General features: G+C 70.6%; 43 protein-coding genes and 2 pseudogenes. 16 read left to right on the top strand and 29 right to left on the bottom strand.

The features are described from left to right. From ACIQMV_RS33405 to ACIQMV_RS33390, 4 genes and pseudogenes are all read right to left on the bottom strand, one after another. A pseudogene (locus ACIQMV_RS33405) lies at positions 1-138 on the bottom strand (4-hydroxy-3-methylbut-2-en-1-yl diphosphate synthase); the annotation flags it as partial. 171 nt (positions 139-309) lie between these two features. Beyond that, the gene (locus ACIQMV_RS33400; protein ID WP_401773784.1) at positions 310-1,602 is read right to left on the bottom strand and encodes a M50 family metallopeptidase; all 1,293 of its coding nucleotides are present in this window, start codon (positions 1,600-1,602) and stop codon (positions 310-312) included. 8 nt (positions 1,603-1,610) lie between these two features. Beyond that, on the bottom strand, positions 1,611-2,873 hold the full coding sequence (gene dxr, locus ACIQMV_RS33395) for a 1-deoxy-D-xylulose-5-phosphate reductoisomerase (protein ID WP_402596954.1): 1,263 nt from the start codon (positions 2,871-2,873) through the stop codon (positions 1,611-1,613). 206 nt (positions 2,874-3,079) lie between these two features. Continuing rightward, positions 3,080-5,020 carry an acyl-CoA dehydrogenase family protein gene (locus ACIQMV_RS33390; RefSeq protein WP_402596953.1) on the bottom strand — a complete coding sequence of 647 codons (1,941 nt, stop codon included), beginning with the start codon at positions 5,018-5,020 and terminating at the stop codon, positions 3,080-3,082. 349 nt (positions 5,021-5,369) lie between these two features. On the opposite strand from ACIQMV_RS33390, the gene ACIQMV_RS33385 reads away from it, so the two are divergent. Continuing rightward, positions 5,370-6,383, top strand: a complete 1,014-nt coding sequence (locus ACIQMV_RS33385; RefSeq protein WP_402596952.1) for a LacI family DNA-binding transcriptional regulator — start codon at positions 5,370-5,372, stop codon at positions 6,381-6,383. Positions 6,384-6,485: 102 nt separating this feature from the next. Next, complete coding sequence (locus ACIQMV_RS33380; RefSeq protein ID WP_402596951.1) at positions 6,486-8,537, top strand: TIM-barrel domain-containing protein; 2,052 nt, start codon at positions 6,486-6,488, stop codon at positions 8,535-8,537. Positions 8,538-8,610: 73 nt separating this feature from the next. Here ACIQMV_RS33380 and ACIQMV_RS33375 read toward each other — a convergent pair whose 3' ends face one another. Genes ACIQMV_RS33375 through ACIQMV_RS33350 form a run of 6 tightly spaced genes read right to left on the bottom strand, consistent with a single transcriptional unit; the run spans position 8,611 to position 17,284 of the window. Further along, positions 8,611-9,324, bottom strand: a complete 714-nt coding sequence (locus ACIQMV_RS33375; RefSeq protein WP_402596950.1) for a hypothetical protein — start codon at positions 9,322-9,324, stop codon at positions 8,611-8,613. A gap of 39 nt (positions 9,325-9,363) precedes the next feature. After that, a complete protein-coding gene (locus ACIQMV_RS33370; RefSeq protein WP_402596949.1) occupies positions 9,364-11,601 on the bottom strand; it encodes a glycosyl hydrolase family 95 catalytic domain-containing protein in 2,238 nt (745 codons plus the stop codon). After that, on the bottom strand, positions 11,598-13,556 hold the full coding sequence (locus ACIQMV_RS33365; RefSeq protein ID WP_402596948.1) for a beta-galactosidase: 1,959 nt from the start codon (positions 13,554-13,556) through the stop codon (positions 11,598-11,600). Before ACIQMV_RS33365 ends, ACIQMV_RS33370 begins: the two co-directional genes overlap by 4 nt. 44 nt (positions 13,557-13,600) lie before the next feature. After that, positions 13,601-14,536, bottom strand: coding sequence for a carbohydrate ABC transporter permease (locus ACIQMV_RS33360; protein WP_402596947.1), 936 nt, complete (start codon positions 14,534-14,536; stop codon positions 13,601-13,603). Next, on the bottom strand, positions 14,533-15,567 hold the full coding sequence (locus tag ACIQMV_RS33355) for an ABC transporter permease (protein ID WP_402596946.1): 1,035 nt from the start codon (positions 15,565-15,567) through the stop codon (positions 14,533-14,535). The genes ACIQMV_RS33360 and ACIQMV_RS33355 overlap by 4 nt, the downstream gene beginning before the upstream one ends. A 28-nt stretch (positions 15,568-15,595) precedes the next feature. Further along, positions 15,596-17,284 carry an extracellular solute-binding protein gene (locus ACIQMV_RS33350; protein ID WP_402596945.1) on the bottom strand — a complete coding sequence of 563 codons (1,689 nt, stop codon included), beginning with the start codon at positions 17,282-17,284 and terminating at the stop codon, positions 15,596-15,598. A gap of 428 nt (positions 17,285-17,712) precedes the next feature. On the opposite strand from ACIQMV_RS33350, the gene ACIQMV_RS33345 reads away from it, so the two are divergent. Continuing rightward, a complete protein-coding gene (locus ACIQMV_RS33345; protein WP_402596944.1) occupies positions 17,713-20,568 on the top strand; it encodes a glycoside hydrolase family 3 C-terminal domain-containing protein in 2,856 nt (951 codons plus the stop codon). Positions 20,569-20,640: 72 nt separating this feature from the next. On the opposite strand, the gene ACIQMV_RS33340 is transcribed toward ACIQMV_RS33345, so the two are convergent. The 3 genes from ACIQMV_RS33340 to ACIQMV_RS33330 all read right to left on the bottom strand — a co-directional run bounded on the left by ACIQMV_RS33340 (position 20,641) and on the right by ACIQMV_RS33330 (position 22,539). Then, a complete protein-coding gene (locus tag ACIQMV_RS33340; protein WP_402596943.1) occupies positions 20,641-21,594 on the bottom strand; it encodes a BN159_2729 family protein in 954 nt (317 codons plus the stop codon). Further along, a complete protein-coding gene (locus tag ACIQMV_RS33335) occupies positions 21,591-22,166 on the bottom strand; it encodes a sigma-70 family RNA polymerase sigma factor (protein ID WP_401773749.1) in 576 nt (191 codons plus the stop codon). Before ACIQMV_RS33335 ends, ACIQMV_RS33340 begins: the two co-directional genes overlap by 4 nt. Positions 22,167-22,269: 103 nt before the next feature. Next, positions 22,270-22,539 (bottom strand): helix-turn-helix transcriptional regulator, encoded by a 270-nt coding sequence (locus ACIQMV_RS33330; RefSeq protein ID WP_172632823.1) that lies wholly within the window; start codon positions 22,537-22,539, stop codon positions 22,270-22,272. Between the two features lie 211 nt (positions 22,540-22,750). Between ACIQMV_RS33330 and ACIQMV_RS33325 the strand changes: the two genes are divergently transcribed. Further along, positions 22,751-23,251 carry a helix-turn-helix transcriptional regulator gene (locus ACIQMV_RS33325; RefSeq protein ID WP_253266049.1) on the top strand — a complete coding sequence of 167 codons (501 nt, stop codon included), beginning with the start codon at positions 22,751-22,753 and terminating at the stop codon, positions 23,249-23,251. 96 nt (positions 23,252-23,347) lie between these two features. Further along, complete coding sequence (locus tag ACIQMV_RS33320) at positions 23,348-23,587, top strand: hypothetical protein (protein ID WP_402596942.1); 240 nt, start codon at positions 23,348-23,350, stop codon at positions 23,585-23,587. Between the two features lie 128 nt (positions 23,588-23,715). On the opposite strand, the gene ACIQMV_RS33315 is transcribed toward ACIQMV_RS33320, so the two are convergent. After that, entirely contained in the window at positions 23,716-24,039 is a 324-nt protein-coding gene (locus ACIQMV_RS33315) for a hypothetical protein (protein ID WP_402596941.1), read from the bottom strand. A 732-nt stretch (positions 24,040-24,771) separates the two neighbouring features. On the opposite strand from ACIQMV_RS33315, the gene ACIQMV_RS33310 reads away from it, so the two are divergent. From ACIQMV_RS33310 to ACIQMV_RS33285, 6 genes are all read left to right on the top strand, one after another. Further along, a complete protein-coding gene (locus ACIQMV_RS33310) occupies positions 24,772-24,984 on the top strand; it encodes a hypothetical protein (protein ID WP_172632824.1) in 213 nt (70 codons plus the stop codon). Positions 24,985-24,998: 14 nt separating this feature from the next. Next, positions 24,999-27,050, top strand: a complete 2,052-nt coding sequence (locus ACIQMV_RS33305) for a hypothetical protein (protein WP_402596940.1) — start codon at positions 24,999-25,001, stop codon at positions 27,048-27,050. Between the two features lie 30 nt (positions 27,051-27,080). Then, entirely contained in the window at positions 27,081-27,770 is a 690-nt protein-coding gene (locus tag ACIQMV_RS33300; RefSeq protein ID WP_141357842.1) for a hypothetical protein, read from the top strand. A 77-nt stretch (positions 27,771-27,847) separates the two neighbouring features. Next, positions 27,848-27,991 (top strand): hypothetical protein, encoded by a 144-nt coding sequence (locus ACIQMV_RS33295; protein WP_402596939.1) that lies wholly within the window; start codon positions 27,848-27,850, stop codon positions 27,989-27,991. Beyond that, positions 27,988-28,740 carry an IS3 family transposase gene (locus tag ACIQMV_RS33290; RefSeq protein WP_402596938.1) on the top strand — a complete coding sequence of 251 codons (753 nt, stop codon included), beginning with the start codon at positions 27,988-27,990 and terminating at the stop codon, positions 28,738-28,740. The genes ACIQMV_RS33295 and ACIQMV_RS33290 overlap by 4 nt, the downstream gene beginning before the upstream one ends. Next, on the top strand, positions 28,701-28,937 hold the full coding sequence (locus tag ACIQMV_RS33285; protein ID WP_141357845.1) for a hypothetical protein: 237 nt from the start codon (positions 28,701-28,703) through the stop codon (positions 28,935-28,937). The genes ACIQMV_RS33290 and ACIQMV_RS33285 overlap by 40 nt, the downstream gene beginning before the upstream one ends. A gap of 31 nt (positions 28,938-28,968) precedes the next feature. Here the strand turns inward: ACIQMV_RS33285 and ACIQMV_RS33280 are convergent, their stop codons facing one another. The 4 genes from ACIQMV_RS33280 to ACIQMV_RS33265 form a co-directional block, all read right to left on the bottom strand. Next, positions 28,969-29,316 (bottom strand): helix-turn-helix domain-containing protein, encoded by a 348-nt coding sequence (locus ACIQMV_RS33280; protein WP_401773738.1) that lies wholly within the window; start codon positions 29,314-29,316, stop codon positions 28,969-28,971. Positions 29,317-29,596: 280 nt separating this feature from the next. Continuing rightward, positions 29,597-31,042, bottom strand: a complete 1,446-nt coding sequence (locus tag ACIQMV_RS33275; RefSeq protein ID WP_402596937.1) for an aldehyde dehydrogenase family protein — start codon at positions 31,040-31,042, stop codon at positions 29,597-29,599. Between the two features lie 162 nt (positions 31,043-31,204). Further along, positions 31,205-32,872 carry a PucR family transcriptional regulator gene (locus ACIQMV_RS33270; RefSeq protein WP_402596936.1) on the bottom strand — a complete coding sequence of 556 codons (1,668 nt, stop codon included), beginning with the start codon at positions 32,870-32,872 and terminating at the stop codon, positions 31,205-31,207. Positions 32,873-33,063: 191 nt separating this feature from the next. Next, the gene (locus ACIQMV_RS33265; protein ID WP_402596935.1) at positions 33,064-35,490 is read right to left on the bottom strand and encodes an ATP/GTP-binding protein; all 2,427 of its coding nucleotides are present in this window, start codon (positions 35,488-35,490) and stop codon (positions 33,064-33,066) included. Between the two features lie 280 nt (positions 35,491-35,770). Between ACIQMV_RS33265 and gabT the strand changes: the two genes are divergently transcribed. Both gabT and ACIQMV_RS33255 read left to right on the top strand, forming a co-directional pair. Then, the gene (gene gabT / locus ACIQMV_RS33260; RefSeq protein WP_402596934.1) at positions 35,771-37,105 is read left to right on the top strand and encodes a 4-aminobutyrate--2-oxoglutarate transaminase; all 1,335 of its coding nucleotides are present in this window, start codon (positions 35,771-35,773) and stop codon (positions 37,103-37,105) included. 451 nt (positions 37,106-37,556) lie between these two features. Next, positions 37,557-38,180 (top strand): phosphatase PAP2 family protein, encoded by a 624-nt coding sequence (locus ACIQMV_RS33255; RefSeq protein WP_308789462.1) that lies wholly within the window; start codon positions 37,557-37,559, stop codon positions 38,178-38,180. Between the two features lie 40 nt (positions 38,181-38,220). Here ACIQMV_RS33255 and ACIQMV_RS33250 read toward each other — a convergent pair whose 3' ends face one another. From ACIQMV_RS33250 to ACIQMV_RS33215, 8 genes are all read right to left on the bottom strand, one after another. Beyond that, the gene (locus ACIQMV_RS33250; RefSeq protein ID WP_402596933.1) at positions 38,221-38,673 is read right to left on the bottom strand and encodes a hypothetical protein; all 453 of its coding nucleotides are present in this window, start codon (positions 38,671-38,673) and stop codon (positions 38,221-38,223) included. A gap of 114 nt (positions 38,674-38,787) precedes the next feature. Continuing rightward, complete coding sequence (locus tag ACIQMV_RS33245) at positions 38,788-40,650, bottom strand: chitinase (protein WP_402596956.1); 1,863 nt, start codon at positions 40,648-40,650, stop codon at positions 38,788-38,790. Between the two features lie 213 nt (positions 40,651-40,863). Then, entirely contained in the window at positions 40,864-42,291 is a 1,428-nt protein-coding gene (locus ACIQMV_RS33240; RefSeq protein ID WP_402596932.1) for an NAD(P)/FAD-dependent oxidoreductase, read from the bottom strand. A gap of 49 nt (positions 42,292-42,340) precedes the next feature. Then, positions 42,341-43,141, bottom strand: coding sequence for an ABC transporter permease (locus ACIQMV_RS33235; RefSeq protein ID WP_141357862.1), 801 nt, complete (start codon positions 43,139-43,141; stop codon positions 42,341-42,343). Beyond that, on the bottom strand, positions 43,142-44,065 hold the full coding sequence (locus ACIQMV_RS33230; RefSeq protein ID WP_388479320.1) for an ABC transporter permease: 924 nt from the start codon (positions 44,063-44,065) through the stop codon (positions 43,142-43,144). Further along, positions 44,065-45,228 (bottom strand): ABC transporter ATP-binding protein, encoded by a 1,164-nt coding sequence (locus ACIQMV_RS33225; protein ID WP_402596931.1) that lies wholly within the window; start codon positions 45,226-45,228, stop codon positions 44,065-44,067. The genes ACIQMV_RS33230 and ACIQMV_RS33225 overlap by 1 nt, the downstream gene beginning before the upstream one ends. After that, complete coding sequence (locus ACIQMV_RS33220) at positions 45,225-46,472, bottom strand: spermidine/putrescine ABC transporter substrate-binding protein (RefSeq protein ID WP_141357868.1); 1,248 nt, start codon at positions 46,470-46,472, stop codon at positions 45,225-45,227. The genes ACIQMV_RS33225 and ACIQMV_RS33220 overlap by 4 nt, the downstream gene beginning before the upstream one ends. Positions 46,473-46,519: 47 nt before the next feature. Then, positions 46,520-48,055, bottom strand: a complete 1,536-nt coding sequence (locus ACIQMV_RS33215; RefSeq protein WP_141357870.1) for a gamma-aminobutyraldehyde dehydrogenase — start codon at positions 48,053-48,055, stop codon at positions 46,520-46,522. A 211-nt stretch (positions 48,056-48,266) separates the two neighbouring features. Here ACIQMV_RS33215 and ACIQMV_RS33210 point away from each other — a divergent pair, with 211 nt between their 5' ends. Next, entirely contained in the window at positions 48,267-48,836 is a 570-nt protein-coding gene (locus tag ACIQMV_RS33210; protein WP_402596930.1) for an NADAR family protein, read from the top strand. A gap of 263 nt (positions 48,837-49,099) precedes the next feature. On the opposite strand, the gene ACIQMV_RS33205 is transcribed toward ACIQMV_RS33210, so the two are convergent. Continuing rightward, the gene (locus ACIQMV_RS33205; protein WP_402596929.1) at positions 49,100-49,792 is read right to left on the bottom strand and encodes a DUF4190 domain-containing protein; all 693 of its coding nucleotides are present in this window, start codon (positions 49,790-49,792) and stop codon (positions 49,100-49,102) included. Positions 49,793-49,925: 133 nt separating this feature from the next. Between ACIQMV_RS33205 and ACIQMV_RS33200 the strand changes: the two genes are divergently transcribed. Together ACIQMV_RS33200 and ACIQMV_RS33195 are read left to right on the top strand one after the other, a co-directional pair. Continuing rightward, entirely contained in the window at positions 49,926-51,089 is a 1,164-nt protein-coding gene (locus ACIQMV_RS33200; RefSeq protein WP_402596928.1) for an adenosine deaminase, read from the top strand. 29 nt (positions 51,090-51,118) lie between these two features. Further along, complete coding sequence (locus tag ACIQMV_RS33195; RefSeq protein ID WP_402596927.1) at positions 51,119-51,817, top strand: glycerophosphodiester phosphodiesterase; 699 nt, start codon at positions 51,119-51,121, stop codon at positions 51,815-51,817. A gap of 149 nt (positions 51,818-51,966) precedes the next feature. On the opposite strand, the pseudogene ACIQMV_RS33190 reads toward ACIQMV_RS33195, so the two are convergent. Together ACIQMV_RS33190 and ACIQMV_RS33185 are read right to left on the bottom strand one after the other, a co-directional pair. Then, a pseudogene (locus ACIQMV_RS33190) lies at positions 51,967-52,176 on the bottom strand (HXXEE domain-containing protein); the annotation flags it as partial. A 40-nt stretch (positions 52,177-52,216) separates the two neighbouring features. After that, a complete protein-coding gene (locus ACIQMV_RS33185; RefSeq protein WP_402596926.1) occupies positions 52,217-53,407 on the bottom strand; it encodes a PotD/PotF family extracellular solute-binding protein in 1,191 nt (396 codons plus the stop codon). Positions 53,408-53,546: the final 139 nt, after the last annotated feature.

Below are 53,546 nucleotides of genomic sequence, written 5' to 3'. Positions count from 1 at the left end.
ACGCGTCGTCGTCATCGACTGCACCGACACCGGCGCGTCCCCGCCCACCGCCACGGAACCGACCTGGATCTGCCGGCTCTTGCGGCGCTCGGCGAGCTTGGTCGGAACGGACGGCATGCCGAGAGAAATCGCAGTCATCTGCTGTGCAACCCCAAGTCGTGGATCAAGGTCCGGCCTCGTTCAGCGGCGGGCTCCAGGCATCGAGATTACGGCACGTCCGTGTGCCCCAGCACATCCCACCCGTCAAAACCCACTCAATGAAAGGCGGCCGGACGGGAGACCCGTCCGGCCGCCTTCGTCAGGGGTCCGTTAGGAGATTTTGACCGGGTTGACCACGTCCGCGATCAGGACGAGGACCGTGAAGCAGACGAAGACGCCCGCCACCACGTAGGCCACCGGCATCAGCTTCGCCACGTCGAACGGACCCGGGTCCGGCCGGCGCAGCACCCTCGCCAGATTCCGTCGCAGCGACTCCCACAGCGCCCCCGCGATGTGCCCGCCGTCCAGCGGGAGCAGCGGGAGCATGTTGAACAGGAACAGGGAGAGGTTGAAGCCGGCGACCAGCATCAGGGCCATGGCCAGCTGCTGGGTGGGCGGGATGTCCAGGGTGAAGATCTCGCCGCCGACGCGGGCCGCGCCGACCACGCCCATCGGGGAGTCGGGCTGGCGGGGAGCGCCGTCGAAGGCCGCGTTCCACAGGGCCGGCACCTTGGCGGGCAGGCTCGCGATGGAGTGGACGGCCTCGCCGAGCCGGTCGCCCATCCAGGTCACGGACTGGCCGAAGTCCTGGCGGACGATGCCGGTGGCGGCGCTGAAGCCGAGGAAGCCGGCGCTGACGTACTGCCCCTGCACGATCTGGCCGTGGGAGTCCTTCTTGGCGACCTGGTTGGTGGCGATCTTCGCGTGCAGGGTGACGTCCTGGCCCTTGCGGTCGACGACGATCGACGCCTCCTTGCCGGGGTTGGCGCGGATCAGGTCGGACAGCTGGTTCCAGTTGTCGGTCTTCACCCCGTTGAAGGAGACGATCTTGTCGCCCGCCTTCAGGCCCGCGGCCGCGGCCGGTGCCGGGGCGTCGGTCTTCTTGCAGTTGTCGCGGTTCTCGCTCTGCGCGATGACGCACTGGGAGACCGAGCTGACGGTGGTCGTCTGCTGCGAGATGCCGAAGCCCATGAGGACGGTCAGGAACAGCGCGACCGCGAGGATCAGGTTCATGAAGGGGCCCGCGAACATCACGATGACCCGCTTCCACGGGGCACGTGTGTAGAACAGGCGCTTCTCGTCACCGGGGCCGAGCTCCTCGAAGGCCGCCGAGCGGGCGTCCTCGATCATGCCGCGCCAGGGCGAGGTGGAGCGCGCGGTGATCCGGCCGTCGTCGCCCGGCGGGAACATGCCGATCATGCGGATGTAGCCGCCGAACGGGATGGCCTTGATGCCGTACTCCGTCTCGCCCTTCCTGCGGGACCAGAGCGTCGGGCCGAATCCCACCATGTACTGCGGCACTCGGATGCCGAAGAGCTTGGCGGTGGAAAGATGCCCCAGCTCGTGCCACGCGATCGAGACCAGCAGGCCCACCACGAAGACGACTATGCCGAGGATCATCATCAAGGACGTCATGCACGCGCCTCCGCTGTCGCCGTCCGCGCTGTCAGTTCCCGGGCCCTGGCGCGGGCCCAGGTCTCCGCTTCGAGGACGTCCGGCACAGTCAGCGTAGTTCCCGTGCTGGGTGTGCCGTGCTCCTCGACCACTTGTGTCACGGTCTCCGTGATCCCGTTGAAGGGCAGTGTGCCGCGCAGAAACGCGTCGACGCACTCCTCGTTGGCCGCGTTGAACACGGCCGGGGCGGTGCCGGCGAGCCGGCCCACGTGCCGGGCGAGCCCCACGGAGGGGAAGGCCTCGTTGTCGAGCGGGAAGAACTCCCAGGTCGACGCCTTGCTCCAGTCGAAGGCGGGCGCGGCGTCCGGAACGCGTTCGGGCCAGCCCAGGCCGATGGCGATGGGCCCGCGCATGTCGGGGGGCGTCGCCTGGGCGAGGGTGGATCCGTCGGTGAACTCAACCATCGAGTGGACATACGACTGCGGATGTACGACGACCTCAATGCGATCGAAGGAAATGTCGTACAGCAGGTGTGCCTCGATGACCTCAAGACCCTTGTTGACCAGGGTGGCGGAGTTGACCGTGATCACCGGACCCATCGCCCAGGTGGGGTGGGCGAGGGCGTCCTCGACGGTGACGTCGGCGAGCTCGGCCTTGGTCCGGCCGCGGAAGGGCCCGCCCGATGCGGTGACGACCAGCTTGCGCACGTCGGTCCGTGTCCCCGCCGCGAGCGCCTGGAAGAGGGCGGCGTGCTCGGAGTCCACCGGGATGATCTGACCGGGCTTGGCGAGCGCCTTGACCAGCGGGCCGCCGACGATGAGCGACTCCTTGTTGGCGAGCGCGAGGGTGCGGCCCGCCTCCAGGGCGGCGAGGGTCGGGGCGAGGCCGATGGAGCCGGTGATGCCGTTGAGGACGGTGTGGCAGTCGGAGGCGGCGAGCTGTGTGGCCGCGTCCGGTCCGGCGAGGATCTCGGGGAGCGGCTCGGACGTCCCGTACTGCGCGGCGAGCGCCTCGCGCAGGGCCGGTACGACGTCCTCGCGGGCCACGGCGACGGTCCGCACGCGCAGCCGGTACGCCTGCTCGGCGAGGAGACCGACCCGTCCGCCGTTGGCGGAGAGCCCGGTGACCCGGAAGCGGTCCGGGTTGCGCAGTACGAGGTCGATGGCCTGGGTGCCGATGGACCCGGTGGACCCGAGGACCACCACGTCCTTGGGCCCGTCCCCGGCGACGGGGTCGAAGACGAGGTGCGGGTCGGCGAGAGGGGCTGGACTGTCGCTCATCCCCCCATTGTGGCGGCAGCGACTCCCCGAACGGACAGCGCGTCCCTCCCGGAGGGGGAGCGAGTCGCCGGCCGCCGCGCCGGGGGCGGCGCGGCACGCCCCCCGGCGGCGGACGCGGTCGGCCGCCCGGTGACCGGTGCCTCCGGGCGGCCGGTGGAGTGCGCCGGCAGGTGGCCGTACCGCGTGTCAGGGCCGTCGGCCGGCCGTTACCTGATCGGCCGGTGCACGTTCTCCCGCTCGCTCGGGCCGGGGTCCGCCGCCGCGATCCAGGGGCCGTCGTCCGACGGGTCGATGACTCCTTCCTCCAGCCAGGTGTAGGCGCCGCCGAGGACGCCCTTGACGACCTTGCGGTCGAGGTCGTCGGTGTTGCTCCACAGGCGGTCGAAGAGTTCGGCGACGCGGATGCGGGACTGGCGGCAGAAGGCGTCGGCGAGCTGGTAGGCCTCGCGGCCGTGGTCGCCGTGGGCGCGCAGGAGTTCGGCGCGGACGCAGGCCGCGCTCATCGCGAACAGTTCGGCGCCGATGTCGACGACCCTGCCGAGGAAGCCCTGCTTGGTCTCCATCCGGCCCTGCCAGCGGGACATGGCGTAGAAGGTGGAGCGGGCGAGCTTGCGGGCGTGGCGTTCGACGTAGCGCAGGTGGCCGGAGAGGTCGACGTGCCCGGACGGGTGGAACTCGGCGTACGAGCGCGGGAGCTGACCCGGGCCCGCGACCAGCTTCGGCAGCCACTTGGCGTAGAAGACGCCGGCGTTCGCGCCCGCCCTCGCCTTGTCCGAGAGGGTCTTGTCGGGGTCGATGAGGTCGCCGGCGACCGAGAGGTGGGCGTCGACCGCCTCGCGCGCGATCAGCAGGTGCATGATCTCGGTGGAGCCCTCGAAGATGCGGTTGATGCGCAGGTCGCGCAGCATCTGCTCGGCGGGCACCGCGCGTTCTCCGCGGGCGGCGAGGGACGCGGCCGTCTCGAAGCCGCGGCCGCCGCGGATCTGGACCAGTTCGTCGGCCATCCGCCAGGCCATCTCGGAGCCGTAGAGCTTGGCGAGGGCGGCCTCGATGCGGATGTCGTTGCGGTTCTCGTCGGCCATCTGGGACGACAGGTCGAGCACCGCCTCCAACGCGAAGGTGGTGGCCGCGATGAAGGAGATCTTCGAGCCGACCGCCTCGTGCAGCGCGACCGGCTTGCCCCACTGCTCGCGGGCCGCGGACCACTCGCGGGCGATCTTCAGGCACCACTTGCCCGCGCCCGCGCACATCGCCGGCAGGGACAGCCGGCCGGTGTTCAGGGTGGTCAGGGCGATCTTCAGCCCCTGGCCCTCGGCGCCGATGCGGTGGGCGGCCGGAACCCGGACCTGGTGGAAGCGGGTGACGCCGTTCTCGATGCCGCGCAGGCCCATGAAGGCGTTGCGGTTCTCCACCGTGATGCCCTCGGAGGCGGCCTCGACGACGAAGGCGGTGATGCCGCCCCGGTGGCCCTCCGACTTCGGCACGCGCGCCATGACGACGAGGAGGTCGGCCACGACCCCGTTGGTCGTCCACAGCTTGACCCCGTCGAGGATGTAGTCGTCGCCGTCCGGGACCGCCGTGGTCGCCAGGCGTGCCGGGTCGGAGCCGACGTCCGGCTCGGTGAGCAGGAAGGCGGAGATGTCGGTGCGGGCGCAGCGCGGCAGGAAGGTGTCCTTCTGCTCCTGGGTGCCGAAGAGTTTCAGCGGCTGAGGCACACCGATCGACTGGTGCGCGGAGAGCAGCGCGCCGATCGCGGGGCTGGCGGAGCCGGCCAGGGCGAGGGCCTTGTTGTAGTAGACCTGGGTCAGGCCGAGGCCGCCGTACTTGGTGTCGATCTTCATACCGAGCGCGCCGAGCTCCTTGAGCCCGGTGACGACCTCGTCCGGGATCCGCGCGTCGCGCTCGATGCGGGCCGAGTCGATCTTCGTCTCGCAGAAGTCACGGAGCTTGGCGAGGAATTCCTCGCCGCGCTGGGCGTCGTCGGGGGCGGGCAGCGGATGCGGATGGATGAGGTCGAGCCGGAAGCGGCCGAGGAACAGCTCCTTGGCGAAGCTGGGCCTGCGCCAGTCCTGCTCCCGGGCGGCCTCCGCCACCTGGCGGGCCTCGCGCTCGGTGACGGTGGGCTTGTTGGACGTTGGTGCGGACATGAGGCTCACCTCGCCGCGAATAGGGATGTGGGGGCGGTACGTTACCGACCGGTGCTACTGGATCGTATGTACCCGATACCGGGCGGACCCACCACCCCACGCGCACGGACGTTCGCAGTGCACCGTCTGTCTCGGTGTGATGCCACCCCAGCATCGTGTGTGCGGGGCGTGACGACCACTCCTGTACTCCGTTCGGATGGCCCCGCTCCGGGCCAGGGGAAGAAAACAATCGAAGCGCTTCGACAGACTATGGACACCCACCTCCGCCGGGGTTACTGTCAAACCACTCTCACACCCCGATGTCAGCACCGCGCACTGTCGAAGCGCTTCACAACACTTGGAGAGCTGGATGGTCACCCTCGCCGAGGTCGCCCAGCACGCCGGAGTCTCGGCGAGCACGGTGAGCTACGTCCTCAGCGGCAAGCGGTCCATCTCCGCGAGTACCCGGCAGCGGGTCGAGGAGAGCATCCGGCAGCTCGGCTACCACCCGAACGCGGGCGCCCGCGCCCTGGCGAGCAGCAGGTCCAACATCATCGCCCTGATGATCCCGCTGCGTACCGACATGTACGTGCCGGTGATGATGGAGATCGCCATCGCCGTGGCGACCACCGCCCGCACGTACGGCTACGACGTGCTGCTGCTCACCGGTGAGGAGGGCCCCGACGCGGTGCGCCGGGTCACCGGCAGCGGGCTCGCCGACGCCATGATCCTGATGGACGTCGAGCTGGACGACGAACGGCTGCCGCTGCTGCGCGGGACCGACCAGCCGTCGGTCCTGATCGGGCTGCCCGCCGACACCAGCGGCCTGACCTGCGTGGACCTGGACTGGGGTGCGACGGGCGCGCTGTGCGTGGAGCATCTGGCGCTGCTCGGGCACCATGACATCGCCGTCATCGGCGAGGCTCCCGCGGTCTACGAACGGCACACCGGCTTCGCCGAACGCACCCTCGACGGTCTGCGCTCCCGGGCCCGCGAGCTGGGCCTGGGCCTGCTGCACCGCCCGTGCGAGGGCGGGTACGACGCGATGGCGGTGACCCTGGCCCGGATCCTCGACGAGCGTCCGGGCACCACCGGCTTCGTCGTGCAGAACGAGTCCGCCGTCGAACCCCTGCTCGCCCTGCTGCGCCAGCAGGGCCGCGCGGTCCCCGAGGACGTGTCGGTGGTCGCGATCTGCCCGGACCAGGTCGCCGTCCAGGCCTCGGTGCGCCTGACCTCGGTGGGCATCCCCGCCCAGGAGATGGGCCGGCACGCGGTCGCGCGCCTGGTGGCCAAGCTCGACGGGCAGGGCGCGGACGAAGTGGTGCTGATCGCACCCGAGTTGACGGTCCGGGCGAGTTCCGGGCCGGTCCGCTCCGGCTCCTGAAACCGGTCCGCTCCGTCCCGGGCCCGGCCCGCTCGGGGCGGCGCCATGCCTTCTCACGCCTTCTCGCAGGACTCCCCGTCCGCACTCCTTCAAGGAGCACTCGTGAACCAGCATGCCGAGACCCAGCCCCCGCACGGCCCGGTCAGCCTCGCCCAGTCCTCCCCCACGGTCGGCATGTTCCGCGACCGGGACGGCGTGCTGGAGTGGAGCGGCCGCCAGGAGACCGTACGCATCGAGCCGTGGGGGCCGGACGCGGTCCGGGTGCGCGCCCGGCTCGGGGGCCCGCTCCTGGACGACCTGCCCGGCGCGCTCCTCGCCCACGCGCCGGCCACCGAGAGCACCGTCAAGATCGAGGACGGCCGGGGGCGCCTGACCGTCGGCACGCTCACGGTCGACGTCGACGCCGCGGGCCTGATCCGCTTCCTGCGCACGGACGACCTCACGGAACTGCTGGCGGAGGAGCGCGCCCACTTCTGGTGGCCCGGCCCCCGCCTCTACACCGCCGTCGGCAACGGCCACCACCGCCTGGAGCAGCGCTTCTGCGCCTACGACGACGAGAGGCTGTACGGCCTCGGCCAGCACCAGCACGGCCGGCTGGACCAGAAGGGCCTGGTCGTCGACCTGGTCCAGCGCAACGCCGAGGTGGCCATCCCCGTGCTCACCTCCAGCCGCGGCTACACCCTGCTGTGGAACAACCCGGCCATCGGCCGCGTGGAGCTGGCCGGGAACGGCACCCGCTGGGTGGCGGACTCCGCCCGCCAGATCGACTACTGGATCACCGCGGGGTCCCCGGCCGATGCCCAGCGCCGCTACAGCGCGGTGACCGGCCGTACGCCCATGCTGCCCGAGTGGGCGGCCGGCTTCTGGCAGTGCAAGCTGCGCTACCGCACCCAGGACGAACTCCTCGAAGTGGCCCGGGAGTACAAACGGCGGAACCTGCCCATCGACGCGATCGTCTGCGACTTCTTCCACTGGACCCACCTGGGCGAGTGGAAGTTCGACCCCGAGGAGTGGCCGGACCCGGCGGCGATGGTGCGCGAGCTGGCGGACCTCGGCATCAAGCTGGTGGTGTCCGTCTGGCCGTCGGTGTCCCCGCTGAGCGAGAACCACCCGGTGATGGAGCAACGCGGCTACTTCATCGGCACGCAGTACGGTCCGATGGCGCACGCCGACTGGCCGGACAAGCAGGTCGCCTCGACCGTCCAGGTGGCCTTCTACGACGCCACCAACCCCGAGGCGCGCGCGTTCGTGTGGTCCAGGATCAAGGAGAACTACCTGGACCCGTACGGCATCACGGCGTTCTGGCTGGACGCCTGCGAGCCGGAGCTGAAGCCGGGTTTCGCCGAGAACCTGCGCTACTGGGCGGGCCCCGGCCTGGAGGTCGGCAACCTCTACCCGGCGGAGAACTCCCGCGCCTTCGAGGAGGGCCTTCGCGCCGCCGGCGTGGACGAGGTGATCACCCTCAACCGCTCGGCGTGGGCGGGCAGTCAGCGGCACGGCGCCGCCCTGTGGTCCGGTGACATCGGCACCGACTTCGCGACCCTGCGCCGCCAGATCGCGGCCGGCCTGAACACCGCGCTGTCCGGGATCCCCTGGTGGAACACCGACATCGGCGGCTTCCACGGCGGCGACCCGGACGACCCCGCCTACCAGGAGCTGCTGGTGCGCTGGTTCCAGTTCGGCGCGCTGTCCCCGCTGATGCGGCTGCACGGCTTCCGTGACCCGGGCATGCCGCTCGGCCCGGAGATGACCGGCGGCCCCAACGAGGTCTGGTCGTACGGCGAGCGGGCGTACCCCGTCCTGGAGAAGTACCTGCGGCTGCGCGAGCGCCTGAAGCCGTATGTGCTGGAGGTCATGCGGGAGGCCCACGAGGAGGGGCTGCCGGTGATGCGGCCGCTGTTCCTGGAGTTCCCCGCGGACCAGACGGCGTGGACGGCGGACGACTCCTACCTCCTCGGCCGGGATCTGCTGGTCGCCCCGGTGCTGACGGCCGGGGCCACGGCCCGCACCGCGTACCTCCCGGCGGGCGCGCGGTGGACCGACGCGTGGACCGGCCGGGAGTACGCGGGCGGTACGGCCGTGACGGTCGACGCTCCCCTGGACCGGATCCCGCTGTTCCTGCGGGACGGGGCCGAGCTGCCGGTCGCCGGGTAGCGCGGCCCGGACGCGGACGTGCGGCCGGTCCCTCCCCTATGCGGGACCGGCCGCACACTCATGGGCCCCCGGGTCAGCTGCTGCTGACCGTGAGGCTGTTGGTGGTGAAGTCCAGTCCGCCGGACGACGACGTGATCTCGTAGCCGAACTGCACGTCCCCGATGGTCACGTTGCCGAACCAGCCCTTGGTGTCCTTGATCCACTTCAGGATGGGCAGGATGTTCACCGTGCCGGAACTGGAGTTGGAGCTGCGGATGAACGAGAACACTTCGTTCGAGCCGTTGTTGCCCTTGTAGACGGTCCAGGTCGAGCCGCCGAGGGTGACGCTGCCCTGGGAACTGCCGAGCGGGCCGACGGCCCCGGTCTTGTTGACCCAGAGCATGACCTCGTACTTGTAGCCGGTGTCCCAGATGTCGTACGAGGTGTTGTACGCGCCGGAGGACGGGACGGTGACGTTGTAGCTGCTGGTGAGCGAGGCGAGGGAGGTGACCGACTTGTTGACCACCTTCTTGGCGTTCGGGTAGGACTTGATGCCGCCCGTGTTGGGGTGGTTCGCCCACACGCCCCAGTTGGTGCCGGAGTTGGCCCAGATGCACTGGCTGCCGGTGCCGGAGCCCCAGATGTTGTTGTACAGCGTGTAGCCGTTCAGTGTGGTGTTGCCCCACTGGTCGCAGGAGTTCCAGACGGCGGCCTGGGCGGGGGCGGAGGCGAGGCCGACGGTGGCGCCGAGGGCGAGGGCGGGCGCGAGCAGCGCCGTGGAGAGCCTGCTCCGGGTGCGTGTTGCCATGGTGGTGTCCCTTCCATGGGTGGGGGGAGTTGCGGGGGGTCACCACGTCCTCAGGTCGAGGGCGCGGGCCTCTCCGGCGACCAGGTCGAGCGGTCGTGCGCCGGAGGGAGTCCTCAGGTCGATGCGGAGGGTGCGGGTGGGGCGCAGCAGCGCCGTGGCCGCGTCTGGGCTCCAGGCCAGGTCGACTTCGGCCCCGAACCGGGTGCGGATCCCGCGCAGTGCGCCCTCCGGGTACGCCGGCGGGAGCGCGGGCAGCAGAACGAGCCGGTCCGGGGTGGACCGCACCAGCGCCTCGATCAGTACGGCGGGCAGGGTGTGGGCGGCGTCGGCGTTGTAGACGTTCCGGTCCGGGTAGTGGGCGCTCATCAGGGAGGCGTGGAAGTAGTCGCCCTCCAGCACGTACCGGAGGGCGCGGGCGACGCGGTCGCCGTCGCCGAGGCGGGCCGCGATCAGGGCGTGGTGGAGGTGGCCGTGGGCCGAGTCGTTCTCCGTGCCGCGCAGTGCGAGGGCGCGGTGGGCGGCGGCGGCCAGGTCCGGGGTGTCGTGGGGGTCGATCTCGTCCAGCGGCCAGACGGCGTAGAGGTGGCTGAGGTGGCGGTGGTCGTAGGCGTCCGCCAGGCCGGGCCACGCCCATTCGGCGAGGGCGCCGTCGGCGTTGATCCGGTGCGGTGGGAGGCGGTCGGCGAGGGCCTCCCATCGGTCGGCGTCGGGGGTGCCGGGGTGGTAGGCGGCGGCCGTCCGCAGGGTGTGCCGGGCGGCGGAGAGGTCCATGGCCGCGTTGAGCGTGCCCCAGCTGGCGTTGGCGGGGCGGTTCTCGGGCGAGTAGGAGGGGACGACCACGAGGTGGCCGTGTTCGTCGGTGCGGGTGAGGAAGTCCTCGTAGAACCGGGCGGCTTCGGCGAGCGCGGCGGCGGTGCGCGGGTCCTGGGCGCCGCGTGTCTCGTCGAGGTCGACGAGCGGCTTGAGCAGCCAGTCGGCGCCGGCGGTCCACAGGTGCAGCGGGTACTCACGGCTGAAGTGGTACGCGTGGCCGGACTCGCCGTCGGTGTGCGCGGGCGCGACGGCCCCTCGGGTGCCGAAGATCGCGCGGGCGTTGTCCCGCCACTCGGGGAGTTGTGCCTCGACGAGCCGGGCCAGGGCCTCGCCGACCTCGGGGAGGCCGGCCGCGGCGGCGGAGGCGGTCTGGAGGTTGAGGTTGGCGTCCGTGGTGAACGCGCCGGACCAGGCCGTGTCCCAGTCGCCGGTCCACAGTCCGGTGAGCCGGGGCGGGAGCAGGCCGCTGGCGGAGAGCAGATGGTAGCGGCCCGCCGCGAACAGCCGCTCCGCCAGGGCCGCGCTCCCCGGCCGCTTGAGCAACTCCGAACCAGGCAGGGCACGTTCGGCGGGTTCGCCGCGCAGGTCGAGGGTGACTCGGTGGTAGGCGGTGCGGTGCGCGGGCAGATGGCGGTCGAGGAGGTCGTCGTACGTCCGCCCGGTCAGCAGGTCGAGCAGGGCCGCCGCTTCCCCGGTCACGGCCGGTGCACCGGTGTGCCGGCGCACCCGGGTGAGCAGCAGCACCGAGTCCGCGCCGGTGACGCGCGCTCCGGACGGGGCGAGCACCGTGGCGCCACCGGTGACGGCGATCAGCAGCACGCCGGTGTAGGCGCGGTCGCTGCCGGGGTAGCGGGCGTGCAGGCTCAGCACGGCGCCCTCGGCGGTGAGCCGCGCCCCGTGGCCGACGCCGAGGCCGGGCGGTACGCCGGGAAGCCGGTGGTCCAGGCGAACGTCGAGCGTGGGACCGGGCGCGGTGACGTGCTGGACGATCACGTCGTCGGCGCGGGAGACGAAGACGCGGCTGATCCGGTCCCCGCACACCGCCGTCACCTCGCCGCTGGTGAAGTCGACCGAGCGGCGGATGGGGGTCCCCCCGGTTCGAGCGGAGTCGTGAACTCGGGGGACCTGCGGGGCGCGGGGCGGGCGGCTCAGCCGGATCCGGAAGGCCGGGTGGAAGGGCTGCACCCACTGCAACGGCCGGCCGTCGGTGAAGGACTCGGCGGCGGTGCGATCACCGGCGAGCAACCGGTCCTGGAGAGCAGGCAGTTCATCGGCGAGGAGTGGGGGTCTGGCGTGCTCGCCGCCGTTGGGGCGGACGAGGGTGTGATGGGTGACGATCACGCGGTCGTCGTCCGGATCGCCGAACACCAGGGCGCCGTGGTGGCCGTTGCCGCTGAGGAAGGCGTCCTCCCAGCGGGCGGCCGGGAGAGGTTCCCAGGTTCCGTGGTGAAGTCCGCCGGTCACGGTTTCAGCACCGCCGCTCCGTACCGTCCGAGCGTCGTGCGACCGGTCACGGCCGCCCCGGTGAGCAGGTCGTGGTGGGTGCCCGGCACGTCGACGGTCACCGGCTCACGCCCGTGGTTGAGCAGGAACAGCAGCTCCCCGCGCCGGACGGCCTCGACCCCGGCGGGCAGTCCGTCCAGCACCGGGCGGACGCCCGCACCGGCGGCGACACGGATGAGCAGGGCGCGCAGCGCCTCGGGCTCCGGGAGGGTGGAGACGTACCAGGCGCGGCCCCGGCGCAGCACGGCGGGCAGCCCGTCGAGCTCGCCGCCCTGGTACGGGACCGTCTCGTCGGCGGTGCCGTCGGCCTCGATCTCCTCCGACCACAGCGTCCCGCGCAGTCCGCCCGCGCACGCGACGCTCTCCCCCGCGTCCAGCGGCCACCACTCGTGCAGCGTGCGGATGCCGAACAGTTCGCGCAGCCGCGGATCCATGCCGCCGGGGCGAATGCGGTCGTCCTCGTCGGCCACCCCGGTGAGGAAACCGCACACGAGGGTGCCGCCGCCGGCGACGTACGCCAGGAGGTTGTCGATCGCGGCGTCGGTGAGCAGGTAGAGCTGGGGGACGACGACGAGCCGGTGGGCGGTGAGGTCGTGCTCGGGGTGGGCGAAGTCGGTGGCGAGGCGGGCTTCCCACAGGGCGCGGTGCCAGGCGCGCAGGACCTCGGGGTACGCGACGTGCGCGGACGGGCGGCCGTCCTGGTCGCAGGCCCACCAGGAGTGCCAGTCGTGGAGGATCGCGATGTCGTGGGTGCCGTGGGTGCCGGACACCTCGGCGCCGATCCGCCGCAGTTCGGCGCCGATCCGCTTGACCTCCTGGAACGTACGGCCCTGCTCGCCGGCGTGGCCGACCATCGCGGAGTGGAACTTCTCCGCGCCCTGCCGGGACTGACGCCACTGGAAGTAGCAGACGGCGTCGGCTCCGTGGGCCACCGCCTGAAGGGACCACAGGCGGTTGAGCCCGGGCGGCTTGGGATGGTTGACGGCACGCCAGTTGACCGGACCGGCCGCCTGTTCCATGAGCATCCAGGGGCCGCGGGCCTGGGAGCGGGTGAGGTCCTGGACGAGCGCGCCGTACTGGGCGCCGAGGGGGTCGCGCGGGTCGGGGTAGAGGTCGACGGAGACGACGTCCTCCTCGGCGGCCCAGCGCCAGCCGTCCTGACCGGACCACAGCGGCATGAAGTTGGTGGTGACCGGAAGGTGCGGGGTGTGCCGGCGGACGATGTCGCGTTCGGCGCGGTAGCACTCCAAGAGCATGTCGGAGGTGAAGCGGCGGAAGTCCAGGACCTGGGCGGGGTTCTTCAGGTAGTGGGCGCGGCGCAGGGGCAGGATGCCGTCCCAGCTGTCGTAGCCCTGGCTCCAGAACGCCGTTCCCCAGGCGGTGTTCAGGGCGTCGAGGGTGCCGTACTTCGTGCGCAGCCAGCGGCGGAAGGCGGCGGCGGCCTCGTCGCCGTGGTCGTGGGTGCAGTACTCGTTGTTGATGTGCCACATCGTGAGGGCGGGGTGGCCGGCGTAGCGGGCGGCCAGGTCCTCGGTGATGGCGGCGGCGTAGCGGCGGTAGGTGGCGCTGGAGTGCGAGAAGTGCTGCCGGCCGCCCCACCACTCGGTGCGGCCGTCCTCGTCACGGGGCAGGGTGTCGGGGTGCAGGCGGCCCATCCAGGGCGGGGGCGAGGAGGTGGGGGTGGCGAGGACGACTCCGACGCCGTTCGCCTCCATGAGGTCCATCACCGTGTCGAGCCAGCCGAACTCCCGTGCGCCGGGGTGCGGTTCGAGCTTCGACCAGGAGAACACGCCGAGGGTGACGGAGTTGACCCCGGCGTCCTTCATCAGCCGGACGTCCTCGTGCCAGGTCTCCTCGGGCCACTGCTCGGGGTTGTAGTCGCCGCCGAAGAGAATCCGGCCGTTGGTCATCTGCATGACAGTGTCCTCACCTTGGAAGAAGGGCCCCGCGCAGAAGCCGCCTATCCCTTGACGGCCCCCGTGAGCATCCCCTTCCTGAAGTGCTTCTGGACGAACGGCGACAGCACGGCCACCGGCAGCAGTGCCATCACCATGACCGCCATCTGCACGGCCAGTCCGGACAGTTGACCGGTCTTGATGGACTGGGCGAGGCCCACCGGGGCCTGCTGCTTCTGGACGAGCTGGATCATGACGTTCTGGAGCGGCAGCATGCTCTGGTCGTTGAGGTACAGGGACGCGTTGAACCACGCGCTCCAGTAGCCGACCGCGTAGAACAGCGTGATCACGGCGAGCACCGCGCGGGACAGCGGCATCACGATCTGCCACAGGATGCGCAGGTCGCCGGCGCCGTCGATGCGGGCGCTGTCGACGAGTTCCGGCGAGATGTTCATGAAGAAGCCGCGCAGCACGAGGATGTTGAACACGCTCACCGCGCTGGGCAGGATCAGCGCGAGGTAGGTGTCGGTCAGACCGAGGGTCTGCACCAGCAGGTAGGTCGGGATGAGACCGGCGCTGAAGAACATCGTCGCCAGCAGCGTCATCAGGATCCAGCGGTGGCCCAGCGAACCGGTGCGGGACAGGCCGTAGGCGCACAGCACGGACACGGTCATCGAGAACAGCGTGCCGACCAGGGTGACCAGGATGCTGACGACCGCGGCGCGGGTGACCTGGCCGCCGCCGAGCAGTTCCCGGTAGGCGACGAAGGTGACGCCCTTGGGCACCATGACGAGACCTCCGGCCTCGTCGATGGTCCTGCGCGAGGAGAGGCTGGTGACGACGACGATCCACAGCGGGAAGAGGATCGCCAGGCAGGCCAGGGTCAGGACCAGTCCCTTGCCCGCGAGACCGGCCCCGGTGGGCTTCTCCTCCCACACCGGCCGGGCCGGGGCGGCCCACCGGCGGCGTTCGCGTACGGGCTTGCCGATCACGGCGGTCACTTCCGGTACACCCCCTGCTCGCCCATGAGATGGGCCACCTTGTTCGCGGCGAGGACCAGTCCGAGGCTGACCACGCCCTTGATCAGGCCGGCGGCGGCCGCGTAGCCGAAGTCCTGGTTGCGCACGCCGTTCCACCACACGAAGGTGTCCAGGACCTCCGCGGCGCCGGGGCCGACGGCGTCGCGTTGCAGCAGGATCTGCTCGAAGCCGACGGTGAGGGCGTCGCCGACGCGCAGCACGAGCAGCAGCGCGATCACCGGGCGCAGCGCGGGCAGCGTGACGTGCCAGATGCGGCGCCACCGTCCGGCGCCGTCCATCGCGGCGGCCTCGTACAGGTCCGGGCTCACCGAGGCGAGCGCGGCGAGGAAGACGATGATCCCCCAGCCGGCGTCCTTCCACACGCTCTGCGCGGTGATGAGGAACTTGAAGGTGCTGGGGTCGGTCATGATGTCGAGGCCGTCGTAGCCGTGCTGCCGCAGCAGCTGGGAGAGCAGTCCGGCGCCGCCGAGCAGTTGCTGGAAGACGGCGACGACCAGCACCCAGGAGAAGAAGTGCGGCAGGTACAGCACGGCCTGCGCGACCGCCCGCACCCGGGGTCTGACCACGCTGTTGATGAGCAGCGCGAGCAGGATCGGGATGGGGAAGTACAGCACGAGCTGGAGGAAGAACAGCACCAGGGTGTTCTGCACCGCGTTCCAGAAGGCCGAGTCCGCGAAGATCGCCTGGAAGTTCTCCAGGCCCACCCAGGGGCTGTGCAGGATGGAGACGACGCCGTTGTCGCTGATGTAGGGGTCGTAGTCCTGGAAGGCGACGACGTTGCCGAGGATCGGTAGGTAGTTGAACAGCAGGACGAGGACGACGGCCGGGAGTGTCATCAGGAGCACCACGCGGTCGCGTCTGAACCTGACGCGCAGGCTCAGCCTCCCCGGGTGCGGATCGTCCCGGGTTCCGGTGGCGCCGCCGGACGCCCCCGCTGTCCTCGCCGTCGGGTCGGCCTCGGTCCTGCTCCGGGGCACCGTGCTGTGGGACACGGCCGGTCTCCTTGCCTCAGCGCCCGGGTCAGCCTGCCGCCGAACCGTTCTCGTCGAGGATCTTCCTGTACCAGTCGCGCAGCCTGTCGCCGCCCTTGCTCTTCCAGTCGGAGACGGCCTGCTGCATGTCGGCGATCTTCTTGTGGCCGCGGACGATGTCGTCCTCCAGCTGTTCGAAGTCGTTGGACAGGTTGGTCCAGCGGGAGGGTTCGGTGATCTGCATGCCGTAGAAGGCGGACTTCCTGGTGAAGGCGCCCATCCGCTGCTGCCACTCGACCTGCGCCCTGGTGATGTCGGGGAGGTCGGGGTGGGCGAGGGTCGGGGCGGGGCTCGCGACCATGACGTAGGCGTTCATGACCTCGTTGTTGCCCTTGTCGTTCTTGACGGGCACGCCGTCCTTCAGGGTGTAGTGCGTGCCCTCGACGCCGTAGTTGGTGAGCATGTACTCCTTGGTGCCGTACGGGGCGGCGGTGACGTTGGCGACGGCCAGCACGTCACGGACGACCGACTCGGAGGCCTTCTTGCTGACGAAGGCGAAGATGTTGGCGGGCTGGGTGGCCCACAGGGTGGGGTGGCCGCCGTCGTGGCCGAAGACGTCCATGCCCGAGACCTTGAAGTCCGGGTTCTGGGTGGCCTGTTCGGCGGCCCGGCCGTACCACTGCGAGATGTCGTTGTTGTAGATCAGGAACTCGCCGGCGGCGAACTTGGGTCCCGGGTCGGTGGAGGCGCTCTTGCCCAGCTCGAAGTCGGGGTGGACGTATCCGGCGGCGAACAGCTTGCGGGTCCACTCCAGCGCCTCCAGGTACTCCTGGGTCTCGACGCGGTTGACCAGCTTGCCGTCGACGAGGTCCCAGCCGAGGGGCTTCTCGCCGCCGGAGAGCACACCGAAGGCGTTGAACGCCGTCCACTTCATGTCGCCGCAGGCCCACCGCTTGGCCCGGGCGTTGGTGATCTCCTTGGCCAGCGCCAGGAACTCGTCCGCCGAGCGGGGGACTTCGTACCCCTCCTTGTCGAAGAGGTCCCGGCGGTAGAGGGGCACGATGTTCGTGACGTAGGAGGCCGGCATCGGCAGGCCGCGGAGCCTGCCGCCGAAGATGGAGCGCTGCCAGGCGTCCGACGGGATCGCCGCGAGGTTCGGGTACTCCTTGACCTTGTCCCCGGACAGGTAGGGGCCGAGGTCGGCGAACTTGCTGGTGATGGCGCTGGGTATCTTGCCGCCCATGTTCCAGCCGGGGACCACCACGACGTCCGGGATGCTGCTGGAGGCGAGGACCGCTCCGAGCTTCTGGTCGTAGGTGTTGCCGTCCTGGTTCTGCCAGACGACGTCGACGCCGATGAGGTCGTTCATCGACCGGTAGTACGCGTTGTCCTGCTTGGGCGGGGAGCCCCAGAAGGGCGACATGACGCTGACCTTGCCGCCCTTGCCGAGCTTCTTCGGCACGGAGGTCTTGAGGCCGGCGAGGTCGAGCGGGCGGGTGAAGCCGACGGCGGAGCCGTTCTTGGCGGGGATGTCGGGCGGGACGACGTTGTTCGCGACGTAGGCCGGCAGCAGCTTCCTGGCGCCCTTGCCCGACGTGGTGCCGCCGCGCGAACCGCTGTCGCCACCACCGCAGGCGGTGAGCAGCGGCATCCCTCCCGCCACGGCTACGGCGGCGACCGCCGTGGAGGCGAGGAAGTTTCTCCGGCTGGGGCCGGTGGAGGCGGCGTTCGGCGTCATTGCGTCAACCCTTCGTGGCGCACCAGGACACCCGGCGGTGGGGCCGTCGGCTGCGGTGTCTCGATGTATCGATCTGTCGATGCTCGATGTCTCGAGTGGAACTGGCTGAGCTGAAGCGGTCCTCGGAGGAATGTCCGTACTGGGGGTGTCCGCCGTGTCCGCACGAGGAGTGACCGTACGGCGAGGTCGAACTGAGTCGAAGCGCTTCGATGTTGCTGCGAGGTTAAGTGAACACCTGAGGGCGCACAAGGGTCGGATCCAAGATTGCTCGGAGGCGGGGCCTACGGGACTGGTCTCATATGCCCCTTGAGGTGCGGGCCGGGAACCGCACGTGTTGCCCCGGACCGTCTTGACACCCACCCCCGAGTCGCCTGAGCATCGAAGCGCTTCGAAAGAGGCTTGCCGTTCCAGCGCTAGGGGACCCCCACGTGACCGTACGAACGCCTCACACGCCTCCGTTCCGCGATCCGCGGCTGCCGTTCGCGAAGCGCGTCGACGATCTGCTGGCGCGGCTGACCCTCGACGAGAAGGTCTCCTTCCTGCACCAGTTCGCGCCCGCCGTTCCGCGGCTGGGCGTCGCCGCGTTCCGCACCGGTCAGGAGGCGCTGCACGGCGTGGCGTGGATGGGCCCGGCGACGGTCTTCCCGCAGGCCGTCGGGCTCGGCGCCACCTGGAACGACGACCTGGTGCGCCGGATCGGCGAGGCGGTGTCCCGCGAGGTCCGGGCGATGCGCGCCCGCGACGACCGCGTCGGCCTCAACGTCTGGGCCCCGGTGGTGAATCTGCTGCGCCACCCGCTGTGGGGCCGCAACGAGGAGGGCTACTCGGAGGATCCGAAGCTGACGTCGGCGATCGCCGTCGCCTACACGCGCGGCCTGCGCGGCGGTCATCCGACGTACTGGCGCACGGCACCGGTCCTCAAGCACTGGCTGGCGCACAACAACGAGACCCGCCGGGACACCACGTCCTCCTCGGTGCGCCCGCGCGTCCTGCACGAGTACGACCTGCGGGCGTTCCGGGAGGCGGTGACGGCCGGCGCGGTGGCCGGTGTGATGCCCGCCTACAACCTGGTCAACGGCCGCCCCAACCACGTCTCGCCGTATCTGCGCGAGCATCTGCGCACCTGGACCGACGAGGACCTGCTGGTCTGCTCGGACGCGGGCGCGCCCTCCAACCTGGTCGACTCCGAGCACTACTTCGCCACGCACGAGGAGGCCGCCGCGGCCGCGCTGCTGGCCGGCGTGGACAGCCTCACCGACCACGGCACGGATCCGGCGAAGACCGTGGCGCGGGTGCGGGGCGCCCTGGAGCAGGGCCTGCTGACCGAGGCCGACGTCGACACGGCCGTGCGCCGGCAGCTCTCGGTGCGCTTCCGGCTCGGCGAGTTCGACCCGCGGGACGATCCGCACGCCGGCGCCGGGGAGTTCGACACGCCCGAGCACCGGGCGCTCGCGCTGGAGGCCGCCGAGCAGGCGGTCGTGCTGCTGAGCAACGACGGGCTGCTGCCCCTGGCCGCCGGCACCCGCGTCGCCGTGGTCGGCCCGCTCGCCGACGAGTGCAAGCTCGACTGGTACAGCGGAACGCTGCTGCGCCGGTCCACACCGCTGGAGGGTCTGTACGAGCGGTTCGGCGCCGAGCGCGTCGAGTTCGCGGAGGGGGTGGACCAGGTGCGGCTGCGCACGGCCGACGGCCGCTTCCTGCACGTGCCGCCCGGGAAGGCCGAGGGTCCGGCGCGCGGCGCGGAGGGGGCGCTGGACCCGGCCCTGCTGGCCGGCCGCACCGACCTGCCGCCGCTCACCACCGACGCCACCGGCACCATGCTGTCCCTGATGGACTGGGGCGAGGGCGTCCTGACCCTGCGCGCACCGGACGGCCACTACCTCTCGGTGGCCGACGACGGCTGTGTGCGCGCCTCGGCCGACCAGCCCGGCGGCTGGGTGGTGCAGGAGACGTTCCGCCTCGAACCGCACGGCGGCGGGCACCTCCTGCGGCACATCGGGACCGGTCGCCACGTCCGTGTCACCGCCGACGGCGTGAGGATCGCCGAGGAGAACGGGCCGGACGGCGCGGAGGCCGCGGAGGTCTTCGAACTGGTCGTGTCCGAGCGCGGGGAGGAGGCGGTGGCGCGCGCGGCCCGGTCGGCCGACGTGGTGCTGGTGGTGGCGGGCAACGACCCGCACATCAACGGCCGCGAGACACAGGACCGTACGACCCTGCGGCTGCCGGAGCACCAGGAGCGGCTGCTGCGCGCGGCCCGCACCGCGAACCGGAACACGGCGCTGGTGCTGGTCTCGGCGTACCCGTACGCGGTCGACCCCGCTCCCCTGCGGGCGGTGCTGTGGACCGCCCACGGCGGCCAGGCGGCGGGCACCGCCCTGGCCCGGGTGCTGGCCGGTGACTCCTCCCCCGCCGGCCGGCTCCCGCAGACCTGGTACGCGGACGACTCCGACCTGCCGGACCTGCTCGACTACGACGTGATCGGCAGCCGCCAGACGTACCTGTACTTCGAGGGCACCCCGCTGTTCCCCTTCGGACACGGGCTGTCGTACACGTCGTTCGGATACGGCGACCTGGCGGTCCGGGTCGAGCAGGACACGGTGCGCGTGTCCTTCGCGGTCACCAACCACGGAGGCGTCACCGCGGACGAGGTCGCCCAGCTCTACACCCGCGCCGCGGACCCGTCGGTCCCGCGCCCGCGCCGGGAGCTGGCCGCCCACCGCCGCATCACGCTCGCGCCCGGCGAAAAGGCGGACCTGACTTTCGAAGTCCCCCTCTCCCAAATGGAGTTCTGGGACGTGTCACAAGGGCGCCGGCGTCTGGAGCCAGGTCCGTACGACCTCCTCGTCGGCGCCTCCAGCGAGGACGTCCGCCTCCGCACCACCCTCACCCTCGACGGCGAGCCCGGCACGCCGCGCCCGGTTCTGGAACACGGCCTGAACGCCGCCGGCTTCGACGAGCAGTCGGGCATCGAGATCGTCGACCGGACGAGGACGACGGGCGACGCGGTGACGCCCGCTCCCGGCAGGCAGGGCGAACTCCTCTACCGCCACTGCGACTTCGGCGCGGGCGTGACACGGGTGAGCGTCGAGGTGGCGGGCGAGGGCACCGTCGAACTCTCCCTGGACGGCGACCCGGTGATCGCGTCCGTCGTCCTGGACACCCCCACGTCGGACGCGTACGACTACACCACCCTCACCGCCCCGGCCACCGCCGCCGGCGTACACGATCTGCGCCTCGGGCTGCGCGGCCCCCTGCGCCTCGCGCGGATCGGCTTCACGAGTTGAGAACGACCCGTCCCGGCCCGTCCCGGCCATGCGAGTCCCCTGGACGCGGCTCACCGTGATCGGGGTAGGTGTTCACGGGATGTCTTCGGCGTCCGGGGACGAGGCTGCGGCGGTCTGCGTCTCAACGGCGGAGAGAGGGCCGTTGGCCGTGACGATCGAGGTGAGCGGGTAAGGAGGGCCGCTGGTGCCGCAGAGGGTCAGCAGCGGCATGCCGTCCTCCTGGCGCCGGCCGAGGCAGCTCCACATCTGGCCGTGCCGGTCGACCTGGCCGCGGGCGAGGTCGTAGACGCGGCCTCCCAGAAAGAACGGCTCGCCGGCGGCCTCCGCGGCTTCGTCGAGGAGGTGAGGCACTTGGTAGGCGGTGAGGTGAACGTCGACGGCGTCGATCCGTCCGGCGGCGGTCTGGGCCCATCCGGCGCGATGGGTGGGAGCGTCGAGTGCCGCGCCGATGGCGGTCAGCCAGTACTCCCAGTGGTCGAGCGAGAGGGCGTGGATGTGGATGACGACGCGCTCGTGGTCCCAGGTGATGTGCGTGGTCTCGAGCCGGCCTTCGTTCTCGGCCCGCAGCTTGGCGGCCACAGCGGCGGTACGGGCCTGCGCCGGCGTCCAGTCGGCCGCGCCCTGCTCCTCGGTGCTCGTGGTCCGAGCGGCGGCGGGCCTGATCGCGGGGATCTGCTCGGCGACCGGCACGACGGCCGGCTGCGGCACACTCACCGCGGTGTCGGACGCCGGCGGCGCGTCAAGGCCGGTGCCGGGCGGGGCGATCGCGCCACGGAGTGCCGGGGTGGGCGGCTTCGGGCCGGCGACGGCTTCGGTGACGTCGGCGGCCGGCTGGTCCGTCTCGGGCAGGCCGCGCTGCGCCTCGTCCTGGCCCTGAAGCCGTTTGAGGGCTTCGGCGCCGCCCGTTTCCACCAGGCGTCCCTGCGCCTGGAGGCCGGCGATGAACCTGCGGGCCAACTGCGCCAGCTGCTCGGTCAGTTCGCGCTCGATCTCGACATCGCCGCGGCTGTCGGGAGTGGTCGTCATGCTCCCGCCTCCACATAGGCCCTGCGGAGGGAGTCGAGCGCGCGCCACTGCAGGGTCTTGACGGCGGCGTCGGTGGTGCCCATGGTGCGGGCCGTCTCGCTGACGGACAGTTCGCGGAGGAACCGGAGCCGGATGACGGCCTGTTGACGTGGCGTGATCCCGGACAGGGCGTGGTGCAGGTCGGCAGCGGCAAGGGTGGACAGGACCGTGTCCTCGGCGGTGCTCACCGGGGTCACCCAGGCGTCCCACACGTGGGTGATCTGGTCCACGAAGGTCAGCCGCCGTGTCGCGGCGACCTTGAAGTGGTCCGCGACCACGTTGCGGGCGATCGTGCACAGCCAGGCACGGATCGGCGTGCCGGTCCACCGGAAGGTGCCGATCTTGGCCCACGCCTTCATGAAGACATCGGCGGTGAGGTCCTCGGCGAGCGTCGGGTTCGATCTGACGCGGAGGCCGATGAACGCGGCGACGACGTCGTGGTACATCCGGTACAGCTCGCCGAACGCCTCGGGATCGCCTTGCTGGGCGCGGGTGATGAGGGCCGGTTCCCTCGTTGTGAGGCCGCCGGACACGGCCTGGGCATGAGAAATCAAAGCCTGCTTCCGATCGTGAGTGGAGGAACGGTGTCGGGCTGGGTGACGAGGAGAGACCGCCCCCCGCGGGCTCCGTGGGCCGTCAGCCGGACCCGCGCCGACGTCCGACTGGAGCGGGCGCCGGCCACCGGCGTGAAGCGGCGGTGCGCCGCGTGGTCAGCGGGTCGTCGTACACGAGAGTGTCGAGCCCGACCCCGTAGGCGTCGCGCAGCGTCCAGAGCGTGGCCAGGCTCGGTTCTTTCGTCCCGGCCGCGAGTCGGTGGAGCGTCGACCTGCTGATACCGGTGCGCTGCGCCACGTCGGCAACACTTTCGTCACCAAGCTCCTTGGCCTTCACCAGGAGCTTGGCCATATGGAGGCGGAGCATGGTCAGAAGACCCCCTAAGGGACTTGCATCCGTGCGGCTAACCCACACGCACGGACGTATGGAAGTTGCCAGGCTGATGTGACGCAAGGCTATTTTTATTCGCACATAAGTACTAGATCGACGAGTTGGCCTGGAGTAATGCCGATCTAGGCCCTTGACCTGCAAAGGTGCACGCATGCAACTAGCGTGAAACTACATGCATGCGCGCTACCCTCCGGACATGCGGACTACGGAAGATCTCCATCAGGGGACCCGGACCGGGCGACAGGCTCAAACACGGCGTGTCGGCGCCTACCTCTCCGCGGCCGCGACCGCGGCCGGGTACGACATCCGCCGGCGCAGGGGCGGCCGAGCGCAACTGGCGGCCCTGACCGGACTGAGCCTGACCACCATCAGCCGGACGCTGGACGGCAGAACCCTGCCGCTCCCCTCACAGCTGGCGAAGTGGGCAACGGTCCTCAACCTCGATCACCGGGCGATGCTGGTGGACAGCGGCCTCATTCCTGAACAACGAGGTCCCCGGACCGCAAGCCGGGAGGCGGCGTCAGCGGCACTGTCCCCGAACGAGGCGATGAACGCGTGGGGAATTTCCGACCCCATCATTCGCAAGACACTCAACGCGAGTATCGTCCACGCGATCAGACTCCAAGAGGAGCTCGACGCGGCCGACGGCTGGGAGGCCGTCGCACTGGGGTGAACCGGATAGCCTCCCTCCTGCCGCGCCAGGATCAGCGGGTCGGAAATGGTGCGCTGGCGAGAGGGGTAGCAGGTGCTCGTCGTACGAGGAACTTCCATGACCGCTGTCGTCCGCGGCAGCACTGGTGAGACGGTGATTCTGCTCCCCGGTGATGCGCGTCAGGAAGTGTCCGAGGCAACATTGACCGATCTGATCAAGGTCGCCAGCGCCGTTCTCAGTACGGCCGAACTTCAGACCATCAGCAAGATTGTCCCCAGGTTGACAATAAGTCAGATGGATTCCTGCGTTTCAGTCGATGGAATGGCGCTGACGGTCTACAGGCTGACCGTCGACTGAGTACCGGGCGCGAATAGGAGAATCCCTCCACCGCTGAGTTCCGGGATCACCCCCGCTTCAGTAAAAGGTGAGCCGCCCGCCGTCGGAAGGTTCGACGGCGGGCGGCTCGGCCTTTCACAGGAGCGGGACTAGCGGCGCCAGTAGGGGGGGCAGTCCCATCGGTTCGACTGGTAGTGCCAGTCCCGGTCGCAGTCCCGGTCCCACCTGGAGTGGCGGTCGCAGTACCGGTACCGGTAGTTGTCATGACGCCAGTAGTCACGGTCTCGCCACAGGTCGGAGCCGTGGCGGTACCCGTAGTGGCTGTAGTGGTCGCCTCGGTCGAACGAGTGGGCCGCCAACGTCGCGGAGGCTGGGGCATGGAACGGAGCCGCGATCGCCTCTGCGGAGGCGGGCACCACGACGGCGCCGGCAGTCAGAAGCGCGACCGCCACCGATCTCGCAATGGTCTTCACTTACTCTCCTTTCGAACAGCAGGAATTCGTTGTTTCCCTGCCGCTGGATGCGACGTTACATCGAATTGCTGGGCCCATCGCTGAAGCCGATGTGCGGTCAGACGCGAGGGGGCAGCCGGCCGGGATTACAGAATCAGCAGCTCAGCCGCCTTGCCGGGCATGCGTGAAGCTGCACTGTCCCGTCTTTTCGAAACACCCGTCCAGACGAATTATTGGGCGTGGCGAGATGAGCCGTCCGCCCAGTTCGCCGGACTGAATCAATGACTTCCGCAGGAGAATTCCCACTCTTAAACGACCCGTATTTCCAGGAGTGGAAATACGGGGCAGGATCCCCGCCACCTGTCAGTTCGCCACCCACAGAGCGCGACAACCGTCATTGATCCGCCCCGGCTTTTGCGGAGTTCACCCACCCCTCGGAGCCCGCGTACGGGTCGGCACACCGTCGCCGGGACGCCGGCGCCCCCCGGCCCAGTGGGGACCCGGAAGTGAACGACCGTGCGCTTTTGAACGCATGTCGCATATAGGAGGTTTGCACTCCCGCTTCCGCTTCCGCTACTGTCCGGGACCTCCGGACAAACCGTTCGGAGTCTCTGGACGGCGCGGCCGGTGTACGCCTGCTGGTTCCCCAGCGGTTTTGCCGCCTCCGGCTCCACAGCAGGGTTTCCGCATGACCCGGCTGCCGGATTTCTGCCGCCAGAACCCCTCAACAACCCTTCAATGAAAGGTGTCCCCATGAACATGGACCAGCTCGAGGCCGAGACCGCGGAACTGCTGCCCGGCCGGGAGGCGCTGGGGAAGTTCTCGTTCAACTTCACCAAGATGACGAGCATCACTAAGAAGGCCGCGCACGTGGACGCTCACAACGAGTCGGCCGCGCTGAACCAGTGCTCGCCGTGGGCCGTCGCCCAGTCCGAGGCGCAGCAGGCCATCAGCATCCAGCAGTAACACCCGCGGGCGGTGTGCAGGGCCAGGTCGACGGACTTGGCCCTGCACCCGCTCCACGCCCGGTATCGCATACGGCACGCCTGTTGTCCAGTGCTGTGACCATTCGTCAGAACATCAGACGCGCCTTGGAGAAGAGAATGACGGCGTCCGAAGAACACAGCGGCTTCAGAACGCTGGATGTTCAGGTTCCGCATCCCTGGGACGGGTTCCCACAGGAAGCGGCCGTCAACGGCATGCCGGAGTCATTCACCCACTCGATGCACACCAAGGCCGCCGGCGCCTTCATGCCGTGGAGCGCCGCGCCCGTTCCCCGGCTGAGCCACGGCTTGCAGACCCTCGGGGAGTACCAGGGATCCGGCTTCACCGAGCGCAAGTACATTGTCCGCCGAGGTGACGGTCAGGTGATCCAGCTTTCGCGCCTGCTGTACCTCGTCGTGAGCTCCATCGACGGCGTACGCGACGCCGAAGCGATTTCCCATCGGGTGAGTGGGCGCTACGGGGCTGAAGTCACCACGGAGAACGTCGTCCACCTGGTGGAGCGAAAGCTCACTCCCCTCGGTATCACGGTCCCCTTCGGAGACCTGCCGGAGGAGCCCTCGGCCCCTCGCTCGGACCTGCTCCTCGCCCTCCGCGGCCACAAAGTGATCTTCCACGAGGCGCAAGTGGCCCGCATCGCCGCCGCGCTCTCCTGGCTGCACCGGCCACTTGTCGTGGCGTTGACGCTCGCAGGCACCGCGGCCATGGACATCTGGCTTTTCGGTGTTCACGGAGCCATCACGCCCGTGCTGCAAGTGCTCGAACAGCCACTGTGGATGCTCATCCTCTTCGCGCTGACGGTCGCCTCCCTCGTCTTTCACGAGTTCGGGCACGCGTCGGCCTGCCGGTACAGCGGGGGCGTACCCGGAAAGATCGGATGCGGCATCTTCCTGATCTGGCCATCCATGTACACGGACGTCACCGACGTGTACCGGATCGGGAAGACCGGCCGCCTGCGTACCGGACTGGGGGGCGTGTATTTCAACATCATCTTCATGCTGGCCCTCACCGCGGGCTACCTTCTCACGGGCCAGTCCTTCTTCCTTGCCGCGGTCTACCTCACGCACTTCGAGGTCCTCGAACAGTTGGTGCCGGCGGTGCGGCTCGACGGCTACTACATCCTCGGCGACCTGGCCGGTGTTCCCGACCTGTACGGCAAGGTCAAGCCCATCCTGTTGAGCATGCTGCCCGGACGGAGACGCGGCGCGGCAGGTGCGGCCGACCTCAAGCGCTCCGCCCGGATCATCGTGACGGTGTGGGTCTTGACCATGGTTCCCCTGCTCCTGGCAGAGGCCGCGTACGCCCTGTGGAACCTTCCACGCCTCCTGGCCACCGCACTGCGCAGTCTTTCGGCCCAATGTCTCGGCACGTACTCGGCGTTCACGGCAGGGCAGTGGGCTGCCGGGCTGGTCGGAGTCATCGGCACGCTCATGCTGCTCTGCCCGATGGCAGGAGGCGCCTATCTCGCAGGCCGGCTGGCGGCCCGCCTGTACCGCGCCGCCATGAGAGCGACCGAGGGAAAGCCGGCCATGCGTCTCGTTCTGGCAGCCGCGGTCGCCGCCGGCTGCGCCGTTCTCGGAACCGCCTGGGTGCAGGGGCTCGCGCCCAAGCCACTTCCCGAATCAGCCCCGGTCACGCCTGTCCTGCAACCCGGTGTGCCCACCACTCGAGCCCCGCACCCCACCCCCACGGGCTCCCCGGCGGGCCACCCTGCCGGCACCACGCCGGAGAAGCGGGTCACCCGACGCAACAGCACCTCGTCGCCCCGAACCGTTCCATCCCACTCCGCGGCGGCCCCACCTGCCCCCTCGGCAACCGCCCCGGCGCCTCACCCCGGCACACCGGCCGCCTCCACGGCGGAGGCCGGCCCCACCCCGAGCACACCGGCCGGCAGCACCCCCATCACGCCGTCCCCACACCCTTCCGAGAGCCGGACGACCTCCGCATCCCCCTCTCCCCCTCCCTCCGAGTCCGTCACCGCATCCCCCTCACCCTCCGCGACAGCCCCCTCCGGCCCCAGCCCTTCCTGACCCCGCACACCACATCCGCAGGAGAGAACGATGAACCACCGCAAGCCTCGTCCCAGGACCTCCTCCAAAACAGCGATCGGCCTCGGCATCGCCGCGACCGCCGGACTGGCCGTGACGGCCAGTACCACCTCGGCGGGTGCCAGCCCCGGCGGTTCCCGCATCTCCCAGAGCGTCGCCATCGCGGTCGACATGGCGCAGAGCCATGCCAACAGGGCCCACAGGAACCAGTTCGACGAGTCCTTCAAGATCCACGAATACGGCTCGTCCGTCGCCGTGACGGCGAACAACCGGGCTACGGCGGTATCGTCAGGCTGCTCCATCGACGCCCCCTGCCGTTCGATCGCCCTCTCCTACCAGATCGTCACCACGGCCGGCCGAAACGCGCGTCTCATCAACGCCTCCAACATCAGCAGGGGCGTCAACGAACACTGCCCGGCGTGCGAGACGTTCTCCGGGGCATATCAGTTCATCGTGGCCACGCCACGGGGATTCAGCCTCAGCCGCGAAGGCCGCGGCGAGCTCGACTCGATCAACCACCAGGTCGAGGCCCTCAAGACGTCTCGTCTGCCGATCTCCCAGGTCACGCAGCAGGCGGACGAGCTGGCCCGCAGGGTGAAAACAGTCCTCGACCGTGAGGCGGCCCGTGCGCCCAGGGGTAGCGGGAGCGACGCGTCGGCCGACTTCGCACCGACCGTGACCATGCACCGCTACGTCCGGTAGGTCCCGCAATACGCTCAGGGCTGTGGACTCCCACCGCAGCCCTGAGTGCTGAAATCACGGCCGGGAAGCGAGGTCCAGTGAGCAGCGCTCATCTCATGTCTCCGTCCAAGCTGAAGCAGGCGCAGGCTCGCATCGAAAAGCTGGAGGACGAGATCGCGGCATGCCGGAAAGCCATTGACCTCATGATGGAAGTGGTGCCCCCAAAAGACGATACGAAGTGATTTCCGCCATGGCGGATGAGGGCTTCCCGGCACGCGGAATCATTGAGCTGCTCGGCGTCTCGGAGTCCGGCTATTACGCGTGGCGTGACCGCGTTCCGTCGGCTCGGTCATTGCGGCACGCCTGGCTGACCCGGGTCATTCTCGACATCTACGGCTCATCCGGTTCGACCTTTGGCTACCGCCGCATCCGGCAGGAGCTCGGCCGCCGCTACGGCATCAGTGTCAGCCATGGAACGGTGGAGCTTCTCATGGTTCAGGCCGGCATCCGCGGCAGGGCCGGCAGGCTGCACGAGGGCGCGCCGCCCGCGGTCTCCGAGGTTTCCAACCGGCGCTGGGTCGTCGACGTTTTCACCTACAGAACACCGAAGGGCGCCGTGTCCGCCGCTGTCGTCCTCGACTCGGCGTCGCATCACCTGGTGAGCTGGAGCGCGGCCCCCGAGGCAAGCGCCTCGCTCATTGATCGCGCCCTCGACAAGGCGATTTCTCATGAGGCCGCCATGGAGCAGGCCGCCGGCACCGCCAAAGGCATCCTTACCGGATGCTGTTTCACCAAGCGCGCGCAGGCCCTGAGGCACGGACCTGCTCCTGGGACCATCGGCGATTGGTACGAACACGCGCTGGTCGAGGCATTCTGGGAAAGAATGCGCCGCGAACTCACGGACCACAACGAAGAGGATGATCCGAGAAGACTCGAGAAAAGTCTGGAGACATGGACGTCACACCACCCCTGCCCATCGCCGAAGAATTAAGAGCCGGAATGGATGCGGGAAGGCCTCTTTCGGCGACGCAGGCCCATCAAGTGCTGCTGTACTGCGCCCTGGATGCGGCGTGCGTGCCGATGGATCCCCATGGCTTGCAAGCGATTGTCAGGGTGGCAGAGCTCGACTACGCAACAGTGCGGACACTGATCGACTGGATCAAAACGGCAGGAATGGAGAGGTTTTGATCCACCCTGCTCCAGGATGATCCACCCTGCTCTAGGGCTCCCCCGCCTGCAGCAAGGACTCGACGAGCACAGCCACATGCCGGCGGGCCGTGGGACTGAGCTTCTGCACGCTCGCGATGAGGATCTCCACCTCCGGATCCGCGATCTCCGGCGCGTTCTCGAAGTAGACATTGACACCTGCGGCCTCGGCCGCTGCGCGCAGCACGGGTGCCACCGGTATACCCAGGCCTCTGGCCAGACCCTCCAGCGTGGTCTGCTGAGGCATCTGCGCCAGCTTCGCCGACGTCGCCAGATGGTGAACAGTCGAGCGAGAGATGCCGCCCCGGCGCGCTACATCGCTGTAGGACCATCCCTTTTGGCCCAGCTTGTTCTTGATCATTTCCTGCAGTGTGTTGGGCACCCCTGGTGCTTCCTGTCCGAGGGAGGTTGATCGGCCGCTTGCCAATGAGTCTAACGGCGTGGCCCTCAGGTCGTTCTGCACGTTTTCTCTGGTCGCCGCCTTCGGTGCCGGTGACGGCGGCGAAGGCCGGGAAGACGGTCCGCCGGTCCGGTCGCCGGTCCCCCGAGCCACCCTCTTCCGTCAGCACCCGGGCATACGACGACGGCCGGAGCCCCCGCACAGCGGGCTCCGGCCGTCGTCGGTCGGCGGACCGTCGGGCCTACAGGGCGAGGCCGGTCAGGACCAGGACGCGCTCGTAGGTGTAGTCGTCCATCGCGAACTTGACGCCTTCGCGGCCCACGCCGGACTGCTTGACGCCGCCGTACGGCATCTGGTCGGCGCGGTAGGAGGGGACGTCTCCGACGACCACGCCGCCGACCTCCAGCGCGCGGTGGGCGCGGAAGGCGGTCTGCAGGTCGTGGGTGAACACGCCTGCCTGGAGGCCGTACTTGGAGTCGTTGACGGCGGCGAAGGCCTCGGCCTCGCCGTTCACCTTCTGCACGGTCAGGACGGGGCCGAAGACCTCCTCGCAGGAGATCGTCACCTCGGAAGGCACGTCCGTGAGGACGGTCGGGGCGTACGAGGCACCGTCACGCTTGCCGCCGGCGTGCAGGGTGGCGCCGGCCTCGACGGCCTCCTGCACCCAGGACTCCACACGCTTGGCGGCGTCCTCGCTGACCAGCGGTCCGACGTCGGTCTTCGGGTCGGAGGGGTCTCCGGTGACCTGGGCCTCGACGGCGGCGACGATGCGCGGCAGCAGGCGCTCGTAGACCGAGGCGTCGGCGATCACGCGCTGCACGGAGATGCAGGACTGGCCGCCCTGGTAGTTGGAGAAGGTCGCGATACGGCCCGCGGCCCAGTCCAGGTCCTCGTCGCTCGCGTAGTCGGCGAGGACGACGGCCGCGCCGTTGCCGCCGAGCTCCAGGGTGCAGTGCTTGCGCGGCACCGAGTCCATGATCGCGTAGCCGACCTTCTCGGAACCGGTGAAGGAGATGACCGGCAGGCGCTCGTCCTGGACGAGGGCCGGCATCTTGTCGTTGGCGACCGGGAGGATCGACCAGGAGCCGGCCGGCAGGTCGGTCTCGGCCAGCAGCTCGCCGAGGATCAGCCCGGACAGCGGGGTGGCCGGGGCGGGCTTGAGGATGATCGGCGCGCCGGCGGCGATGGCCGGGGCGATCTTGTGGGCGCACAGGTTCAGCGGGAAGTTGAACGGCGCGATACCGAGGACGACGCCCTTGGGGAAGCGGCGGGTGAGGGCGAGGCGGCCCTGGCCGCCGGCGTCGGTGTCCAGGCGCTGGGCGTCGCCGCCGTTGAACCGGCGGGCCTCCTCCGCGGCGAACCGGAACACGGACACGGCACGGCCGACCTCACCGCGCGCCCACTTGATCGGCTTGCCGTTCTCGGCGGAGATGAGCTGCGCGATCTCCTCGGTGCGCTCGACCAGCCGCTTGCTGACGTGGTCGAGGGCGGCGGCCCGCACGTGCGCGGGGGTGGCGGCGAACTCGTCCCGCACGGCGTACGCGGCGGCCACGGCCTCCTCGACCTGGGCGTCGGTCGGCACGCCGACCTTGCCCACCAGCCGCCCGTCCCACGGGTTGGTGACGTCGAAGGTGTCCTCGCCGGTGACCTGGCGGCCGGCGAGCCAGAAGGCGTGGGTGGAAGTCATCAAGGAGTCCCGGCCCTTCCGCGTAGGAGATGTACTTGGCTTTCGTCGTCCACGGTAGGGCGGGGGCGGCCCGGGGTCGTTTGTCCGAGTCGTAGCAGTGCGGGGCGGGGGTGCGCCGGATTGGCGTACGAACGGGGTCCGGCCCGGTGTCCGGCGGGATCCCTACTCCGTGGAGGTGGCCTTCAGCGCCAGCCACAGCTCCATCCGCACGTCCGGATCGTCCAGGGAACGGCCGAGGATCTCCTCGACCCGGCGCATCCGGTACCGCAGGGTGTGCCGGTGGACGCCGAGGTCGGCGGCGGCCGCGTCCCACTGGCCGTGCCGGGACAGCCAGGCCCGCAGCGAGGCCACCAGATCGCCGCGTCCCGTCGCGTCGTGCTCATACAGCGCGCGCAGCAGCCCGTCCGCGAACGCCCTGACGGCGTCGTCCGCCAGCAGCGGCAGCACCGATCCGGAGGCGAGCTGGTCGTGCTCGACGAGCACCCGCCCGCGCCTCCGCGCCACCGACAGCGCCTGTTCGGCCTGCTTGTACGCGGCGGCGGCCGCGATGGGACCGGCGGGCCCGGACAGCCCGACGACCAGTTCGCCCTCCTCCCCGCCCGACTGCTCGCGCACGTTCTCGGCCCGCGCCGCCTCCAGCGCCGCGGCGTACTGGCCGCACACCGCCACCGCCGCGCCCCCGTCGGCGGCCAGCACCACCAGGCGCTCCCCGTCGGGCACCACCAGCACCGTCTCCCCCGACCTGGCGGCGGCCGCCTCCACGACCTCGGCCAGCACGGCGAGCGGGTCGGCGCCGGTGCCGGCGGCGGCCAGTACGGCGACCGGGGAGGGGGCGGCGGACTGCACGCGCGCGTGGGCACCGGCGTGCGCCCGTGCGGCGGACGCCGAGGCGGACTCGGCGACGATCATGCGGAAGGGGGCGTCCAGCAGCCCGCCGTACAGGTCGCCGGCCACCGCGCGGGCGTGGTCGGGCTGCCCGGCGAGGAGCATCCGCAGCACGGCGGCGCCGATCCGCTGCTCGGCGGCGTGCAGCGAGCGTGAGCGTTCCGTGATGAGCGTCAGCAGGGCCACGGCGGAGTGGACGGCGTACCGCTCGGCGGTGCCGAGGGTGGCGGCCGTGCCGACGGCGAGCGCGGCGCGCGGGCGGCGCCCGGTGCCGATCGAGTGCAGTTCGACGCGGTCCTCGGTCTCGGGTCCGCCGACCACGGCGGACGCGGGGGCCGACCGGTCGCGCAGCCGCTCGATGTCGGCCGTGAGCCGTTCGGCGCGGCGCGCGGCCCACTCGGGTGCCGCGGCGACGACGGCGCCCGAGGCGTCGTAGAGCGCCGTCCAGCCGTCCACCTGGGCCGCGAGCGCCGCGAGCAGCCCCTCCGGTCCGGCGTTCAGGGCCTGCTTGGTCAGTTCCCGCTGGGCGGCGAAGCCGGCCGTGACCGCCCGGTACTGGTCGGCCGCGATGGCCGCCGAGACCGCCTTGCTGATGGCGAGGAACGGGGTGCGCCGGGGCACCTCGAGCAGCGGCAGCCCCTCCTCCTCGGCGGCGTCGACGAGCGCCGCGGGGATGTCCTCGTAGTTGACCCCGACGGCGAAGCCGAGCCCGACGACCCCGGCCTTGGCAAGCCGCTTCACATAGCGGCGCATGGCGTCGGGATTCTCCGCGTCCAGCTTGAGCGCGGTGATCAGCAGCAGTTCCCCGCCCTCCATGTACGGCACGGGGTCGGCGAGCTCGCTGACGTGGGCCCAGCGGACGGGTACGTCCAGGCGGTCCCCGCCCGCGCGCACGGTCAGCTTGAGCGCGGAGTGGTGGACGAGCGAGGCGAGCGTCGGGGGCATGAGGCCTTCTGGTCTGCGGGGTGCTTCTACGGGGTTCTTCTACGGCTTCTTGTGCGGAGGTTCTGCGGAGATCGGATGATCATTGTGATCTTTTGGACGTCACGTATGAACGGCCTATGCCGATTCTGCCTCACCGTACGGTCAACGCGTGACGGCCGTGCGCACACCCGCCGCGTTCGCCCCCCGCTCCTTCAGCCCCGCAGATCCACCAGCAGTGGCGGCGCGTGCTCGCCCCGGACGTCGGTCAGCGACAGCACCGCGTGCCCGGGCGGGACCTCGTGGGCCAGCTGGGAGGCGGACCAGCGCTCCCGCTCCACCTGCCGGGTCGTCACGGCGTCCGTGGTCACGGCCCGTCCGGTCACCAGCTTGCGCAGGGCGTGGATGGCGCGGGTCATCGGCTGGTGGGCGAAGACGGTGTGCTTGGCCACCTCCTTGGTCTCCACCCATTCGGTCCCCCAGGCCTGCGCGAACCGGCTGCCGTCCCAGGTCGTCACGCCGGCGAGCGCCATACGGCAGCCGACGGCCCCCAGCAGCGGACCGTGCAGCGCCTCGGGCACGTCGGCGACCGACCGGAGCGCCAGGACGACACCGGCGTTCTGGGAGCGCAGCCCCTGGACGCGGCGCACCGACTCGGCCGTGACGGCCCCGGTGGCGTCGTCGAGGACCAGACAGGCGAAGTGGGGGCGCCGGGTGTCCCGTACGACGGTGTGGAACTGGGCCAGGACCAGCCGGGTGATCAGCCGGGCCGCCTCCTCGTGTCCGCGTTCGGGCAGGTCGACGCGGACTCGCAGTGGATGGTGGGCCACCGCGCGCAGCGAGAAGGGCCGGCCGCCGGGCCCCGCCGCGCCGAAGAACTCGGCGAAGGCCGGCCTGTCCAGGAGCGCGAGCCGGTCCGCGAGGGCCGGTCCGGCGTCGGCCGTGGAACCGGACTGCCGCATCCGGGCGTCGAGTTCGCGCCGCATCACGGCGTGCTCGTCCGCCGGCAGCGCGGCCCGCAGGGACGCCAGCGCGCCGGGATCGCCCTCCAGCAGTTCGCGCAGCGCCGGCAGCGGCGGGAAGTGCCCGTGCGCCGCCCGGTAGGGGCCGAGCAGCTGGGCGAGCGCGGTGGCGGCGCTTTGACCGCCGACGGTGTCCAGGTCGCCGACCAGGGCCTCGGCCAGGAAGGCGGCGGCCTCGTCGGGGTCGTCGGACCCGGCGTACGGGTCGAGGTCGTGGACGGAGGCGGGGTCGCCGATCCGGACCACCACGTCGTACGCGGTGTCCGGGCCGAGCGGAGTCCCGGCGGCACAGACGGCGACCACCGCGCACGCTCCGGTGAGGGCCTGGAGGGTGAGCGCCTCGGTGACCGGCCCGGTGACGTGGCGGGTCTTCCCGGAGCCGGACGGCCCCACCAGCAGCAGCGAGGTGCCGAGTGCCTCGGCGCCGAGGGCGGCACCCGCCCCCTCGTAGTCGCGCGGGGTCCGCTCCCCCGCCCACCGTCCGATGCGCACCTGCCCCTCCAGCAGGTCGTGGCGGGCGGTGCGGCCGGGCAGGTCGCGCGCCCCGGAGGGGTGCGTCCAGGCGGCGGCGCCCTGCCGCAACACGGTCTCGGTGAAGGCGGCCGGGCGTGCCTCCCGCCGGGCCGCCTCCCACGCCCGCTCGACCCGGGCGCAATCCACGTCGTTCATCCGGCCGGCGGCCACCTCGGCGGCCAGCAGGTCGGCCGCCTGGTACTGCCCGGCGTGGCGCGGTCCGGGCCACCGCGAACGCGGCAGGTCCGCCGCGGGCGGGGCGACGGGGTCCGCGGCCGCCCGGCGGCGTGCGGCGAGTTCCCCGGCGTACGCCCACCAGGCGCCGACCCGGGCGAACGGCCAGACGACCAGCAGGGTGATGAGCGCGTACAGGGCGTCGGTGAACAGCTGGGAGGCGAACAGACCGTAGCCGCCCGAGACGAGGACGATCAGGGAGAAGACGGGGTCGACGACCGGCAGGGGGTCCCAGCCGGCGCCCGGGAAGGCGCCGGGGAAGACGAGGCTGAGCGCGATCAGGGCGCCGGCGGCGGCGAACAGGGCCCGCGCGGGCTGCGGGCGGCGGCCGACGAAGTGCCGTACGACGTCGGACCAGCTGCCCAGCCGTCCGGCGGCGTAGACGAGCACGGCGAAGAACACACCGTCGTAGACCACCATGGCCTCGCGGCCCTGTGTCCCCTTGGGGGACACGGTCCCGCCCCACCACCAGTCGTCCGGGGTGAACAGTTTCAGCGGCGCCCACTGGTACGGCAGCGCGCCCTGCCGCCACAGCGACCACACCAGTAGGGCCACGACCAGCGGGATCAGCAGCCCGACGACCGTGATCGACGGCAGCCGGTCCGGCGTCCTCGCGGCCTTGGGCGGGCGGTGCCCGAAGCGCCAGATGCCGGGCGCGGCGGCCGGACGGGGGGTGTCGAGCCACTCGGCGACGCCCGTCCGCCGTCCGGGGAGCTGCCCGTGTCCAGGTCCCTCTTGGGGATACTGCTCGTAGGCGCCGGGCGCCGGGGGGCTGCTCGGCCGGGGTGGTGTCGTGGGAGCGTCCCGCGGCATCGCCGGGCGTGGCACGGGGTTCGCGTGCGTACCCCGGGCGTCCTGCGTCCCGTCGTCCATCGCCCTTGCCCCCTGACCAGCCGTTCCGTCCACCATCAGCGAGTCAATCTAACGCCCGCGCAAGGGGAGTTCACCGATTGCGCGGCACGCCGCAGGTCACGGCGCCGACACCCGCGTTTTCCGGCCCGCGTCCCCCCTATGTCCACCGCGGACAACCGCGGGCGCCGACAACGCCCACATGGAGCATGCCCACGTCCTCCTCGCCGCCCTAACCTGCGAGAAAAGAAGGAAAAGCGTCCGAAAAACGCCGCCGTACGCAAGATCTCATCAGGGAGCCCCCATGACCGCACTTGAGCAGGAGCGCCGCGTCGTCACCGCCATCCCCGGCCCGAAGTCGCAGGAGCTGCAGGCCCGCCGGACCGCTGTGGTCGCGCAGGGCGTGGGCTCCACGCTGCCGGTCTTCGTCACGCGTGCCGGCGGCGGCATCATCGAGGACGTCGACGGCAACCGCCTCATCGACTTCGGCTCCGGCATCGCGGTGACCTCGGTCGGCGCGTCCGCCGAGGCCGTCGTACGCCGTGCCTCCGTGCAGCTCGCCGACTTCACCCACACCTGTTTCATGGTCACGCCGTACGAGGGCTACGTGGCCGTCGCCGAGGCGCTGGCCGAGCTCACGCCGGGTGACCACGCCAAGAAGTCCGCGCTGTTCAACTCGGGTGCCGAGGCCGTCGAGAACGCCGTCAAGATCGCCCGCGCGTACACCAAGCGCCAGGCCGTCGTCGTCTTCGACCACGGCTACCACGGGCGCACCAACCTCACCATGGCGCTGACGGCGAAGAACATGCCGTACAAGCACGGCTTCGGCCCCTTCGCGCCCGAGGTCTACCGGGTGCCGGTGGCCTACGGCTACCGCTGGCCGACCGGCCCGGAGAACGCCGGCCCCGAGGCCGCCAAGCAGGCGATCGACCAGATCACCAAGCAGGTCGGCGCGGACAACGTGGCCGCGATCATCATCGAGCCGGTGCTCGGCGAGGGCGGCTTCATCGAGCCGGCCAAGGGCTTCCTGCCCGCGATCCGCCAGTTCGCCGCCGACAACGGCATCGTGTTCGTCGCCGACGAGATCCAGGCCGGTTTCTGCCGCACCGGCCAGTGGTTCGCCTGCGAGGACGAGGGCATCGTCCCGGACCTGATCACCACCGCCAAGGGCATCGCCGGCGGCCTGCCGCTGGCCGCCGTCACCGGCCGCGCCGAGATCATGGACGCCGCGCACGCGGGCGGCCTCGGCGGCACCTACGGCGGCAACCCGGTGGCCTGCGCGGGCGCGCTCGGCGCGATCGAGACCATGAAGGAACTCGACCTCAACGCCAAGGCGAAGCGGATCGAGGAGGTCATGAAGGCCCGCCTCACCGCGATGCAGGACAAGTTCGACATCATCGGCGACGTCCGCGGCCGCGGCGCGATGATCGCCATCGAGCTGGTCAAGGACCGTGACACCAAGGAGCCGAACCCGGAGGCGACGGCCGCGCTCGTCAAGGCCTGCCACGCCGAGGGCCTGCTCGTCCTGAGCTGCGGCACCTACGGCAACGTGCTGCGCTTCCTGCCTCCGCTCGTCATCGGCGAGGACCTGCTGAGCGAGGGCCTCGACATCATCGAGCAGGCGTTCACGCGCATCTGAGCGGCGGATATGCACGCCTGGCGCAGCCGGCGGCAGAGCGTGTGAAGAAGGTGTGCGAGGTGGATGGCAGGACGCCGTTCCCGCTGTCCTCCGCCCACCGGCTGCCGTAGGTTCTTCCCCGGATGAGAGATACACCCGCCCACAGGGGACTGTGGGCGGCCTCAGGCCGTAGCCTCCCCAGCTTCGACCTGGTCGTGCCTCGCGCACACACCCGGAACCCACGGGTTCCGGTTCTCCTCAATGATCGGACAGTCGCCCGCCCCAAACCCCCCGGGGCGCGCGGCCTTCCGATCAGGACGGTCGCAGACAGATGGGACGGCCGTCCCCGTCGGGCCGGCGCGCATCCCCCCTTGTGCGCCGGCCCTTCGGTGTCTCCGGGGCCGGCCGGCACGGACCGGGACCGACCGGCCCGGGTCCGGGCTCACTCGCCCGGCCTGCGAAGCTGTGCACCGTGGTGTTCGTGGTGTTCCTGCTCGCCGTCCCGGCCCTCCTGTTCGCACTGATCACCTGGCAGGTGCGGGTGGGCGGCCCGCTGCTGGGCGCGGACCGGGAGGTCAGTCACGCCCTGCTGCACCCGGACCGCCTCTCCGAACTGCTCTCCGATCTGGGCCAGGTGCAGATCGCGGTACCCGTACTCCTGGCCGTCCTGATCCACACGGCCTGGCGGGGACGCGCCGCCGGCGCGGAACGCTGGTGGCTCGCGCCCCTCGCGGCAGCCGTGCCGATGGCCCTGCTCCCGGCACTCGTCGTGCCGTTGAAGGCCTGGACGGCCCGGCCCGGTACCGCGGTCATGCCGCCCGGTACCGGGTACTTCCCGTCGGGGCACGCGGCCACCGCCGCCGTCGCCTACGGTGCCGCGGCGCTCGTGCTTCTGCCCTGGCTGCGCACGGCCGCCGCCCGCCGGACCGTCGTGGCGCTGTTCGCCGCGCTCGTGTCCGGCGCCTCCTTCGGGCTGGTCCGGCGCGGCTACCACTGGCCGCTGGATGTCGTGGCCAGTTGGTGCCTGGCTTCCGTGCTGCTCTCCGCGCTGTGGCTGCTGATCGGCGTCGTCGTGACCACTGACGCCGCCCCCTAGCACTGGTATCCCATCCGCGTGTTCGGGTCGGCTCCCCGTGTCAGCCCTCCTCCTCGAGGGCCAGGGCCGCGGCCGCCTCGTGCATCGCCAGTTCCAGCAGTGCCGGGTCGGTGAGGGTGCCCGAGCCGTCCGGGGTGACCAGCCAGCGCACCCTGCCGGTGCTCCGCCCCGGATACGGCACGACGATCCAGGTGCCGGGCCCCGCGCTGCGGATACCGGTGCCGAGCCAGCGGGCCGCGGTGCCCGGCGGCACGAAGAAGCCCGTGCGCTCGTCCCCGAAGTCGGCCAGCACCGGCCCTGGCCGGTCGAGGAAACGGGTCAGGACGTCGAGCGTCGGACAGCCGAGCGCCCCGGGCAGGATCAGGACGTCCCAGGCCTTGCCCGCGGGCAGCAGGGCGGTCCCCCGGGGGTTGCGTTCCCACTCCCAGCGGCAGGCCTCGGGGTCCGGCGCGACCGATGCCAGCCAGGCGACCTCCGTCTTCGCCCCAGTCATGAGAAGACCTCCCTCATCGTTCGTGGACGCGGGCCGCGTCACAAGGGAGAGGGAGGTATCTCATCAGCCATTACGCGGATTGTGACCGCTCGTTGGAGTGAACCGGCTCAGAGCTCAGCGGCCGCGCCCGAAGTAGCTGTCGAAGGTGTTCTGGAACTGCCAGTTCCCGAACCGGTCCCAGTTGACCGACCACGTCATCAGGCCGCGCAGGGCCGGCCAGGTGCCGTGGGTGGTGGAGGAGCCGCAGTTCGTCTTCTTGGTCAGGCAGTCCAGGGCCTTGGTGACCTCCGACGGGGCGACGAAGCCGTTGCCCGCGTTGGTGGACGCCGGCATGCCGATGGCGACCTGGTCGGCGCGCAGCGGCGGGAAGACGTTCGCCGGGTCGCCGGCCACCGGGAAACCGGTCAGGAGCATGTCGGTCATGGCGATGTGGAAGTCCGCGCCGCCCATGGAGTGGTACTGGTTGTCCAGGCCCATGATCGGGCCCGAGTTGTAGTCCTGGACGTGGAGCAGGGTCAGGTCGTCGCGGAGGGCGTGGATCACCGGGAGGTAGGCGCCGCAGCGCGGGTCCTGGCCGCCCCACTTGCCCGTGCCGTAGTACTGGTAGCCCATCTGCACGAAGAAGGTCTCCGGGGCCATGGTCAGGACGAACTTGGCGCCGTACTTCGCCTTCAGGGTCTTCAGGGCCGAGATCAGGTTGACCACGACGGGCGTGGTCGGGTTCCGGAAGTCCGTGTCGTTCGCGTTGAGGGACAGGGAGTGACCCTCGAAGTCGATGTCGAGGCCGTCGAGGCCGTATTCGTCGATGATCCGCGAGACGGACGAGACGAACATGTCCCTGGCCGCCGTCGTGGTCAGCTGCACCTGGCCGTTCTGGCCGCCGATGGAGATCAGGACCTTCTTGCCGGCCGCCTGCTTGGCCTTGATGGCCGCCTTGAACTCGGCGTCGCTCTCGACGTTCGGGCACTCGGTGACCGGGCAGCGGTTGAAGCGGATGTCGCCCGAAGTGACCGACGTCGGCTCGCCGAAGGCCAGGTCGATGACGTCCCAGCTGCCGGGAACGTCGGCCATGCGGGTGTAACCGGAGCCGTTGGCGAAGCTCGCGTGCAGGTAGCCGACCAGGGCGTGCGGCGGGAGGTCCGTGGTGCCGCCGCCCGGGCCGCCCGAGTCCGCGGCCGTCTTCGCCGTCACCGTCGCCGACTTCGCCGACTCGCCCGCGGCGTTCACCGCCGCGACCTGGAAGCCGTACGCGGTCGAGGGCGACAGACCGGTGATCGTGGCGGACGCGCCGGTCACCGTCTGGACCTTCGTGCCGTCGCGGTAGACCGTGTAGCCCGTGGCGTCGGCCACCGGGGACCAGGACAGGGCCACGCTGGTCGAGGTGACGGTGCCGGTCTTCAGACCCGTGGGAGCGGCGGGCGGCTGCTGGCCGGTGCTGCCGCCCGGGCCGACGAGCGAGAGGTCGTCGGCGTTGTAGGCGCCCGTGCCGTACCAGCCGTGGGTGTAGACCGTGACCTTGGTGGTCTGCGCGCCGGTGCGGAAGGTGGTGGTGAGCTGCTGCCAGTCGGGGGCGGACTGGGTCCAGGTGGAGACGTCGGTGGTGCCGGTGCCGCTCGCGCCCAGGTAGACGTAGGAGCCGCGGACGTAACCGCTCAGCGTGTACTGGGAGTTCGGCTGGACCGGCACCGTCTGGGTGCACTGGGCGTTGTCGCTGCCGGCCGGGGTCGCCCGCAACGCCGAACTGCCGCTGCGGACCGGGGACTTCACCGTCGTACCGGATCCCGAGCAGGTCCAGCCGTCGAGGCCCGCCTCGAAGCCGCCGTTGCGCAGGATGTCCGCGTCGGCCGCTCGCGCGGTCGTCGTGAGCGCGGTGACGCCGGGCAGGGCGAGGAACGTGGCCGTCAGCGCGGCGAGCAGCCGGCGCCTGGCCGGGCCGGCCGGGCCGGCTGGTCTGACTGATCTACCTGGTCGCTGTATGTCGCGGTCCACAACTGCCTCCGGTCATGGGGGGATTGGGGAGGGTGGAGCGCGCCCAATTTGGTCCAGACCAATTCGGTTGTCAAGACCTGTGGCATCGGCGGCATGTACCGGGCCCTGGCCGCTGCCGTCTTCGCGTGGGCATGCGAAGACCTCCCTCCCCCGTGGACGCGCGGGAGCGCGTCGTGAGGGAGGGAGGTCTCCTCGCGGGTGTCAGCTGTCGAAGCCCAGGCCCAGGCGGTCCATCGTCCGTAGCCACAGGTTGCGCCGGCCGCCGTGTTCGTCGGCGCGGGCCAGCGACCACTTGGTGAGCGCGATGCCGGTCCAGGCGAACGGCTCCGGCGGGAAGGGCAGCGGCTTCTTGCGGACCATCTCCAGCTCGGTGCGCTCGGTGCGCCGACCGGCCAGCAGGTCGAGCATCACCTCGGCACCGAAGCGGGTCGCGCCCACGCCGAGGCCCGTGTAGCCGGCCGCGTAGGCGACCTTCCCCTGGTGGGCGGTGCCGAAGAACGCCGAGAAGCGCGAGCAAGTGTCGATCGCCCCGCCCCAGGCGTGGGTGAAGCGGACGCCCTCCAGCTGCGGGAAGCAGGTGAAGAAGTGCCCGGCCAGCTTGGCGTAGGTCTCGGGGCGGTCGTCGTACTCCGCGCGCACCCGGCCGCCGTACGGGTAGATCGCGTCGTAACCGCCCCACAGGACACGGTTGTCGGCCGACAGCCGGAAGTAGTGGAACTGGTTCGCCGAGTCCCCGAGGCCCTGCCGGTTCTTCCAGCCGATCGACGCCATCTGCTCGGCGTTGAGCGGCTCGGTCATCAGGGCGTAGTCGTAGACCGGGACGGTGTACGAGCGCACCCGCTTGACCAGGTTGGGGAAGACGTTGGTGCCGAGCGCGACCCGGCGGGCCCTGATCCGGCCGTAGGGCGTACGCACGGACATTCCGTCGCCGTACGGCCTCAGGGTCAGGGCGGGCGTGCGCTCGTAGACGCGCACGCCGAGGCGCACGCACGCCTGCTTCAGGCCCCAGGCGAGTTTGGCCGGGTGGACCATGGCGACGCCCCGGCGGTCCCACAGGCCGGCCTCGAAGGTCGGTGAGGCGACCTGCTCGCGCACCGCGTCCCGGTCGAGGAACTCGAAGCCCTCGGCCAGGCCCTGCTCCTGCATCTGCGCGTACCAGTCCTTCAGTTCCCGGGCCTGGTACGGCTCGGTGGCGACGTCGAGTTCGCCGGTGCGCTCGAACTCGCAGTCGATGGAGTGGCGGGCGACCGTCTCCTCGATGGCGTCGAGGTTGCGGGCGCCCAGCTCCTCCAGCTTGTGGATCTCCTCCGGCCAGCGGGTGAGACCGTTGGGCAGGCCGTGCGTGAGGGAGGCGGCGCAGAAGCCGCCGTTGCGGCCGGAGGCGGCCCAGCCCACCTCGCGGCCCTCCACCAGCACCACGTCCGTGGCGGGGTCGCGCTCCTTGGCGATCAGCGCGGTCCACAGTCCGCTGTAACCACCTCCGACCACCAGCAGGTCGCAGCTCTCGGCTCCGGTCAGCGCCGGCTCCGGGCGGGGCCTGCCGGGGTCGTCCAGCCAGTACGGGACCGGCTGGGCCTCGGAGAGGGATGTGGTCCAGTCGTGCTCACGGCTCATGGCGCCAGGGGCCATGATTTCAACTCCCTACAGAGTCAATTTCGTTGTTTCGGTGAGGCGGGTGTTACGCCTTCTGCCTGGTACGGCGGCGGCCGATGGCCATCGAGCCCAGGACGAGCAGTACGGCGATGACGAACATGGCCGTGCCGATGACGTTGATCTGGACGGGTGTGCCGCGCTGTGCCGAGCCCCAGACGAACATCGGGAAGGTCACGGTCGAGCCCGCGTTGAAGTTCGTGATGATGAAGTCGTCGAACGACAGCGCGAAGGCGAGCATCGCGCCCGCGGCGATTCCGGGGGCCGCGATCGGCAGGGTGACCCGGACGAAGGTCTGCACCGGTCCGGCGTACAGATCCTGCGCGGCCTGCTCCAGCCTCGGGTCCATCGACATCACACGCGCCTTGACGGCGACGACGACGAAGCTGAGGCAGAACATGATGTGCGCGATCAGGATGGTCCAGAAGCCGAGCTGCGCACCCATGTTGAGGAACAGGGTGAGCAGCGAGGCCGCCATGACCACCTCGGGCATCGCCATCGGCAGGAAGATCAGCGAGCTCACGGTGCCCCGCGCGCGGAAGCGGTAGCGGACCAGCGCGAAGGCGATCATCGTGCCGAGGGCGGTGGCGCCGACCGTGGCCCAGACGGCGATCTGGAGGCTGAGCGACAGCGATCCGCACATGTCGGCGACACCGCACGGGTCCTTCCAGGCGTCCATGGAGAACGCCTGCCACTGATAGTTGAAGCGGCCCTTCGGCTTGTTGAAGGAGAAGACCGTGACGACGATGTTCGGCAGGAGCAGGTATCCGAGCGTCAGCAGTCCGGCGATGACGACGAAGCGGCGCTTGAGCCAGTTGACGAAGGCCATTTAAACCAGATCCTCCGTGCCGGACTTGCGGATGTAGATGGTGATCATGGCGAGGATCGCGGCCATGAGGATGAAGGACAGGGCCGCCGCCGTCGGATAGTCCAGGATCCGCAGGAACTGCGTCTGGATGACGTTGCCGACCATGCGGGTGTCGGTCGAGCCGAGCAGGTCCGCGTTGACGTAGTCGCCGGCCGCCGGGATGAAGGTCAGCAGCGTGCCGGAGACCACGCCCGGCATCGACAGCGGGAAGGTGACCTTGCGGAAGGTGGTGAACGGCTTGGCGTACAGGTCGCCCGCCGCCTCGTGCAGCCGCGGGTCGATGCGCTCCAGCGAGGTGTACAGCGGCAGGATCATGAACGGCAGGAAGTTGTACGTCAGACCGCACACCACCGCCATCGGGGTGGCGAGCACCCGGTCGCCGGCGGTCCAGCCGAGCCAGTTGGTGACGTCCAGGACGTGCAGCGTGTTGAGGGCGCCCACGACCGGGCCGCCGTCGGCGAGGATCGTCTTCCAGGCCAGGGTCCGGATCAGGAAGCTGGTGAAGAACGGCGCGATCACCAGGATCATGATCAGGTTGCGCCAGCGGCCCGCGCGGAAGGCGATGAGGTACGCCAGCGGGTAGCCGAGCAGCAGGCACAGGATCGTCGCGGAGGCCGCGTACAGGACCGAGCGGACGAACTGCGGCCAGTACTCGGACAGCGCGTGCCAGTAGGTCGCGAAGTGCCAGGTGACCTTGTATCCCTGCTCCAGGGAGCCCGTCTGCACGGACGTGGACGCCTGGTAGATCATCGGCAGCGCGAAGAAGACGACCAGCCAGAGGATGCCGGGCAGCAGCAGCCAGTACGGCGTGAAGCGGCCCCGCCTGCGCGGCGGTCTCGTCTGCTGGGTGGCGGGCGGCGCGGGCGCCTCGGTGACGGCGGCCATCAGGCTGCGTCCTCCTCGACGCTCTCGACGCCCGCGTCTATGTCCTGCGCCGCGTCCAGCCCGAAGGTGTGGGCCGGATTCCAGTGCAGGACCACCTCGGCGCCGGGCACCAGGCGGGCGTCGCGGTCGATGTTCTGCGCGTAGACCTCGAACTCCGGACAGACGGGGCTGTCGATCACGTACTGCGTGGAGACGCCGATGAAGCTCGACTCGGAGATCCGGCCGGTGATGCGGTTGCGGCCGTCGGGGATCTCGCCCGCGTCGTCGGCGTGGGTGAGGGAGATCTTCTCCGGGCGGACGCCGACGAGCACCTTGCCGCCGGTCGTGGCCGGGGCGGAACAGCGCGCCTGGGGCAGGGTGAGCTTGCCGCCGCCCGCCTTCAGGACGACCTCCTCGCCGCTCCTGGCGTCGACCTCGGCCTCTATCAGGTTGGAGGTGCCGAGGAAGTTCGCCACGAACGTGGTCTGCGGGTTCTCGTAGAGGTCGGTGGGCGAGCCGAGCTGCTCCACCCGGCCGCCGTTCATCACGGCGACCGTGTCGGCCATGGTCATGGCCTCCTCCTGGTCGTGCGTGACGTGGATGAAGGTGATGCCGACCTCGGTCTGGATGCGCTTGAGCTCCAACTGCATCTGGCGGCGCAGCTTCAGGTCCAGGGCGCCGAGCGGCTCGTCGAGCAGGAGCACCTTGGGGTGGTTGATCAGCGCGCGGGCGACCGCGACGCGCTGCTGCTGGCCGCCGGAGAGCTGGTGCGGCTTCTTGCGGGCCTGCTCGCCCAGCTGCACCAGGTCCAGCATCTCCTCGACCTGCTTCTTCACCGACTTGATGCCGCGCCGGCGCAGACCGAAGGCGACGTTCTCGAAGATGTCGAGGTGCGGGAAGAGCGCGTAGGACTGGAAGACCGTGTTCACCGGGCGCTTGTACGGCGGCAGATGCGTCACGTCCTGGTCGCCGAGGTGGACGGTGCCCTGCGTGGGCTCCTCCAGTCCGGCGATCATGCGCAGGGTGGTGGTCTTGCCGCAGCCGGAGGCGCCGAGCAGGGCGAAGAAGGACCCCTGAGGCACGGTCAGGTCCAGCGGGTGCACGGCGGTGAAGCCGCCGTAGCGCTTGCCGATCTGAGAGAGGCGGACGTCGCCGCTGTTGTCTTTCGTCGTCATTGTCGTCACGCCCCTGTGAGCTTCGCGAACTTCGCTTCGTAGGCCGCCTCTTCCTTGTCGCTCAGCGCGCGGAAGGAGTGGGACTTGGCCACCATGTCCTTGGTGGGGATGATCAGCGGGTTTTCCGCCGCCGACTTGTCGATCTTGGCCAGCTCCGCTTGCGCACCGTCGACGGGACTGATGAAGGCGGTGTAGGCACAGAGCTGTGCAGCGGTCAGAGGCCGGAAGTAGAAGTCGATCAACCGCTCGGCGTTCGCCTTGTGGCGAGCCCCGCGGGGAACGAGCAGGTTGTCGGTGGCCGTCGTGAATCCGGCTTCCGGCATGATGTAGTCGACGTTGGCGCTGTCCGCCTGGAGCTGGACGATGTCACCGCCCCAGGCAAGGCACACTGCGACGTCGCCCTTGGTCAGGTCGGACGTGTAGTCGTTGCCGGTGAAGCGGCGGATCTGCCCCTTGTCGACCGCTTTCTGGAGGCGGGCTATCGCCGCGTCGTAGTCGTCGTCGGTGAACTTCGCCGGGTCCTTGCCCATGTCGATCAGCATCATGCCCATGGTGTCGCGCATCTCCGACAGGAAGGCGACCCGCCCTTTGAGCTTGGGGTTGTCCAGCATGTCGGAGATCGACTTCACCTCGATGCCGTCGAGAGCCTTCTTGTTGTAGGCGATGACGTTCGAGACACCCTGCCACGGATAGGAGTAGGCGCGCCCCGGGTCCCAGTCCGGGCTGCGGAACTGCTCGGACAGGTTGGCGAAGGCGTGCGGCAGGTTCGCCGGGTCCAGCTTCTCCACCCAGCCCAGACGGATCATCCGCGCGGCCAGCCAGTCGGTGAGGACGATGAGGTCCCGGCCGGTGTCCTGGCCGGCGGCGAGCTCCGGCTTGACCTTGCCGAAGAACTCGTTGTTGTCGTTGATGTCCTCGTTGTACTTGACCTTGATGCCGGTCTGCTGGGTGAACGTGTCGAGCGTGGGGTGCTTCTTTCCGCTGTCGTCGACATCGATGTACACGGGCCAGTTGGAGAAGTTGAGGATCTTCTCCTTGGCCGAGTGGTCCTCCGCGGAGGTGCCACCCTGTGCCTGGCCGGCCGGGGGGATCCCGCAGGCGCTCAGCGCCCCGAGTCCCCCGACCGCGAGCGCGCCGCCCGCCGAGGCGCGCAGCATCGAGCGTCGGCTGAAGGAGGCCCTGCCGTTGCGGAAACTGCGCCGCACGGCGGCCAGCTGGGCCGGGGTGAGGCGGTCGGGCTCGTACTGCTCCATGCGCGTGGTGCCCTTTCGGGAAGGCCTGGTTCAAGGCCTGGTCGTTGCTATCGGTCCCCGAAGATCGTGCGGTGCCAGTCCTTGCGGGACACCGCCGTGTTGTCGAACATGACGTGCTTGATCTGCGTGTATTCCTCGAACGAGTACGAGGACATGTCCTTGCCGAAGCCGGACTGCTTATAACCGCCGTGCGGCATCTCGCTGATGATCGGAATGTGGTCGTTGACCCACACGCACCCCGCCTTGATCTCCCGCGTCGCGCGGTTGGCCCGGTAGACGTCCCGGCTCCACGCCGAGGCCGCCAGACCGTACGGAGTGTCGTTGGCCAGCCGAATCCCCTCATCATCACTGTCGAACGGCAGAACGACCAGCACCGGACCGAAGATCTCCGACTGGACGATCTCGCTGTCCTGTGCGGCGTCCGCGACGAGGGTGGGGCGATAGTACGCGCCGTTCTTCAGTTCGCCCTGGGGAGCCTCGCCGCCGGTGACCACGCGCGCGTAGGCACGCGCCCGGTCGACGAAGCCGGCGACGCGGTCGCGGTGGACGTGCGAGATCAGCGGGCCGAGGTCGGTGCCGGGGGCGAACGGGTCGCCCAGCCGGACGGTCGCCATCAGGGCGGCCGTCCGTGCGACGAACTCCTCGTACAGGGGGCGCTGCACGTACGCGCGCGTGGCGGCCGTGCAGTCCTGCCCGGTGTTGATGAGTGCGCCCGCGACCGCGCCGTTGACGGCGGCCTCCAGATCGGCGTCGTCGAAGACCACGAACGGCGCCTTGCCACCGAGCTCCAGGTGCAGCCGCTTGACGCTCGCGGTGGCGATCTCGGCGACACGCTTGCCGACGGCGGTGGAGCCGGTGAAGGACGTCATGGCCACATCCGGGTGGCCGATCAGGTGCTCGCCGGCCACCTTGCCGGTGCCGGTGACGATGTTGATCACGCCGTCCGGGATGCCCGCGTCGGTGGCGGCCTGGGCGAACATCAGCGCGGTCAGCGGGGTCAGCTCGGCCGGCTTGAGCACGATGGTGTTGCCCGCGGCGATGGCCGGGAGGATCTTCCAGGCGGCCATCTGGAGGGGGTAGTTCCAGGGCGCGATGGAGCCGACGACCCCGATGGGCTCACGGCGGACGTAGGACGTGTGGTCGCCGGAGAACTCACCGGCCGACTGCCCCTGCAGATGCCGGGCGGCACCCGCGAAGAAGGCCGCGTTGTCGATCGTGCCCGGCACGTCGAACTCGCGGGTCAGCTTCAGCGGCTTGCCGCACTGGAGGGACTCGGCGCGGGCGAAGTCCTCCGCCCGGTCGGCGAGCACGGCCGCGAAACGGTGCAGCGCGTCCGAGCGGTCGCCGGGCGTGGCGCCCGCCCAGCCGGGGAACGCCTCGCGCGCGGCGGCCACCGCGGCGTCGACGTCCTCGGGGCCGGCCAGTTCGTATGTGTAGACCTCCTCGCCGGTGGCAGGGTCGACGACCGCGTGGCTGCGGCCCGAGGTGCCCTTGGTCAGCCTTCCGGCGATGTACTGCGCACCGTCAGCGAAACGGTCCTGCGCCGGGAATCGGTCCGGGGTGGCGGTGCCCGGGTTGTGCATGTCGCTCTCCTCCGCCGTTGCCCCTCGGTCACCGAGGGCAGGTGGCGTAGCTCCAGCTCGATTTGAGTGCCGATCCTGACAGAGCTCGGGGACTCCAACAAGTGATTCCGTTGTTGCCTTTTGGTTACGCGACGGAATCTGTCGACCAGGTGTCGAGTAGGCACGGAAAAGGCAGGACGGTGTGTCCGTGGTGCGTGCCACACTCGCGTGCATGGGGAACATCGACTCCTGGCAGGCTCTGACCAGGGAAGTCCGCGCGGGGACCCGCGTGCGCTACCTGTACTTCTGGGGGCATCGGCCGCACCCGGACGGCCGGGTCGGCCCGAGCTGTCTGAGTCAGTGGTGGCCGTCGCCGTTCACGGTGGACGAGGTGCCGTACGCGACCGCGGAGCACTGGATGATGGCCGACAAGGCGCGGCTGTTCGGGGACGCGGAGGCGGAGCGGCGGGTACTGGCCGCGCGGCATCCGGCGGAGGCCAAGACTGCGGGGCGGCTCGTGCGCGGCTTCGACGAGGACGTGTGGGAGCGGGAGCGGTTCCGGATCGTGGTGGAGGGCGGCGTCCACAAGTTCGCCGCCCACCCCGTGCTGCGCGAGTTCCTGCTGGCCACGGGCGACCGTGTGCTGGTGGAGGCCAGCCCGGTGGACCGGATATGGGGCATCGGACTGGCCGCCGGCGACGAGGCGGCGGCCGATCCGGAGCGCTGGCGGGGGCCGAACCTGCTGGGCTTCGCGCTGATGGAGGCGCGCGAGCGGCTGCGGGCCGGCACGCGGGCGAGCTGACCGGCCCGCGCGGAGTGCGGGCCGGGCCGGTGGCAGCGTGCGGGCCGGGCCAACGGCAGCGTGCGGGCCGGGCCAACGGCAGCGTGCGGGCCGGGTGGGGCCAGGCGGGGCAGCACCGGCCCGCGCGGAGTGCGGGTCGAGCTGGCGGCAGCGTGCGGGCCGGGCTGGCGGCGGCATGCGGGCCGGGCCGACGGCAGCGTGCGGGCCGGGTGGGGCCAGGCGGGGCAGCACCGGCCCGCACCGAGCGCGGGCCGGCCCCGGTGTCAGCGGTCGGTCAGGACGGTCACGGCCGGCAGGGGGGCGCGGGCGCCCTCGTCCCAGGTGCTGTCCGAGGAGACCTCGACGTTGTTGACATAGAAGACGCCGATGACCAGCAGGACGATCGTGGCGAGGCCGAGGACGATGCCGATGATTCCCGTGATCAGGCCGGCCTGGGCCTGGCCGTGGTTGTTGGCCTCGCCGCGTTCGGCCTTCCGGCGGCCCTTGATGCCGAAGATCACGGCGAGGACGCCGAGCACCACCCCGAAGATGCCGTAGAAGCAGAACAGGGTGCAGGACAGGATGCCGAGCACCATCGCGGCGGTGCCCATCCCGTTCTGCGGGGGCATCGGCATACCGGGCCAGCCCTGGCCCGCTCCCGGATAGGCGGGGTAGCCGTACCCGCCGGGTACGGGACCGGTGGGTATGCCCGGACCGGTGGGAGCGACGGGTGGCGGCGGCACGGCGGAGTCCGCGGTCGGGCCGCCGTAGCCGGGCGGCGGGAAACCGGCCCCCGGCATCGAGACCATCGTCTCCTGGTCGTGCACGGAGGGCGGGGGAAAGGCAGGCGGGGCGAAGCCGGGCGCGGGCGACTGCGCCGGGTCGGACGTGTTCTTCTCCAGAGAAGGCCTGCTGCCGGGCGGCGCCCACGGATCCTCGGCTCCCGCGCCCCCGCCGGCCTGCGTTCCGTCCGTCATCTCGTCGTCTCCCCCTCGATCGATCGCCCCGCCATGCTAAGGCCTCATCGGCGCAGGCGAGCGGCCGGGCACCGGTCAGCACCGCCCCCGGTCGGGAACGCGGCCCGCGGCCACGGCGAGGCATGCGCCTACGATGACGGTGCTCACCGATCAGCCGATCACCCGCGCCGCGCCCGCAGGGCCCGCGGCGCCCTTCCCGGGGAGGGACCCGTTGACCGACCAGTACGCACCCCGTGACCCGCACGCACTGTTCGACCCGCACGCGCCGCGCGACCGGCACGCCTTCATCGCCGGACTGCCCAAGGCCGAACTGCACGTGCACCACGTCGGGTCCGCCTCCCCCCGGATCGTCTCCGAGCTGGCCGCCCGCCACCCCGACTCCAGGGTGCCCACCGACCCCGAGGCCCTGGCCGACTACTTCACCTTCACGGACTTCGCCCACTTCATCGAGGTGTACCTGTCCGTCGTGGACCTGATCCGCACCCCGGAGGACGTCCGGCTGCTGACCTACGAGGTGGCCCGCGACCTGGCCCGGCAGCAGGTGCGCTACGCGGAGCTCACCATCACGCCGTTCTCCTCCACCCGCCGGGGCATCGACGAGCGCGCCTTCATGGACGCGATCGAGGACGCCCGCAAGGCGGCCGAGGCCGAGTTCGGGACCGTACTGCGCTGGTGCTTCGACATCCCCGGCGAGGCCGGTCTCGAATCGGCCGAGGAGACCATCCGGCTCGCCACCGACGACCGGCTGCGCCCCGAGGGCCTGGTGTCGTTCGGGCTCGGCGGGCCGGAGATCGGCGTACCGCGGCCCCAGTTCAAGCCCTACTTCGACCGGGCCATCGCCGCCGGGCTGCACTCCGTCCCGCACGCGGGCGAGACCACCGGGCCCGAGACGGTGTGGGACGCGCTGACCGAGCTGCGCGCCGAGCGCATCGGCCACGGCACCAGCTCCGCCCTGGACCCGAAGCTGCTCGCCCACCTCGCCGAGCACCGCATCCCGCTGGAGGTCTGCCCCACCTCCAACATCGCCACCCGGGCCGTGCGCACCATGGAGGAACACCCCATCAAGGAGTTCGTCCGCGCCGGGGTGCTCGTCACGGTCAACTCCGACGACCCGCCCATGTTCGGCACCGACCTCAACAACGAGTACGCCGTGGCCGGCCGGCTGCTCGACCTCGACGAGCGGGGCCTGGCCGAGCTGGCCAAGAACGCGGTGCACGCCTCCTTCCTGGACACGGCCGGCAAGGCGAGCATCGTGGAGGAGATCGACGCCTACACCGCGCGGTGGCTCGCGCCCTGAGCGGGACACGGCGGGACACAATGGGGCCCATGCAGACCGTGACCGCCGTGGCGCACCGCGGCGACCCCTACCGCTTCCGCGAGAACACCGTCGACTCGCTGCGCTCCGCGTTCGTACAGGGCGCGGACGCGGTCGAGATCGACGTACGGCTGACCCGGGACGGTGTTCCTGTGCTGCTGCACGACGAGTCGCTGAAGCGGCTGTGGGCCCACGACCGGCCGCTGCACGCGCTGTCCGCGGCAGAACTGCGCGACGTGACGGACGGCCGGGTGCCCACGCTGGAGGACGCCCTCGCCGCGACGGGCACCGGCCGGGTGATGATCGACCTGCCGGGCCCGGCCCGCCCGCGGGCGGTGCGGCGGATCGTCGACGTGGTCGACGCGTGCGGGGCGCGGGACCGCGTGTACTACTGCGCGGGCGCCGAGGCCATGCTCGCGGTGCGCGCCGCCGACCCGGCCGCCGAGATCGCGCTGACCTGGACGAGCCTGGCGCCCCCGCGGGCCGGGCTGCTGGAGGCGGTGCGGCCCCGGTGGCTGAACTACCGGTTCACCCTGGTGGACCGGGACCTCGCCACCCGTGTCCACCGCGGCGGCTACCTGCTGTCCGTCTGGACCCCGGACACCCGACGCTCCCTGCGCCGCCTCCTCGACCTCGGCGCCGACTCCATCACGACCAACCGCGTCGACCTGCTGCACACCCTGCGCACCGCGCAGACCGCGGCAGCGTAGGGCCTCTCGTTCGGATCATGCCGGGCTCCCTGATCCGGTCCGATCCCGACGAAGGACCCTAGGGGCGGGCCCCCGACAACACCCCGGTACGGTCCGACACTTGCTCCGGAACGCCTCGGCGATGGGTGCCCTCCCCGGACGGACGCGGCGGCGGCGATGGCGCCCATCATCCCAACGGCCACCGCGAATTCACGCGCCACCACGGACCCGAGCCGCCGCCACACCGCCTCCGGCACCCCCGGGAAGCGCTCCCGCAGCGCCGATACGCTGCGCCGCTGCCAGCCCGGCACGGCGGCCACCTCCGCCACATCGTGCGGAGCCCAGGCCGCCAGCAGCCCGAACGTGACGGCGGGGCACACCGGTTGGTCGCTCTACGTGTGCGTCACGCAGGTGCGTCTGCTACAGGCCCACGATGGCGTTCCAGCGCTTGGCGAACTCCACACGCTCCCCGGAGGACATGTCGCGGGCGATGGCGAGGCGCTCGCGCATGGTGGCGTCGGGGAAGATCAGCGGGTTCTCGGCGAGTTCGGCGGTGTCCTGGTCCTTGGAGTCGGCGAGCACGGCCTGGGCCGCCGGGACGGGGCAGACGTAGTTGACCCAGGTGGCGAGCTCCGCGGCCACCTCGGGGTCGTAGTAGTAGTCGATCAGGCGCTCCGCGTTGGCCTTGTGGCCGGCCCGGTTGGGGATCATCCAGGAGTCCGACCACAGTTCCGCGCCCTCCTCGGGCACGACGAAGCGGATGTCGGGGTTGTCCGCCTGGAGCTGGATCACATCGCCCGAGTAGGCCTGGCAGGCCAGGACGTCCCCGCTGACCAGGTCCTTGGTGTAGTCGTTGCCGGTGAAGCGGCGGATGTGGCCCTTGCGGATCTGCCGCTCCACCTGGTCGCAGATCCTGTCGAAGTCGTGGGTCTTCCACTTGGTGATGTCCACGCCGTTGGCCTGCATCAGCAGCGCGAACGCCTCGTCCAGGCCGGACAGCAGGGTGACCCGGCCCTTGAGGTCGCTCGCCCACAGGTCGGAGACCTGGCGTATCTCGCGGCCGAGCTTGCGGCGGTTGTAGGCGATGCCGGTGATGCCCGACTGGTACGGCATCGTGAACTTGCGTCCCGGGTCGAAGGCGGGGTCGCGCAGCAGCGGGTCGAGATACTTGGCCACCTGCGGCTGACGGGCGCGGTCCATCTCCTGCACCCAGCCCAGCCGGACGAACCGCGCGCACAGCCAGTCGCTGATCACGATGAGATCGCGGCCCGGGTCCTGATGGTTCATCAGGGACGGGCTGATCTTGCCGAAGAACTCGTCGTTGTCGTTGATCTCCTCGACGTAGTCGACGGCGATGCCCGTCTGCTTCTCGAAGGCCTCCAGAGTGGGCCGCTTGTTCGGGTTCTTGTCGTCGGTGTCGATGTAGAGCGGCCAGTTCGCCCAGGTCAGCCGGTGATCGGTGGCGGAGATGTCCGGGATGGCGCGGTCACCGGGCTGGACGTAGGCGGCGGGCACCCCGCAGCCGGCGAGCGCACCGAGCGCGGCCGTGCCGCCCAGGGCACGCAGCAGGGAGCGACGGGAGAGCGGGGGCGTCTTCGGAGTCTTGGGCACCGGCCCAGGATGCCGCTCCTGTCCGCGGCCGGACAATCGACGCAGCGTCGAGCACGCCGGTACGGAGCCGACACCTTGTCGATCACGGCCCGGCCGCGGAGACACCGTGTCGACCACCGCCCGGCCCCGGACACACCAC

This window comes from Streptomyces sp. NPDC091412, from assembly GCF_044756885.1.
In the GTDB taxonomy this organism is placed as follows: Bacteria; Actinomycetota; Actinomycetes; order Streptomycetales; family Streptomycetaceae; genus Streptomyces.
The sequence above is the reverse complement of the archived record's forward strand: the minus strand, read 5'-3'. Positions and strand labels throughout refer to the sequence as shown.

What these genes read in the sequence shown, in the direction of transcription:
- ACIQMV_RS33400 (WP_401773784.1), bottom strand. Translation starts at nt 1,602, where the DNA reads ATGATGATCCTCGGCATAGTCGTCTTCGTGGTGGGCCTGCTGGTCTCG.
- dxr (WP_402596954.1), bottom strand. Translation starts at nt 2,873, where the DNA reads ATGAGCGACAGTCCAGCCCCTCTCGCCGACCCGCACCTCGTCTTCGAC.
- ACIQMV_RS33390 (WP_402596953.1), bottom strand. Translation starts at nt 5,020, where the DNA reads ATGTCCGCACCAACGTCCAACAAGCCCACCGTCACCGAGCGCGAGGCC.
- ACIQMV_RS33385 (WP_402596952.1), top strand. Translation starts at nt 5,370, where the DNA reads ATGGTCACCCTCGCCGAGGTCGCCCAGCACGCCGGAGTCTCGGCGAGC.
- ACIQMV_RS33375 (WP_402596950.1), bottom strand. Translation starts at nt 9,324, where the DNA reads ATGGCAACACGCACCCGGAGCAGGCTCTCCACGGCGCTGCTCGCGCCC.
- ACIQMV_RS33365 (WP_402596948.1), bottom strand. Translation starts at nt 13,556, where the DNA reads ATGCAGATGACCAACGGCCGGATTCTCTTCGGCGGCGACTACAACCCC.
- ACIQMV_RS33350 (WP_402596945.1), bottom strand. Translation starts at nt 17,284, where the DNA reads ATGACGCCGAACGCCGCCTCCACCGGCCCCAGCCGGAGAAACTTCCTC.
- ACIQMV_RS33340 (WP_402596943.1), bottom strand. Translation starts at nt 21,594, where the DNA reads ATGACGACCACTCCCGACAGCCGCGGCGATGTCGAGATCGAGCGCGAA.
- ACIQMV_RS33330 (WP_172632823.1), bottom strand. Translation starts at nt 22,539, where the DNA reads ATGGCCAAGCTCCTGGTGAAGGCCAAGGAGCTTGGTGACGAAAGTGTT.
- ACIQMV_RS33325 (WP_253266049.1), top strand. Translation starts at nt 22,751, where the DNA reads ATGCATGCGCGCTACCCTCCGGACATGCGGACTACGGAAGATCTCCAT.
- ACIQMV_RS33320 (WP_402596942.1), top strand. Translation starts at nt 23,348, where the DNA reads ATGACCGCTGTCGTCCGCGGCAGCACTGGTGAGACGGTGATTCTGCTC.
- ACIQMV_RS33310 (WP_172632824.1), top strand. Translation starts at nt 24,772, where the DNA reads ATGAACATGGACCAGCTCGAGGCCGAGACCGCGGAACTGCTGCCCGGC.
- ACIQMV_RS33300 (WP_141357842.1), top strand. Translation starts at nt 27,081, where the DNA reads ATGAACCACCGCAAGCCTCGTCCCAGGACCTCCTCCAAAACAGCGATC.
- ACIQMV_RS33285 (WP_141357845.1), top strand. Translation starts at nt 28,701, where the DNA reads ATGGACGTCACACCACCCCTGCCCATCGCCGAAGAATTAAGAGCCGGA.
- ACIQMV_RS33280 (WP_401773738.1), bottom strand. Translation starts at nt 29,316, where the DNA reads ATGATCAAGAACAAGCTGGGCCAAAAGGGATGGTCCTACAGCGATGTA.
- ACIQMV_RS33275 (WP_402596937.1), bottom strand. Translation starts at nt 31,042, where the DNA reads ATGACTTCCACCCACGCCTTCTGGCTCGCCGGCCGCCAGGTCACCGGC.
- ACIQMV_RS33270 (WP_402596936.1), bottom strand. Translation starts at nt 32,872, where the DNA reads ATGCCCCCGACGCTCGCCTCGCTCGTCCACCACTCCGCGCTCAAGCTG.
- ACIQMV_RS33265 (WP_402596935.1), bottom strand. Translation starts at nt 35,490, where the DNA reads ATGGACGACGGGACGCAGGACGCCCGGGGTACGCACGCGAACCCCGTG.
- gabT (WP_402596934.1), top strand. Translation starts at nt 35,771, where the DNA reads ATGACCGCACTTGAGCAGGAGCGCCGCGTCGTCACCGCCATCCCCGGC.
- ACIQMV_RS33250 (WP_402596933.1), bottom strand. Translation starts at nt 38,673, where the DNA reads ATGACTGGGGCGAAGACGGAGGTCGCCTGGCTGGCATCGGTCGCGCCG.
- ACIQMV_RS33240 (WP_402596932.1), bottom strand. Translation starts at nt 42,291, where the DNA reads ATGGCCCCTGGCGCCATGAGCCGTGAGCACGACTGGACCACATCCCTC.
- ACIQMV_RS33235 (WP_141357862.1), bottom strand. Translation starts at nt 43,141, where the DNA reads ATGGCCTTCGTCAACTGGCTCAAGCGCCGCTTCGTCGTCATCGCCGGA.
- ACIQMV_RS33230 (WP_388479320.1), bottom strand. Translation starts at nt 44,065, where the DNA reads ATGGCCGCCGTCACCGAGGCGCCCGCGCCGCCCGCCACCCAGCAGACG.
- ACIQMV_RS33220 (WP_141357868.1), bottom strand. Translation starts at nt 46,472, where the DNA reads ATGGAGCAGTACGAGCCCGACCGCCTCACCCCGGCCCAGCTGGCCGCC.
- ACIQMV_RS33215 (WP_141357870.1), bottom strand. Translation starts at nt 48,055, where the DNA reads ATGCACAACCCGGGCACCGCCACCCCGGACCGATTCCCGGCGCAGGAC.
- ACIQMV_RS33210 (WP_402596930.1), top strand. Translation starts at nt 48,267, where the DNA reads ATGGGGAACATCGACTCCTGGCAGGCTCTGACCAGGGAAGTCCGCGCG.
- ACIQMV_RS33205 (WP_402596929.1), bottom strand. Translation starts at nt 49,792, where the DNA reads ATGACGGACGGAACGCAGGCCGGCGGGGGCGCGGGAGCCGAGGATCCG.
- ACIQMV_RS33200 (WP_402596928.1), top strand. Translation starts at nt 49,926, where the DNA reads ATGACGGTGCTCACCGATCAGCCGATCACCCGCGCCGCGCCCGCAGGG.
- ACIQMV_RS33195 (WP_402596927.1), top strand. Translation starts at nt 51,119, where the DNA reads ATGCAGACCGTGACCGCCGTGGCGCACCGCGGCGACCCCTACCGCTTC.